Here is a 57,671-nt window from a genome sequence, read left to right as displayed (position 1 = left end):
AGTTTAAGCTATCAGCGTTGAGTTAGAAAATTTGGGGTTTGACTTTCCAATCTTTTTAACTCGACGCTGATAGCATTTTCCCGTTAATATTACTTGCTTCCACCAATTGTTTTTTGGAAAGCGGGTCTTTCGTTTAAACGTTGAATATATTCTAAAACCGCCGGATAGGGGCTTAAATCCAACTTCAACATCAGGGGAATATAAGCCAAAATTGAACCTACCGCAATATCAGCTATGTTCAATTCATCACCCATTAAAAAGGGTTGTTGACTCAGAATTTTATTTAAAGGATTGAGTAAACGAGGAGTTTCTTTTTCCCGATTCGCTTCTATAAAAATCCCCGTTCCCAAGGTAGCATTGCCAAATAATACCCATTGTGTAATGATAGCTCGTTCTTCAGCAGAATTTGGTAATTTACCGTGTTTTTCAGCTAAATATAATAAAATTGCGCCGGACTCCCACAGTTGAAAATCATCTTCTACAATAGCTGGAACTTTACCAATCGGATTAATTGATAGAAATTCGGGTTGCAGGTGTTCCCCTGCCGCCATATCTAATAAAATAAACTCGTAGGCAACCCCAATTTCTTCTAAATACCATTGAACAATTGAAGCCCGACTGCGACCACCACCATAAAGTTTTAACATGGATCTTTATCCTTTTTTAAGATGAGAACTTTCTAAAAAAGTTTATCATAAAATTAGAAAGACAAATCAGGATTAATAACCAGACCCAGGAAAAAGAAGCGTGTTTGATAATATCTGCAAATTTCTAGCGGAGAATTTTTCCGAGGATTTAGCCAGTTGGTTATTAGGTTTTCCGATTCAGTTAACACAACTGAGCCCAACGGAGTTATCCTTAGAACCTATTCGCGCAGATTCCTTAATTTTACTCCAATCTGATCAGTTGATATTGCATACGGAATTCCAAACTCAACCGGATGTAATCATGCCATTTCGGATGTTAGATTATCGAGTTAGGGTATATCGACGGTTTCCTCAAAAGTCAATGCGTCAGGTGGTGATTTATTTACAGCCAACAAAATCTCCTTTAGTTCAACAAAATGCCTTTAGACTAGAAAAAACCTCCCATGAATTTGAGGTTATTCGTCTTTGGGAACAACCAACAGAGGAGTTTTTGAGAATTCCTGGGTTATTACCTTTTGCGGTATTAAGTCAGACTAATGATCCCGCCCTGGTATTAACTCAAATCTCCCAAATAACTGAACAAATTGCAGATAGGCGAGTTCAAAGTAATTTGATGGCTGCATCTGCAATTCTCGCCGGATTAGTGTTAGAACCTGAAGTAATTCAACGGATTATTAGGAGCGATATTATGCAAGAATCTACCATGTATCAAGAAATTCTACGACAAGGTAAAGAACAGGGTCGTGCTGAAGGTCGTGCTGAAGGTCTTACCGAAGGCCGTACTGAAGGCCGTACTGAAGCCTTAAAACAAGTGGCAATTCTATTACTAAAAACGGGAATGAGTTTAGAACAAATTGCCGAAACAACACAGTTAACTGTTCCGCAAATTCAAGCGTTAGAACAAACTCAAGAACAGGAGAATCAAAATAATTAAATATGGGGGCAATTTCCTAGATATTCAGTGAATAGCCCAGGATTTCGCCCCAATTAAAATCTCTTAAATATAGCAATCGTCAAGGCAGTTAGGACAAAGACGGATGTACGGAACCTAGACGGTGAAGTCTTTTCTTTTCCTCCCTATTCCCTTCCCCCCCTAGCCCCCCGTGCACGGGGGTTTGGGGGGGGCTGTTCCCAGATCCGGCGTTCCCTGTTCCCTGTTTCCTGCTATATAATTACAGAACTTGGTGAGTATAAGCGTGTTGTTTGACATTATCTTCATTCCGAATCATCCGTTCAGAATTTAAAACCCGTTTTCGTTCTAAGGAGTAATTAAATTCTTTAAAACTGGTTCCTAAAGGAATATGAAGTTGAGCTTGGGGTCGATTCTTGTAAGTGCGAGTTGCGGCGATCGCGCGATCGCTAAAATTCTCACAAAAATGGGCATCTGTTGTTAATTCCGGGGGAATTTTAGCCTCTGTATTCGTTAAAATAGAACCTAATGTCACCGCCAAAGCCATTTGATATGAAGTCGGAACTCCTTTAAGAATTGCTTCTAAAGCCGCCGAGGGAATGGGTTCAACCACTTGCACTTGATGAACTTCCCCATCTTCTTTAATAAAACAGGTCGCTAAACCAATGACGACATAATCATCAGTCGAGAGATCCGGGGCGTTAGGATAAGCTGTTGCAGTTGTCATAAAAATTAAAAGGTTCAGAATTCCAAGAATCATTCGCTGGTTGCATTGTACCAAGTTCCGATCTTCCCCACCTGAACCGAATTAGACCCGGAAAGGGTCTAAACCCTTACCTGACTTTAACAACAGGGATATTGTCAAACTCATCGAGCTTCACATTTTGCTAAAATATTTAACCAAACTTTATCAAAATTCCCCTGGGGTTTTCCGTTGAACTTGAGCAATGGCTACCGTTACCGCCTGTCTGCTCTCAGGCGTTGATACTCGATAAATTTGCTTAGAAACCAGTAAGGTTTTAACTCCGGCGGCTTCTAAGGCAGCGGCTTCGGCTACACTCGCTGTTCCGACTGCTATTCCCACCCCCGCAGAAGGGTTAGGAACCTCCACAGCCCGCAATACTTCTGAGGAGAAGGTGCGTAAGGGCCAATTTTTGGCTTGGCACAATTCCACTAACCCAGGTTCATTCCCTTTGATATCTAAAGTGGCAATCCCGATGATCGCATTTTCCCCTAAATTATACTGTTGTAAAACCTGCTGAATTGCCATTTCAATTAAAATTCTTGGGGTTAACCGTCCACAACCGACACCGACCCATAACACCTTGGAAAACCACTGGCTTTCAGGAGTATCAAATCTTACCATTTTCTGCAATTGGGAAAAAATCATCGAGTAACAGTAATAGATTAAGATAGATAAATTGTTTCTTTTATGATCATCAATGGGAAAAACTCCTATTTATACAATTATCGGGTATTGGGGGATTGTTAAACAGACTAAAACTTTTGAGCCAGTTGTCAATTTTTATTTTAGGTAAAAAGGCGGAGCATCTATAATGGATCATAGAACAGAATTATTATTAAAACTCGATATTCTTCAAGAATTTTATACAGAAGAAATCGAAACTATTAGCGAATATTTTTCGATTCATAAGTTCTTTGATTTACAAGTGATTATGCCCCAAACAGGTCGGGATTCATCCTTTGGGATTATTCTATCTGGGGAAGTCAGCATCAGTGATGACCAGATAGAAAATTCCAGTCGGACTAAAGGGGATATATTAGGGGAAATGGCATTTATTCATGGCTTGCGATCGGATTTTATTGCTGCTAGTGATGGGGCGATCGCGATTATGACCTTTGATGATATTGAAAAATTAAAACTCAAACAACCTTATTTAGCGGTTAAATTAGTTAATTTTGTCACCAGTAATCTGATTAATAATTTACGAAAAAATGACAAAAAAGATAATACAGAAATCCTGGTATTATTAGCCGATGATCATTTATTTTCGGATTTAATTAATTTAATCAAGGATCATCTTCATATTATTAATAACTTTTCCATTGTCACCTCGGAAAAATTAAAAATAGCCTTAAGAGAAAGCACAAATTTAACCATTAGTCAAGTAATTGAACCCGAAAGTTTAATTTTAGGTGAAACCGCTATTGGTCATCAAATTCTGTTAGATCAAGTCAAAGCAATTATGTATCTTCGAGATCCGGTGAAAGTCGAATCTAACCCCGCATCCGTTGAAGCTTTATCGCGATTATGTGACTTACAACAGGTTTTATTTGCAACTAATTTATTAACCGCAAATGCTATTTTTCAGTATTTAGAATAAAACCCATAATACTCAGGAGATAATCCCATGAATCAACGAGTTTTAATCCTAGGAGGCAGAGGACGAATTGGCAATAGTGTTGCCGAATATCTAGCCCAACATACCGCCGCCGAGATTACCATTACTGGACGAAAATTGACAAGAAATATAGGAATTAATCCCCGATTTCAACAGTTAGAATTAGATTTAGCAGATCAGGATAAATTAGAAAATGCGATCGCCAATTCTGACTTAGTTATTCACTGTGCCGGGCCATTTCAATATCGAGATTTAGGAGTTTTAAAAACCTGTATTCAACATCACGTTAACTATATTGATGTCAGTGATAATCGAGACTTTACCCGCCGGATTTTAGAGCATTCTGAAGCAGCTAAAAATGCCGGAGTCACCGCTATTATTAATACAGGTATTTTCCCCGGTATTTCTAATAGCATGGTGCGTCAAGGAGTGGAACAATTTGATCAAGTCGAAAAAATTCACCTAAGTTATGTGGTGGGAGGGTCTGGGGGGGCTGGAATTACTGTTATGAGAACTACTTTTTTAGGGCTACAATCTCCATTTCAAGTGTGGATAAACGGACAATGGCAAACGATTAAACCCTATAGCGAAAGGGAAACCATTGAATTTCCTTCCCCCTATGGAAAAACCGGAGTTTATTGGTTTGATATGCCAGAATGTTTCACTTTAGTAGACTCTTTTCCCGTTAAAACTGTGATTACCAAATTTGGTACTATTCCCGATTTTTATAATTATTTAACTTGGAGCGTTGCCCATTGGTGGCCAGAAAGTTGGCTAAAAAATCCCGCCGTGATTGAGTTTTTATCCCAGGTAAGTTATCGGATGACCAATGTAACCGATCTTTGGAGTGGTATCGGGGTAGCAGTTCGTTCCTGTGTTACCGGAATTAAACAGGGAAAAACCGTTGATTTTTGTTCTACAATTGTTCATGAAAATACCGCTAAAATTGCCGGAATTGGCACCGGAACAATTGCGGAACTTTGCTTAAATGGTAAAGTGCAAAAGCCCGGAGTTTGGCCCGTAGAACAAATACTTTCGACTCCATTATTTGAAGCCGCCCTGAATCAACGCGGGGTTAATATTCAAACCAATTTTAGTTAGAAATTAAACAGATTAGCGCAAAAATGGAGGGCGTTTACTATCCGTGTCGGTTTTATTTTTAGCCGACTCAGCCAGGAAACGTTTTAAGGCTTTTTCACGATTTTTCATAAACGCCCCCCAAAACCCGGGTTGAAACTCATCCATCGTTTTCGCTAAAGCCCAAACATCAATGGCCAGGATGTTGTACATTCGTTCATCTTCGCACTTGAGGGTATTGATCTGTTCTAGGAGCTTGCGTTTTATACTAGAAATAGATTGATCTTCGTCGTTGGTGTTCATATTGAACGTTTAATAAAAGGGCGTAGCAGTTTAGAATCAACACAGTGAGTTCTAGCAGAATACTTTTGATTAATATGTTACGTCAAACTTCTTTGGGCGCCCTAGGTTTAGTGGTGGGTGGAATCTTAACTGTAGTTGGTTTTGCCGCCTATTTTGCGGATAATGCCACCTTAAACTTAGCTGGATTTTTCTATGGAATTCCCGTATTGTTGGGAGGGTTAGCCCTGAAAGCGGCGGAACTCAAACCCATCCCATTTACTCAAGCCACCTCCTCTGAGGTCTTAGCTCGCCGAGAACAACAGGCTACAGACACCCAAAATCAAGTCCGCAAGGATGTCACCCGGTATCGCTATGGCCAAGAAGCCCATTTATCCGATGTCCTAGAACGTCTGGGACTTAGCCCTAACCGTGAAGAACGTCCCCTCCTCCAAGGTGTTCGAGAAACCCTCATTAATGATTCCTATTCTTTGATTTTAGAGTTTGATTCTCCGTTTATGTCTTTGGAAAATTGGCAAAAAAAACAAGACAAAATTGCTAAATTTTTTGGCCCTAATTTACAAGTTGAAATTAGCCAACCCCGAGAAGAACAGATTGATGTTGCTTTAATTTCAGATAAAAGTTAGTTTGGTTCTTCAGTAGATAGTATGCTGAAGTAATACAGAACCCCATAACCCTAGTTTTCAAGGTGCGCTGTCCCTCGACGACAGGGTTTTATGGTAGTTCACCTACTCCTATCTAGCTGGTATTATTTTATTATCCCGATATATTAACTATATGAAAGAGTCTATTTTATTGATAACAAAAGCCTTAAATTTATATTTTAATCAAGGAGAAATTCCAAAATTTACTCCCAGTATTTATCTGGAAATAAATCAACTTCACCAAGCGATTGAATTGGGAATTAAAAATAACGAACAAAAGATTTTAGACCTAGAAAATATTATTCTGTCTCGTCAGGAAGAATCCCTGCAAATTGTTCTGGAACGAGAAACCGCAGAAACCCATCTTCGCCAGTGTTTAAGTATAGCAAACCGTCACCATTTATCCCTATGTGTTGCTATAATTAACGTCGAAGACAGCCAGTTAACTGATGAAAACCCAGATTTTTTAGCAACTCCATCCTGCCAAATTATTAATTTAATGCAGGAATTAAAACAAATTTTGCGAGAAAGTGATTGGGTCGCCCAATGGAAAACGGATGAATTTCTATTAGCTATTTTTTCGGAATTACCCGGAACAAAAATAGCACTCAACCGAATTTTAGATCGTTTAGTTAATCAAGAAGAATCCCTTGAAAATAATCCCTCTAATTCTTCTGTATATATTGGATATACAAAAGTTCAACCCAATGAACACTATCGCGCCTGCATTGAACGAATAAATCAAGCCCTACAACAAGCTAAAATGACAGGAGAACGTTGTGTTTATTTTTAAGGAAATAGGGAATGGGTAATGAGTAATGGGTAATAGAAAAAGTTTACCTCCCCTGCTCCCCCTGTTAACTCTTAACTTCCGTCATTTCAATAACACGGTCATCTAAATCTTTCACTAAAAAATTTAACGGTCTTTCACTGCGAATTTTATGTTTTACCCCGCGCAATTGTACCTGCATTAAAATTTGTTCTAAACAGTCTTTATCAAAACAAACATGACGTTCTTGATCTTTGGAACCATAACTAGCCCCGCTAATAATATGTAACTGAGTGTTTTTCATTAGTTGATACCATAATCCCTCCGTACCCTGCATTTTAGATGTTACAGTGTTCCCGACGGGGGCAGAAAGATACAGGGGATCAATTCCGGTCGCTCCTAAAGTTTGTTCATAGTTATAGTAATAATGTAAAGGCACATCGGCCACGGACAGTCCTAATAAACCCTCGTAAAAATCCCTGGCTACATTCAAATCAGAAACCATAATTGTATGTACTTTCGGTGCGCTGGTGAGAAACATCCACATGGCCACGGCATAGGCCGCCAGTAGCATCACCATCACCCCCTGAGTCGAAAAAATCCCGTCAAAAACCGGAAATTCAGGGAAAAACGTACTTAACGGTAAAAAATGAAATGAAAAATTCATAAAATTAACGGCTATCAGCATAAATAAATTCAGAGGTAGGAAACCAATAATCGCTGCCATCCCAAAGGCTGAGATGATCTGCTAGTGATCATGTTAACAAAAAGTTTCAGCAACTCCTGTACAATCATATTTTTTTAGTCCAGACGTTGCAGCTTAACGATGACCAATCAGATTGATGTGTTTGTATACGGTACGCTCAAGCCAGGGGAATATAACTATCAACGCTATTGTCAGGGGCGAGTCCTGGCCCAGCGTCCGGCTTTAGCGGTGGGAACACTCTATGCTCTATCTTTAGGTTATCCGGGGATGGTAGCTGGGGATGGTATGGTACAGGGGGTGATTTTATCCTTTGCAGACCCTAATATTTTTTTAGACTTAGATCAATTAGAAGATTACCAACCCCATCGCCCGGCTGAAGAAAACGAATATCAGCGACAACAAATTTCTGTATTTGATCTCAACCATCAACCTTTAGGCTTAGTTTGGGTTTATTTGATGGATATTAAAACCGTTGAGTTTTATTCCGGGGTTTTAATTCCTGATGGGTGTTGGAAAAACCAAGATTAGACCTAAAATATAACCCCAAAAAACCTTATATTTTAAAGTCTCTGGGGTTATATTATTTTAATTGATGGGTCTTGAAACTGCGGCTTTAGGAATCGGAATAATCGGTTGATCCACACTAATACTAACCGCATTCGGAGTAATAATTGGGATCAGAGGTTCATTTAAAGCAATTTGTAAGGGTTCCGAATTGTTCAGGGTTTCAGACTGGGCAAACATCGGAAAACGCCCGGAATTGCCTGAAATTGTACTAGAAAAAGTCATCACTAATAAAGCCGCGATCGCAGTTCCTCCCCAAGTTGCCATCCTACGGGTTCTCTGATTTAACCTTTGGAAAACCAGGGTGGTCAGTTGTTGCACCGAAGTACCAGAAGCAGGAACAGGAGCGTTTTGTAGGCGAGAACGCAGTTGTAGTAATTGTAGATAAGTTGCCTTAATCTTGGGATCAGTATCCAGCCAAAGCTGAACTTGACGGCGTTCTGTCACCGTCGCTTCATTGTCCAAGTAGGCACTGAGTAATTGGATTTTAGGGTCAAGATCCGAGTGTTCCTCAGATATATGTCCCCCGATGGTTAAGTGAGTTTGTGGTTCTGGCTCAAGATTATGCTTCATCCGAACACCCCCGTTCACCAAATATGAAATCAGACATGAGAAATTGGGGTTTAACCTATAGAACTATTATATCCCTATTAACGGGAATTTCACCCGCTCGCCTACACAGATTTTAGGGATTGAGATACACTTGCAGATCGGTTTGTAAGCGTTGACGGGCTCTGGCGATTCTCGATTTTACTGTTCCCAGGGAAACCCCGGTAATTTCAGCGATTTCTTCATAAGCTAATCCTTCAATTTCCCGCAAAACAATCGTGGTGCGGAATGCTTCGGGTAAATCGGCGATCGCTTCATGAAGATGACTATAGAATTCACGGGTTGCCATATCCTCATCGGGGCCTGGGCCATCGGAGGCAATTTCCCAATCCATTTCCCCATCTTCTATACTGCGAGGAGCATCTAAAGATAAGGGGGGTTTGACCCGTTTGCGCTTGCGGAGTTCATCGTAAAATAAATTAGTGGCAATTCGACTTAACCAGCCCCGAAATTTGACGGGTTCTTGTAGACGTTTAATATTACGATAGACCCGAATCCAGACTTCCTGGGCTAAGTCAGCCCGATCCTGCCAGTCTGGGGCCAGGTGATAGAGAATCTTATCAACATGGGACTGATACCGACGAAGCAATTCTGTAAAGGCTGCTTTATCTGGACAGACTCCCTCTTGACACCGCAGGACTAAATCGTTATTGGGGAGTTGTTCGAGGGGCAGTTGCTCTAGGGGGATAGAGACGCCTGCCTTAGACCAAGAGATGGGGATAGATTGGCTCATGGGTGGAACTTGGTTGATGAAAGATTCCGTTAGTTGTTGACGCGACCCGGATTGATAGTGTTCCTGGGTTCAAACTGATTAGTTATGATACCAGGACTAGAGATGAGTTTTTTCACCTAACGGGTGTTTTTCCCTAATGTTAGTGGAAGTTCTGCCCTTTGTCATGAAAAGTTTCTCATCAAATCCGGGGTTTCGTTGTATGAAAGGATACGTTTGCTCGGATTGAGTTTCGGGAAAATTGGAAATCAGAAAAAGGGCGGGTCGATAAAATTTATCTGTGGGAAGCAGAATTAAAATTCGCCCATAGATTAATCTTGTCTCATTAATCCTAGGGGATATTTAAACTTGGGTATTTTTCTAATCTTCATCTTTTTTAGATGAGGAAATACTGCTTGATTAGAGGTGGCAACCAGAAACTATCCTCAATTTTTTCTACTAAACAACGCCGTTGTAAAGATTGTAAGACATTAACTAATTCTAAGTTTAAATTCGGTTGTTTGTCTATTAATTTTGCCAGTTTTAGGGGTTGAGTTTCCCTAGCCAGTATGGACAATATTTGTTTTTCTCTATCGGACAGGCGATCGCACTGTTGCCGTAAAATATCTTTAACATCTTCGGGTAATAAGATGGTATCATTTTGTAATAAATCAGTAACATTGACTCCTAATTCTTGAATCAGAGTTGCGACACTTTTTAACCATAAAGGGTTGCCTTGGTAACGGTGAATAAGTATTGAGTAGTCGATTTCTGCTAACCCGTAATCTCTGAGTATTTCCCCGGCGGCTGCGATATCTAAACCTGTGATTTGTAAGGTACGAATAGGATTATTTTGGCTTTCAATTTGAGAAATTTCTCTGGGTTGTTCCCAACCGATTAAAAGAAAGCAACTTTGATGGGATAATTTTTCTATCTGTTTAAAAAAATGGCGATATTCTTCATATTCTGGTTTATACTTTCCTGCCAATTCGCCACTACTGAAAAGATTGTGAACATCATCTAATATGATTAAACAGCGATGCTTTTGTAAATACTTAATTAGGGATAAGGGTTTCGGTTTAGTTGTAGGGGAGTCTAGTTTTTCTGACTGGGAGAAAAGCTGAATTAGTTCCTGTTGAAATTCGTCTAGGGTGTGGGATACGTTTATAGTGCGCCAAATTATGTAATCGAATTGATTTTTTATTTGTTGTACGATTTGTACTGCTAGGGATGTTTTGCCGATTCCACTAATACCCGTAATAGCAATCAGGCGACATTGTTCTTGTAAAATCCAGGTGGTCAGGGTTTCTAGTTCAGGAGTGCGATCGTAAAAAGCACCCAAATCAGGCATCTCGCTTAAATCTTGATGTGGAGTTTCAGGTTGTTTTGTGTTAGATGTTTCTTGATTTGGTGGGTGTGAGTTTGGTGTATTTGGTGGGTGTCTGGGTTGTTCACAGGTGTTGAAACTACTGGTCACGTTTTGTGTCACTTCTGCAAAGTTTAAAATATTATAGTTTTGTAACCTCTCTATTGCCGATCTAAAATTCTTTTTATTAACATCTTCTCCTAATTCTTCTGAAAGTAATTGCCATAATTCCGATCCAATTTCTCTGATGCGACTTTCAGAACAGTCAAAATCCTTAGCTATTTCTTTGTATGTCTCGCGTTGTAGAGTTCCTCGCAGTACCGCTGCTTGTAAATCGTCAAGATGTTGGCCTGTTTTAGCAAATACTATATCATCAGCGAATTTTAACATTTCTTTAAGATTCATCTGGTTTGGTAGATGCGAGGTTTTTTGTATTGTAGCTCACATCTGCCAGCATTTTCGTACAATTTCGTATATTTTTGTATAAAAGTAGATTAAAGAGAGTGAAAGTGGGGGGGGTTGGGGGGCAAAATAGGATGTTTTTGGGCTAGACAAAGCTTTTATTTATAAGGAAAATGGTAACAGACAGAAGTAAGTTTTAGCCATTGGAGAGGAGTATGGATGGAATTTTAAAGTTTTTGGGAGTTATGGTAGTTGGCGCAATAGTTTTGGCTCTCTTGGCAGGATTAGGGCCATTTGGGGCAATTATTGCATTCCTTATAGTAGGTGCCGCCGTTGTGGGAAAAGGCAAAAATGACAAAAAATGACAAATTCTGGTGATATTGATAGAGGGAATTTTGGAAAAGGAGGAAAGACTTGACTGATTTTACAAGCCTTTCAGACATTAAAGATTCATTAATCAGGGCCTTAGAGACTCTTCCTGAAGAGACGATTCTTCTGGCTGACGAGGCAGGTTCGACCTTTGCAAAAGCTAATCTTGTCGAAAATGTCCAGCAAGACATTGAGCGATTAGAAAGTTTTTGGGAGTTTCTTCACGATTATCGCAATACAAAAGTTATTGCATTAGTTGGAATGGTTAATGCAGGCAAATCTGCTCTTGGAAATCACCTTCTAAATCTTGGAGAATCTGGTGTTTTTCAAGAAGCATCTATTCGTGAAACCTCACAAGCTCAGGAAGCCAAAATTGATGAAGAGACAGTGATTATTGACTTGCCTGGTTTAGGTTCTGTTCTTTGCGAAGAAGATGACACAATAGTTAAAGGCATCATCCGTCGAGCCAATCTTTTACTACTTGTATTTGATGTTAGCTATCCGATTCCGAGACATTTTTACGAGTTTCTGAAAAGCAACGAGGTACTCAAAAGCAAAGCATTACAACGGATTGTTATTGTCATCAACAAAATAGACTGCTTATCTGATTTACCTGAAAAATTTAAACAGAAGCAGATTCAGAGCTATATCAACTTTCTGAGTCATGGTAATGAAAAGATGGAATTTGAAGGAATTGCTAGACTTTTCGACTATGAGATTCCGATTGTCTCATTCTCAGTAGCCGAGGCAAGAAGATATTCAAATAGCGATCGAGAGCGCCAATTAAGGCAAGTGATTTACGAATCTCTTGAAGTTAACTCTAACAGTGCTATCAATCGTGCTGAAGTTGAATTGGTTGAAGTTGCAAGTAAATATTCAATTGTAATTGCCAGTTACATCGCACTACGAAAACGTGAAGAAAAACTGGGCGAACAAATGACATATAAAATTCAAACAGTAATCGGACAAATAAATGAATCCATTAATAGAGAAGTGGATACCTTATCTAACCGTATTGGAAAAATTAGAGGATCTTGTCTTCAAGAGATGCGGAATTATCAAACTACGGGTGATGAGCGTTTTTGGCAAGGTGATAATTTTAGATGGAAGAAGAATAAGTCTATGCAATGCCGAGATAGATATCAGGATGAAATAGTCTCTGAATTTCAGATATTTGTTAGTAACTTGCGAAGTAATATTTTAATTGTTGCAAGAAATTTAGTTGGAAGCTTTCAAATTAGCGAACCTAGTAGTGACTCGATTATATCGAATTTGAAAAATTCTATATACGAAATTTGGGATGCTTTTGATGATTATTGGTTTTTGGATAAAGATAGAGATACATTTGACCGAAGCATTGAACAATCCGATCAATATTTTAATAATGCTGCAAATGAAATTGATAACTGGCTTACTCAATTCCAAAAAAATATTTCGGAAAATATCTTTACAAATTTGACAAAAATTAACATCGTTGAAGAATATTATTTTTACAAAAATTATGCGGATTCCCTAGAATCTTTTTATGAGGTTTTAACCTCTATTGATTGAATCAGGTCTATTTTTTTAAAAATGTACATATTCGAGTAACACAGGAGAAAAAAATGACACAACAACCAGCTTACAAAACCTTCCGCGTTAGCATCAATGCAAATACTCTGCTTGATGATTTTGCTCCGGTTTTAATCAACGATATTTCCCAAAAATTTCAACCTATCTTCCTGTTGAAAGAAAGTTATTGCGAGCAACTTTTACAGCATTGTAACAAGCTCCAGACTTTCTCTGAGTTTACGGCTCTTGCTACGAGACTTCGTGAGTACATTCGAGAAGTGAAAGATGATTTCAAAGATTGTGAAGAGAATGTCAACTATTTCACATTGGTATTCATGGGAGCCGTAAGTGCTGGTAAAACATCAATGATCTGCGACTTTCTTAATGTTAACCCCGATCAACTTAATCAATGGCTTCGCTCCAGCAGTAACTTTCAACCGACAGAAGATGCTGTCATTATTGCAGGTGAAGTTGCAACCACAAATGTATATGAATTCTTGGTTGAATCTAGCCACATTCGACTGGTTGACATTCCAGGGACAGGTGGTGTTGTTCACGACAACACTACAATTGCTCCTTTTATTAACAAGGCTGATTGCCTGATTTTTCTATCCAATGCTCAGTCCGATCTCACCCGTGATGATTATGACTTTGTTGTGCGGCATATAGTTGGACTAAAAGATGCTAGTGAGTTAACTCCGGAAACTGCTTCTAACAAAAAAGCCCTGATTGTTGTTAACAAGTGGAATACAGTAATTCAGAATATCCCAAAAATAGATAATCAGCAAAAGGAATGGGAGAAAAAAAAGAAGTGGATTCTTTGGGGAGGTAAAACTTTCGGTGGATTAAGTAACCTATTCAAGCGAACCCTAACAATTGTTCCGGCTACTACAACCCAAAGGATTTTTGATGAAGAAACAGGAAGCTATGAACGTTACGGAAAAATTGAGCTTACCGAAGTGATAGATGCTCTGAAAAGTATCCTTATGGAAGAGGGCATTCAAATCAAGTTAGATCGTCCTAAAATAATTCTCAAACGCTCTCTAACTAATACAACAGAGGTTCTGAAAAATGAACGCACCAAGCGATCTGTTGATGAATTGGTTGCTGATTTAGAGAAATTAGGAATCAAAGTTTCTGTCAATTCTAACTCCATAATGACACTTTTAAGCTCTCGATTAGAAAGCCTAAAAAATCGTCTAAAACGCGACTTGTATTCTCAAATCAAAGATGGACTTGACGGATGGAAGCCTAGTGTCTCTGTCAAGGATCGAATTAAGGGTTTGTGGCCGAAAGAGTGGTGGGGATCTGAAAAGTTCGGTGCTAAAGCTGTTCAGGAAGAATTGAGAGATCGTTGGAAAACAGAGGTCGAAGATTTATTGCGTGAAAGTATTAAGCCTAAAGATATTAAGCGCACAATCAATGATGAAGCTGATTCGATCAGCAAGCTGCTAGAAGCAACCTTTAAATCACAATTGGCTGAACTTCAGCAGCAAGCGGTAAGGGAACGGCTGTCAAAGGGGGTATCTCTTGAATCGTTTGATGGCACTAATCTCAATTTGACAGGTTCTGGTCAAGCACTTGAGACTGCAATTAATAGAGCAGTATCTGAGGTTCAATACAGCATTGTGGACGATATTATTGGCATCTTTACTTTTGATGCAATTATAGCTTCCTTACTAGGTATTATTCTTAATCCTTTAGGAAGTGCTGTCTTCTTTGCTATTCGACGCTGGATGAGTGGTCAAGCAGAAGAAAAAAAGGCTAAACAAGAGATCGAGGAACAAATTTTGCGTATAGCTGATGAGGCATCTGCTGAGTTGCAAGAACAAGTTGCTGACAAACTTCGAGATTCTGTTCAAAAGTCGGTCGATAGTATTGCCCAAGTAATTCGACGTGAAGGTGAAAGTTTAAGTAAGCTGCTTCAAGCCCTTGATGGTGCGATAACAACCGTAACTGAAATTCGGGAGCGTTTAGAAGATATCTAGTTCGATCGCAACTCTCCCGTAAGTTAGCTTTCCAAACTCAACCTAACATTCATCGGCGTTTAATGTAACTTTGGTGAAGAGCAATCGCACCCCTACCTAAAAAAAAGCGATCGCCTTTCTTATTCTTTTCGCTCGGAGCGATCGCCTTTTCTTGTTTCTGAGAGTGCGATCGCCCCTCCAAAACAAAGCGCGATCGCTCTTTTTATCAACTTCTAAAAACTTCCACTTTTTCCGACATATCCAATCCTTCTTTAACTAAATTATCAGCAGCAGGATTCCGATTGATAAATTCATCTAGTAGTTCAAAAAACTTATCAAGTGCTTTACTTTCATCCTCAGAATAAAAAAGAATGATATTAGCCCAAGATTGGCTAGTCTGTACATTGAATCTTTTTCTTATCCACTCAGGAAACTGCATAAAATCGCTATCTTGTTTCGTTGGCTGTTCTCCTAACTCATATTTAGCAACGCTGTAACCCGACAAAAAAGCCTGAAGACAAATAATAGAGTGTCGTCCCAAGTACATTGAAGGAGCCTTTTTAATTTTCTCAATCAGCCTATATAAATCGTGCATTTTTCACCTCAATATTTTTCAAATAATTGTAAGCTTTTCGGCTCAAAATTCCTCTTCTATAATCTGAAAAATTCCCATACCTAGTTCCAGAGTAGGAGAGGTTAAATTTTGCAGCCATTCCTGCCGATTCACGCCACTATGGTCTATGTTATCAAAAATAATTTCCTCTGATGTCAATTGTAATTGATATTCCTTCATGGTATCCATTATCATCTAAATTACTCGGATCTAAACTCAAACTGCAAAACTCTCCTCCTATCTTTATCTAAAACGTTATAAGGATATTTTGGGAGGAGCTGGCTTAGGGGTATTAGGCGATTGGAATGGGCTATATAAGTATTCCACCACCACCACCAAATCCAAAACTATAACCCCTTGGGGTATTTAGCGCTCATCAGGATTTCGGCTGTTAGAGTCGATAGGAGCGTTACCACTCCTACCTCTCCTTCAAAACGGGTTCTTCAGGACATATTATGCTAAACTATCAGTCAAAACTGCTAAAAGCAATGTATGGCATTGATCAAGGGCAATTTTTGTTCGATCAGGCTGAAAATGGCTCTCGAAATCCTTATAGCCTGCGATACAAGCATTTCGATCTTTGCACTCAATAAATTAGCATAATAAGTACGGAAGAACCGTCTCTGGCATTTCTCCATCAACAACTACCAACCCCACACCGCAGCGAATTGCCGATTCCGCCAAGCGAGTATCAAGTGTTGCGATCGGCAATTCCAATCTTAATGCTAACTCTAAATAAGCTGCATCATAAGCAGCTAAACCTTCTTGTCTTCCTAGTACCAGAGTTGACGACAGTGCGTTGCTATCCGTAGCTTCATCAACCTGAATTAAAAGTGATTGTAAAAAAGTAATAGCCATCTCAGATTGCTCAGTCGTCATGCGATTGCGTCGCTCGGCAACCAGGAGAGTATTAGCAACTTCTAGCGACCAAATTCCTGGTACAAACGCTTCGCAATCCGGCATCATCGCGAGTATAGCATTAGCATAATCGTTATCTTCATCCACTAAGCACCAACTGATTGCTACAGAACAATCCAATATAAACTGCATTAGAACCTGCGCCCTTCTTCTATCATTTCGCGGATTGAGCTTTTATCCAAGGCAATTTCTTGCCGTAGTTGTCGCATTCTACCAATTGCTGTTTGAATTGATTTTTTAGTAGTCAGTTGTCCCCAAGCGTTATACTTCGGTTTAACTTCCTCCGATGGTAGAGGCTGCACAACTACCACCACTTCCACAGAAGTATCTTTAAACTCAGTGGGCATTTGGAGAAGCAATATGCCATCGGTTCCAATATGTGATCGCAGTTTCATTGTTTCCATGTCAGACTCCAGAAACTTCGAGCAATTCTAGTTTACCTCAATGTTCTCCCATATCAGATTGGTCTACAATTAGGGGCAATATGGGAACAGCAAACCGTTCCTATTCAATTGAGTGGGAATTTGGCTCATAGTAAAGCGCGGGGATTGGTGCTTTCAGGCGCACTTGCTGAGTTTTCTACGATCTTACTTGCATTCGCTTGGACTCGTTCGACAGATGCACCTGTAATCCTTGGACACCTCAACTTTTTCTCGGAGTTTAATGTCTGTTTTTTTCGTCACGAATTAGCTTTTGAGCTTTACCCAAGGAAAAAAGGAATTGTTTAAGCAATATGCGATCGCGCTTTCTTGTTTCTGATGAGCGATCACCTAAAATATAGTGGTTTTCAATTGGAGAGACATTAAAAACCCGATAACTTTCACGAAATCGGGTTTTTAGATCATACCTCAAGTAATCGCAAACCCCTTAGATGTCTAAATCAGTTAAATTTAGGCGGGGAGCATGGGTTTCGATGAACTCCCGACGGGGGGCCACGCGATCGCCCATTAATATAGTCGCAACTTAAGAAACCGGGTTTCTCAGATAACTAAAGCATCCCAGCCAAGATTTTATTCAGAAACCCGGTTTCTTAACCCCACCCGTAGGCGCAGCCAGCCGAAGGCATCGCCTCACTAAAAGAAAGCGCGATCGCTCTATCTAAAATACTTACGGAAAATAGGGAAACCCCTGCTATAATAAAGCTAAAGAATCAGACTTAAAGTTATGAAGTACCCACTCCATACAGTTTCCAAACCTGTCTCAGGCAGCGAAGTTCAGAAACTAGCCCATGCCTTTAAGAGTGGCGGTTATATTGCAAATGAAGCTGCTTTGGCTTTAGTTGAACGTATTGCCAATCGTCGCCGTCGTCAGAAGTCTGCTAATGCCGCCCAGTAGTAAGTTTACTGGAGTTGATTTCTCCGAGTTACCCGTCGAGCATCTGACCGCAAATCTTACCATTTCTGCTCAGGGGTTTCGTTGTCTACGGGGTGAATTTGTCACTTACTGGCGACAAGGGCGGATTCAGCGAGAGATAGACGCTCGTATCAGTCAATGCTGGATTTTACGCCATGAAAACACTTTGGCAGGTTATATCACTCTACTCGCGGATAAACTGGTAGTTGATGAAACAATCCTGCTAGATGAGGGTGTTCAGTACCGATCGTTTCCAGCCATCAAGATTGGTTTACTGGCGTGAGTCCTTACCGCCATCTGTACCTTATCGCACTATGTATCTCGATCTCAAGCCATTGATCGATCTGTTGAGTATCCAAGATATTGAACCAACCGAAAATTAAGTCATAAAAATAGTGCAGGTTAAGAAACTGGTTTTCTCAGATAACTCAAGTATCGCCGCCGAGATTTTATTCAGAAACTCGGTTTCTCAACCCCACGCGATCGCTCTTTTTGTCAACTTCTAAAAACTTCCACTTTTTCCGACATATCCAATCCTTCTTTAACTAAATTATCATCAGCAGGATTCCGATTTATAAATTCATCTAGGAGTTCAAAAAACTTATCAAGTGCTTTACTTTCATCCTCAGAATAAAAAAGAATGATATTAGCCCAAGATTGGCTAGTCTGCACATTGAATCTTTTTCGTATCCACTCAGAAAACTGCATAAAATCGCGATCTTGTTTCGTTGGCTGTTCTCCTAACTCATATTTAGCAACGCTGTAACCCGACAAAAAAGCCTGAAGACAAATAATAGAGTGTCGTCCCAAGTACATTGAAGGAGCCTTCTTAATTTTCTCAATCAGCCTATATAAATCGTGCATTTTTCACCTCAATATTTTTCAAATAATTGTAAGATTTCGGGTTTCTCAGATAACTCAAGAACCGAGATGAGTGTTCACCAAACCCGGTTTCTCACTCCACGCGATCGCCCCTCCAAAAGAAAGAGCGATCGCTCTGTTTCTAATCAGTTCTCTATATTTTTTTATTTCCATGATAGACTGTTTTCAGGGAAATCAAAGACACTTGTTATGTTGACAAAATACCTCCAAGCCGCTTTGCATAAAGCCAAGTACAAGATATTGACAGATGATGGTACTTTTTTCGGGGAAATTCCCGGCTTTCAGGGTCTATGGGCTAATGCAGATGCACTCGAAACTTGCAGAGAAGAATTGGCAGAGGTTTTGGAAGATTGGATTTTGTTGCGGATTTCGCAGAATTTGCCTTTACCTGTTGTCGATGGAATAGAATTATCGATCAAGGAAGTTGCATAATGCCTGCTTTTGGGCCAAAGCGATCAATATCTGCGGTATAATATTAAGTATAGCGATCGCAAGGCGAGACTATGCAAACCATCCTTTTAAGCCGAGAAGAAGTGGCACGACGCGCCCGACAATTGTATGAGAGTAGCATCCGTCAACAAGTTGAGATAGACGAAAATATCGGCAAGATGGTGATCATCGACTTTGAATCAGGAGACTACGAAGTAGATGAAACCGGGTTAAAATCAGCCCGAAAACTCAGTGAAAAACATCCAAATGCTCGTCTATTTGGTATTCGTATTGGATACAATGTAGCCGTATCATTCGGTGGAATTATGGAGCGTGTTTACAGGTGATTTCCGGCATTGTAACTGATAGACACGCAACCATCACCCTGACATTTCTGCTCTTCAACGGCTCAACTATACCGATTAAAATCGATGATTTGTAGTGCGATCGCCCCTCCAAAAGAAAGCGCGATCGCCGTTAAAACACAATTTTAAAGGTTAAAATAAATATATATACTCTTAAACAAGCGATATGCCTCTCAGTGAACTTTTACCCACAGTTAATCAATTATCTCATCAAGATAAACTGCGACTCATTCACTTTCTCCTACTTGCAGTTGCCAAGGAACAAGGATGCAGCCTAGAACCTGCTGAAGATACTAATTCAGAAAATATACTTTTGAATCAACTAGCATCAACGAGTGCAGTTGTATGGTCTCCACAGGCAGATCAGGAGTCAATTCAAGCATTATCAGAACTTCTAGCTACCGCCCAAGAATCAGCCCATGCTTAATAGTCAGCGATTCCCATTTATAGAGAGAATTGATAGCCTTGGGCGATCGAGTGTCATGCCATATTTGCCCATTACTCTCTCCATCGGTAGCAACTCTGTAGAAGTGATGGCATTATTAGATACTGGTGCAAGTGTTAATGTTCTCCCATATCAGATTGGTCTACAATTAGGGGCAATATGGGAACAGCAAACCGTTCCTATTCAATACCATTACCATGCGATCGCAACTTAAGAAACCGGGTCGATCAGATAACTCAAGCATCGCCGCCGATATTTTATTCAGAAACCCGGTTTCTCACTCCACGCGATCGCAAATGCGTTGAAGATTAAAAACCCGATAACTTTCACGAAATCGGGTTTTTAGATCATACCTCAAGCAATCCCAAACCCCTTAGATATCTAAATCAGTTAAATTTAATCGGGGGGCGTGGGTTTCGATGAACTCCCGACGGGGGGCAACCCGATCGCCCATTAATACAGTAAAAATCCGATCAGCTTCGGCGGCATCTTCAACTTCAACCCGTTTAATCATGCGAGTGTCTGGGTTCATGGTGGTTGTCCAAAGTTGTTCTGGCATCATTTCCCCTAACCCTTTAAACCGTTGAATATTGTAGTTGGCATTGGCGGGTAAACTTCTCAAATGCTCTTGCAATTCTCGCTCATTGTAACAGTATTGATGGTTACGTCCCCGTTCCACTTTGTACAGGGGAGGACAGGCAATATAAATATAGCCTTGATCCACTAATTCCCGTTGATAACGATAGAAAAAGGTGAGTAACAAAGTTCGGATGTGGGCTCCATCAACGTCCGCATCGGTGTTATGACAGCAGAGTCCTCCAGTTCCACAAACAAAGTTTTCATCCCCATCAACGGAGAAGTCATAAACATACTCTCCAACTAATTCAATCTCCTCTGCCTTGATAACTTTTAATCCCATTAAATCTTCACTAATGGGTAAATAATCCATCGGTTTTTGAGTCGGAAGTTGTAAATAGGCGTTGAGTTTTTCTACCCCTAAATGACGTTGCCAAATTAAACGACAACTTTCGAGTTGTTGTTTGCCACAAAGGGTCAGGGTATAGTAGGGATAACGGGTTTGAATTAGGGCTGTGTCATTCAATTGAGGTTGATGTTCACTGGTACTCGCAATTAATCCCAATTGTCCGAATAAATAGAGTAATCCATTCTTAATTGAATTGGAGTTTGTAGTCCAAGAAATATTCGCCCCACTGGTTGTACCATCCCCTAAGAAATACCCCTCTAAAAAGGCAATTTGTAAAGGTTCTGTCACCGAGAAAACCAGATCAGGAATTTGTTTTTCATGGGATTTTTTTCCTAATCCCCAAGCCTGTAAAAGTCGGGCAGCAGCTACACTATTAAAGTACAGTTTAATCCCCTGACTTTCGGGATCATTATAGCGGCGTGGGGTTTCCCCAAATACCTCTTGAATAGCTGTAATTAACTCAGGAATAAATCGCTCATCTTTTGTGCCTAAATTCAGGCTGACTTGATGTTTTGATAGGGTTCCTTCCGCTACATACCAACCCAAAAACCACATCAATTCTGAAGTAATGGGTAAATAGCGATCAAAGGCTTTATTCTGGTGCGCTTGAGGAACAATTTTTAGGTTATCCCCCAACTGAATTAACTCGCTTGGTGTGAAATATTCAAAGGGTTTGTAATTACTAACTTCTCGCCAACGGGCGTTTTTACTGCTGTCATCTTGAGTCAGGAGTTGATCAATTTTAGAGGGAAGGGTTTGGTAAACAATATTTTCGTTACCTCCAATTGTCTCTAAATAATCCAAGAAATTAGACAAAATTGGGCGATTAATTCCCCGTTCCCAGTGATTAATAGTAATGGGTTGTTTGACTCCAATGGCAGTTGCCAATTGTTTTTGAGTCATGCCTAATGCTTGACGTTGGGCAATTAATTGTTCCCATCCTTGAGCATCTAATTCAACCCGGGTTTCACTGAATAATTCCGGTTTGTCAACCTGGGCTAAAATTCGCCGACTGGCAATTTTACGAACATCTTCTCCTTGTAAATATAATGATTGAGTTACACCCGCTTCATATAAAGTTCGGAGTAAATCAATTCGGGTTTGGGGTTCAGTTGAACGGGGTAAACGACGACTGGCAACTAACCAATCTCCCGGTTTAATTTCATTGCCTTTTTTGAGTTTAACTTCCCCGTTTTCATAAACAAAAACACTATGGGAAGATGTGACTTTAATCTGACGATTATAGCGAGTCGTCAGTTGATACATGGGTTCTTCATGACCGTGACGAATTACGGCTTTAATCGGACGAAAACGGGTGGCATGGGTTACGGGATCAAAGGCAATCACTTGATAGCGTTCTGGGGTACGTTTCCCTTCGATACACTCATCAATAAATTTGCCAATTTCCACAAATTCCGTTTTTCCGGTATCTTCCATTACTAGGGTTGGTTCATCACCCGCAACGCTCATAATTATGACTTTGTGATACCGCAATTGAGAAGCATCAAATTCTTCTCCTTTTATCCCTAATCCTAATGCTGTAATTAAGGATTGAATTTCATTATTTTTGTAGATTTTGGCATCATCGGTTTTCTCGATATTCAGGATTTTTCCCCGTAAAGGAAGAATGGCTTGGGTACGGCGATCGCGTCCTTGTTTGGCGCTATTATGCACAAATATACCCGCCGATAATGCGAAGTTATGGCTATGGGGAATCTCAATATCATAAACATCATGCCGTTCTTCTAACCATTCAATAGAAACTACCCGATGGTTATAGTTACGAATAGCAGTTCTGGTGGCAACTTCATCCCCTTCAAAATAGCGATCGCAAAAGGTTTTAAACTTCAGTATACTGTTATCTTTTTGACGTTTGCGATAATCTTCGTACTTGTCAACGTCCATATACCCATAATGGGAATAGACTTTATAAAGCGCAGCCAGTGTTTTGGCATAATAGGTTTCATCTAATGCTTGACGGCGTTTTTTACGAAAATCTCTTGTCCATTGTTCCTTCGTTTTTTCCCGTCGCCATTCCAAAAGTTCTTCATCTTCCCATTGTTTTTTCGCTGCTTCAGAATAAGATTCTCGTAATTCCTGGTTATCTGCAAACTGTTGACGCACCCGTTCCGATTGTTTTAGGCGATTTTCTTCATGACTCCAATATTCTTGTTGCGCCTGATATAACATTTCATTATTTTCTTGGCGATACTCCTCATTACTTTCATAAAACTCTCGCCATTTCTCCCCCATATAAGCTTTATATTCCTCATTTTCCCATTGTGCTTTAGCTTGTTCTGACAGGATTTGTCGGGTTTGAGGGTGCATCATTCGTTGCTTCATAAATGCTCGGAATTCTTCACTTTGATGCACTTGGCGACTTTTCTCAATCACATCAGGACGATGTAAGGTTTTTTCCAAATTAGCGCGATGTAAGGCTAAATGTTCTTCTGCTGGTAAGCGTTTGATATTGGTGGGATTATTGTTAAGTTTATGAAAATCAACATGGTGACGATGATTGCCTTCAGACGCTTGATAAACCCCATGTTTTAAGTTATAAAAATCGGCTAATAAATGGGTATAAATCCATTTATCATAACCGGGGTTCCAAACCATTTCATAACCGTTTAATCCTCCATCTACCCCTTTCTGAGAAATTTTGCGATGAAATGGCATTAAGGAATCTTCTGGGGTTAATTCTGCTGCTGCTTTATAGGTGCGATCGCGCAACATAAACGGGTGCTCGGGAGTACAAATCAGGGTTTCTCCATTATCTAAAGTTAATTTCACGACTTGGGCATTTTTCTTCGTTAGTCGTGCATTGGTGATGCGTTCAATGGCTATATTGCCACTTTGATTAATGGTGTAGCAAAAATGCTCTTTCCCCTCAGCCTGCTCATCAACAATTTCTTTGATAGTTTTTTCTGACCCATCAGCCAGCAATATATAAGTAAAACTAATGAAACAACCGCCAGCGCTGTCCCCTTCGACTAAGAAAATCTCGGATTCATGGGGATCTCGGGTACTACAGTCCGCTAATTTACCGGGTAAAGGTGAGGATTCTAAGACCGATTTTCGACGAACTAAATCCCGGGCTCGACGAGCGGCTTCTGCGGCTTTAAAGGCTTGGATGGCTTTCTCAATTATCGCATCGGCAATTCCTGGATTAAATTCTAAATACTCGGTTAAAGCTTCCCCCACCAAGGAGTCAACAATTCCCCGAACCTCTGGATTTCCTAATCGGGTTTTGGTTTGTCCTTCAAATTCAGGATCGGGAACTTTCGCAGAAATAACGGCGGTCAGACCTTCCCTAATATTTTCCCCGCCTAAATTTGCTTCTCCTTCTTTAAGTTTATTCCGTTTACGGGCGATCGCATTTAAAGTCCGAGTCAAAACGGTTTTTAACCCTTCCAAATGGGTTCCACCATCGATAGTTCTAATATTATTAGCAAAGCCTAAAACCGTATCACTATAGGCATCGGTACACCACTGCAAAGCGACTTCTATTTGAACATTACTCCGTTCTCCACAAGTATAAATAATATCTTCATGGAGGGGTTGTTTATCATTGTTCATGTAGGCGATATACTCCCGAATTCCGCCTTCATAACGGTAGGTTTCTATCCTGGGAGTTTCCCGTCTTAACAGTTCTAAACGACTATCTGTCAGAGTAATTTTAACTCCCGCATTCAAATAGGCAAGTTCCCGTAAACGGGAAGCAATGGTATCACAATCAAACTCAATTCCGGTAGTAAAAATTACAGTATCAGGTAGAAAGCAAACGGAGGTTCCGGTGCGGGCTTCTTTGATCGGTTTTGATGTCAGTTCCGTGGCGGGAGTCCCCCGTTCAAAGCGTTGGGAATATTCTTTTCTATCACGAAAAACCGTGACTTCTAACCATTCTGATAAGGCGTTAACAACGGAAACCCCGACCCCATGTAAACCCCCAGAAACCTTATAACCGCCACCGCCAAATTTACCTCCGGCGTGCAGAACTGTTAACACCGTTTCTAAAGCGGACTTTCCGGTTTTAGAATGGGTATCGACGGGGATACCGCGACCATCATCGGTGACGGTGACGGAACCATTGGCGTTGAAATCGATTTCGATGTGGGTGCAATAGCCAGCCAGCGCCTCATCGATCGCATTGTCTACAACCTCGTATACTAAATGGTGGAGTCCTCTTGGCCCTGTGGAACCAATGTACATTCCAGGGCGTTTGCGAACGGCTTCCAAACCTTCAAGGACTTGAATTTGGTCGGCGCTGTAATTGCTGGTCATTTGATCACGACTCCAGTATTGGTTGAGTAAAAACGTCCCTTATGGCGTTCTTACATTAAAATGATAAAACTTTCAAAAATTGTAGCACAAATAGGTTGGAGAGGATCGTAGGGCATTCTCAAATGAAATTTGGACAGGGTTGATATATTCGGTTATCCGTGATGGGCGCAAGGAGAAGGAAAGTTGACTATTTGTACAATACCACAGTCACCCCAGTTAATTGTCATCTGTGGTGCGACGGCTACGGGGAAATCGGGTTTGGCAATCCAGTTAGCGGAGCGTTTGGGGTCTGTGGTTTTGAGTGCGGACTCTCGTTTGGTCTATCGAGGGTTTGATATTGGGACGGCGAAACCAACACTTGAAGAACGTCGGGGGATTCCCCATTATTTGATTGATATTTGTGAACCAACCCAGACTTTAACTGTAGCAGATTATCAGGATCAAGCGCAAGAATTGATTATGAATTCTGATGTTTCTGCTCCTATATTATTAGTTGGTGGTACGGGATTATATATTAAATCTATTGTGCGGGGAATGAAAATTCCGAGGGTTGCACCTAATTTAAAATTGCGATCGCAACTTGAAGGTTTAGGTCAAGTGCAATGTTATCAAATGTTAAAACAAATTGATCCGATGGCAGCGCAGAAAATTCATGCTAATGATCAGGTTAGAACTTTACGAGCTTTAGAAGTTTATTATATTACAGGTCGTCCGATTTCTGAACAACAAGGAGAAAATCCTCCGAATTATCCAATTTTACAAATCGGTTTAAATTGTGAACCAGAAGCATTAATTCATCGGATTCAAAAACGGACTGAAGACATGATCGAACGAGGATTTGTGCAGGAAGTAGAAAATTTATGTCAAAAATATGGAACTAAGTTATCGTTATTAGAAACTTTAGGATATCAGGAAATAAAACAATATTTAGCTGGGGATATTTCTTTAAAAACAGCCAAGGAATTAATCGTATTACATACCCGACAATTTGCCAAACGACAACGAACTTGGTTTAATGCTATTTCTGAAATTCAATGGTTTGATGCCGATAGTTCTAATTTATTAGATCAAGTTTGGCAAGCTATAGCAATCCTAAATAGGTTGTAATATTGCCTCCTTGCTGTGCCTAGATTTCAGGCTCATTTATCCCTACAAATCAAAATTAACTCATAATTCATAAACTGAGTTTCTAACTATTATTAAATTTAGAAACCCGGTTAATTATAAAATTGATTAAAAACTTGACAATTATCAAAATATTAATTAAAATATTAATATTTTGAGGATGAATTAGATCTGGCTTATGCGGTAATTAATGGTATTCAAGCTAGGGCAGAAAGAGGAAACTACAGCACACAACGGATGAAATTTCACTCAGAGCAACAAAGTTAACTTTTCGTTACATACTTGTTAATTTTCTCGCCCACTTACTTATTCTTTTGTACCATTCATTTAGACTTGCTATAATTCTAATTCATTAATGGGCTAGACAGAGGTGCTGTTTCTCCTTGACAAACCCATGCACCCCAAAAATAAGGATGATTTAACGGTTGATAATCGGGTTCGGGATAGTCGTTTTTGGGGTATAATTCTTTGAGAACAGTTTGACCCAGTTCCGTTGTTTGTAATTTAGAAATTGTCGCATTTTTAATATAATCTTGGGCAAATTCTAACGCTTGCAGACGACCCCAACCCGTATCTATTTTATCAAAAAATAACTGCATTAACAACGCCGTTGCTTTATCGGGAACAGACCATAAACTCATAAGTAATGTTTTTGAACCTGCGATCGCAAATGCCCGACGCAACCCAAATACACCCTCTCCTGATGCTAAATCTCCCAATCCCGTTTGACAAGCGGATAAAATACTAATTTCCGTTGCCCATAAATCCAATGCTGCCACGTCTAGGGCAAAAACTAATCCTTTTCCGTATTCTTCCGGTAAGGGTTGACCGCGTAAAACTGTGTTAGTTCCGGTTAATGCTAATACCGATCTTAACATCGGATCTTCAACATTAGAAGAAAGAGCTTCAGAGGAAGGTTTGATTTCAGCTTCGATGAAATTAGCACAAGAATTTAAGAAATTCGCGGTATTTTGCCGATCATTTAATTTGTATAAATCTGCATAGAGTTGCATTAACCCTAATAAATCTTTATTCCATAAATCCTTATGGGCGTTTAACAGATTATTTTCTTCCCCTTGAGGACAAGTCAGCAAATCTTGTATTAAATTCTGATAATTTTGCTGTTGTTTCTGCCCAACAAATAACCCATGAGTAGCAAATAACAGAATTTTAGGGGAGTGAGGGCGATGCAGATAAGACTCGCGGGCTTCATTTTCTAAATAGGGTTTGACGTTAAGGAGTTTAGCAACGGTTTCTCCTAAGAAACGGGTTCCTAATGCTCGTTTAAAATGCGATAAGGTTTGCAGCAGGGTTTGGGGTTCGTTGGTGTTGAGTGCAATATTACAGTTTTGAGGCGTATTTTCAACAGTTTTATCCTCAACTTCGGGAAACGGTTGGGGATAATCAAAATTCGGATCAGCCATAATTAAGGGAGCCGATGGGATAGCATGGGAAACAATAGTTTTCCGCAAGATTTCTCGCCCCACACTTAAATAACTGATGCTGTAGTCTTCTATTAATAATCGTCCGTTTTCTTGGGCTAACAGTTGAAAGGGGAGCAGGTTTAAGTTGCTATCGGGGGCGATGATGAGTGACCTAACCCCCCCAGCCCCCCTTCCCTGCGAGGGAATGGGGGTGACATCTTTCTCCCCTCGCCTTGCAGGAGAGGGGTTGGGGGAGAGGTCAAACTCCCCTCGCCTCGCAGGAGAGGGGTCGGGGGAGAGGTCATCCAACACCTGAAACACCCGATCCAACAACAGCCGCCGCAACCCTTGACCATGACTGACAAAGGAGGAAGAAGACCGCACAACAACCTCCTCCTCATCCCCGAAGTCTAAACGGCCGATCGCATTTTCTTGAGGAGGGGAGGAATGATCAGGTTGAAGGGAAACCCCCGCCCGAAATAGACGAATTAACCGATCAATTTCCTCAGCATCCCCCAGATCCACCATCGCCACTTGATCCGGTTGTTGGGCGGGGAGAATAAACGCCAGATAACGGGCGGGTTTCCAGTGTTCCTGTTGAGGGGCGGTGAAGTCATACACCCGAAAATGCACAAACTCCAACAGGGTACTACCGAGGGGAAGTTCCAACGCCACTGCTTGACGGTCGGGGAGGGCGTTTTGCAGTTGCACTTCAGGAATTTCACGGGCGATCAGTCGGTTAATTTCATCGGCTTGTTTTTGCGACGTCCCGATCTGCTCAAGGATATGGTCTCGCTGGTCAAACTGACTGGCTAGGGAGATGGTGAGAGAAATAATTTTATCGGTGATCTTCCGTAACTCTTGCACCTGGGGTAACAGATGGGGATAACGACCACTGGCGAGGGCGAGGTTTTGGGCAGCTTGGGCGGAAGCCGTCAAGCACTTGCGGCGCAACACTAAGTCAAAGGCGGCTTGTACGGCTTGCGGCTGTTGGGGGAAATATTGCCAGACTAGGGAGAGGAAGCCATAAAAATTCCCTCGAAGGGTTTTTAGGTAGTTGAGGCGATCGCGTTCTGAACCCGACCCAAACACCTGCTGAATATTGTAATCTTCTATTTTCAGGGCTTCCTGCATTAAGAGGAACGCACCCCCAAAACGTTCAGTCGTGACTAAGAATGTTGCTAAGTTACTGAGGTGGGTGGCTAAGTCAGGATGGTTGGGAGATAAGGCTTGGCGGACGATGGCTAGGGCTTCTAAATACAAAGGTTCGGCTTCACTGTAGCGTCCTTGACCTGTGCAGAGTGCTGCTAAGTTATTGAGGAGGGTGGCTAAATGGGGATGGTTGGGGGGTAAAGCTTGACGGTCGATGGCTACCGCTTCTAAATACAAGGGTTCCGCTTCACTGTAGCGTCCTTGAGCTTTGTAGAGTTCTGCCAGGCTATTGAGGTGCATGGCTAAATGGGGATGGTTGGGGGGTAAAGATTGACGGTCGATGGCTACGGCTTCTAATAATAAGGGTTCGGCTTCACTGTAGCGTTCTTGACTTTCGTAGAGTCCTGCCAGGTTATTGAGGTGCTCGGCTAAGGCAGGATGGTTGGGGGATAGGGCTTGACGGATGATGGCGACGGCTTCTAAATACAAGGGTTCGGCTTCACTGTAGCGTCCTTGACTTTCGTAGAGCACTGCCAGGTTACTGAGGTCTCTGGCTAAGTCAGGATGGTTGGGGGATAGGGCTTGGCGGTCGATGGCTACCGCTTCTAAAAACAAGGGTTCGGCTTCACCGTAGCGTCCTTGACTTCTGTAGAGGTTTGCCAGGTTATTGAGGTGGGTGGCTAACCTGGGATGGTTGGGGGATAGGGCTTGACGGTCGATGGCTACGGCTTCTAAATACAAGGGTTCGGCTTCACTGTAGCGTCCTTGACTTTCGTAGAGCACTGCCAGGTTATTGAGGTGCCGGGCTAAACTGGGATGGTTGGGGGGTAAAGATTGACGGATGATGGCTACGGCTTCTAAATACAAGGGTTCGGCTTCACTGTAGCGTCCTTGACTTTCGTAGAGCACTGCCAGGTTATTGAAGCCTCTGGCTAAGTCAGCATGGTTGGGGGGTAAAGATTGACGGATGATGGCGACGGATTCTAAATACAAGGGTTCGGCTTCACTGTAGCGTCCTTGACTTCTGTAGAGTTCTGCCAGGTTATTACAACTGGCGGCAATATTGGGATGGTTTTTTCCCCAGAGATAACAAGCTAATTCTAACGCCTGTTCAGCAACCGCTATCCCCTCAGTAAATGCGCCTTGTTGATCGAGGTTAATAACCTGTCGGTTGAGTTGTTTCCATTGTTTTTTCAACTTTCTTGATTGATCCAATGGATTTAATTCTAATAACTTATCCTTCAGGTAGAGAACTAACTTAATTAAAGCAACAAAAAAAATAACACCAAAAATTTGAATTACTTGAATTAACTTTTTGTAAACCGTGACTTTGTTCTTATTCATGTTTATACCTTCCTCTGGGTTAGGGAATTAAGCAATAATTGAATATTCAGAAGAAAACAGTTGATGGCCGTTGCTGGGGTTGAGGTTATTCTGAAGTTCTAATAAATGTTCTACCGTTAAGGATAGGAATTTTTCATAACCTTGTTTTAACCAAGTTAGGGTTAAGGGTTGGGGAGTGATGAGGGCTAAAAATTTATCTGTGCCATAACTTCCCGTAATGGGAATAGCTGATTTACCCGTTTGGGGTTGGGGTAAGATGGTTTTACCGTTGATTAAATAGATATCCGTTGCTAGGGGAGAGGGACAACAACAAATCACCTTTCCCGATGTTCCCCGTTGCAATAAGGTTAAATATCCCGATACCTCTAAATTAATCTCAAATTTAATTTTATCTCCTAATTTAACTTTAAATTTGGTTTCCGGTTGTTCATCCATTGTCCAATCTAAACTTTGAACTTGAGGACGGGAGGATATTGCCACAGGATACATTTTATCAGTTTGGGTGGCAAGTTGTTCTAAGTCTTGCCAAACTTGTTCTAAGGTTAAGGTGATTCTATATTCTGCTAATAACGTTGTTACCTGACCCCCCTGTAGCTCTTGATCAATATTACAAAGTTGTTTAATTGCTGGATAAACATCTTTGGATAATGTCACTCTCACGCTATTAGCACTTGAGAAAACTTTTGCAGCAATATCTTGAGGACTAAAGCCTAAAAGTAATCCTCTCAAGTATTTTTTCTGCACCGATGTTAGTTCTTTTCCATTTGCGATCGCTAAATCTGCATATAATTGGGGCAGATTCCAATATTGTGCCACTTCTGCAAAATATTGATCATGTGGAATATTAGCAATAACCATAATTCTCCTCTGGTTTAGAAACCGGGTTTCTGAAGTTATCTAGTTTTACTATAACAAACCCTTTGATAAAATTCAAGCTAAAATTATCTATTTTGAAAATTACTATTATTTCGTTAATGAGCATTAACCGATAAGAGCAAAAAATCGTAGGGGCGAGGCGCGCCTCATTGGTGTCAACTTAAGCCGAAAACTTCTGATTATAGCCAAGATTAGATCCCCCTAAATCCCCCTTAAAAAGGGGGACTTTGAACTCTAATTCCCCCTTGACAAGGGGGGTTAGGGGGGATCTAGGACGCTTAAAAAAATCAACGAACTTTCGGTTTTCTAGCCTACTTTTAGGCTTAATTTGACACTGATGGGCGCGCCTCGCCCCTACACTAGAATTTGTGTCCATTATTTATAATTAATAATCTTAATCATTCTTTTGTAAAATCCATTTAGACTTGTTATAGTTGTCTCAATCACCCGTTTTAACTGGTTTTCGCTTTCAGCCCGAAATTGATTTCCGGGCTATCCTGATTATTAAATCGTTAATGGTCATTAACCTTAAAAAATTGAGAAACCCGTTTAATAAAAGCTGTTTAATAATGCTATTGATTCGTTAATGAGTGTCAGTTACGCTTTAAATAATTTCCTGTCAATATGAGAGCATAGTTCAGGAATAGATTATGACATCTTACGAATTATCCATCGGTGCAAACGATATTAAACGCTCCCCTAAGCGTCAATTTAATCTGCAATTACCGACAACCGTAGAAACGCCCCGGATGCAATTAATTAAACCTCACCCCGATTATTCTGAACCCATTGAACAGATGTTACAACACCCCCAAATCATGCAATATGTCACCACTGGGGCGCGTTCAAACGCACAAGCAAAACTTGAAACCTTAGCGTTTCAAAAAGATTGGGAACGACAGGGATGGGGGGCTTATTTTCTGTTGAATAAACAGACAAAAGATGTTATGGGAGCCGTTAAACTCTATTTAAGCGATCGCACTCCCTATCTGCAAATTGGCTATTTTTTGGGGTGTGAATATTGGCGCAAAGGATACGGAACTGAAGCCGCAAAAATGGCTTTAAAACTGGGTTTTTACGGCTTAAATCAACCTCGCATTGACGCATTTGCCAATATCAATAATATTCCCAGTCGTCATATCCTCGAAAAAATTGGCATGACTTCCATCACTGATCAATTCATCTACGATGGTCGCCAATATGCCCACTATATGATCAACCGTTCAGACTATCAAATCTAACCATATTTCCCCCCTTACTAAAGGGGTGATTGCCTACAATTTCCCCCCTTACCAAGGGGGGATTAAGGGGGGTTCTTCCCTTGCAAATCAAGTTAAAAAACGGGGCGGGTTTAGCAAGATTTGGGGTAATTTTCAAAGGTTGACGAGAACCCGCCCCTACAGGTTTTTTGAATCAATTTAGGTTAAAATAAAAGGAGATATTATGCAAGATAATGAATGCAATGGCTTTGGGTGTAAGTGGATTCAGAACCGGCACGACGCTGATATTTGGGTGTGTTTAAAATGTGGAACAGCGCGCCATATTCGTACTAATGACCCGGTTTTAACGATTATTGTTTTTAGTGCGATCGCCCTGATCTTTGTCTCAATTTTAAATTCTCAATTCTCTCCATCTCCCGTTCAAACTCTCCCCGAATCCCATATCATTGAAACCTACGATATTAACCCATAACCCATTAATTCGGGTTTCTAACTATTCTTGATCAATTTAGAAACCCGGTTAATTATTAAATTTGATTAAAAACTTGACAATTATCAAAATATCAATTAAAATATTAATATATAGCTTATTTTTTAAGAAAAATGGCAACCTCAATCGCCAGTTTTAAAATAACCTGGGAACCCCTTCCCGATGATTTTATTTTACCGGATGATCCTGTGGATAATATTAATCAACCTGCTTTAGCTTCCGCTTTAACAGATAGTTTACAAAATGCGGGAAAACTACCCCCGAATAGTTTAACTCCAACGAATTATGGAATTTGTGCAACGGTTAATGACAAAATAGTAATTAAAGCACCAGACTGGGCATTTATTCCAGAAATTCGAGTTCCCAGAACCGATATTCAACGCAGTTATACCCCGCAATTACAAGGGGATATTCCGCTTTTAGTCGTAGAATTTCTGTCTGATACTGAAGGAGGAGAATATTCAATCAAATCAACCTATCCTCCGGGGAAATGGTTTTTCTATCAAACGATTTTGCAAGTCAAGTATTATGTGATTTTTGAACCCCATCAAGGCATTTTAGAAGTCTACGGTTTAAATGAAAATGGAGAATATCAGTTACAAACTGCTAATGCTGATAACCGTTATTTTATCCCAGAAATGAACTTATATTTAGGAGTTTGGCAAGGAACTAGAGAAAACAGAACCGGATATTGGTTGCGGTGGTGGGATGAAAGCGGAAACCTATTATTATGGGGATTTGAATTAGCACAAATTGAACATCAACGGGCGGAAAAATTAGCTGCACAATTACGGGCGGCAGGTATTGAACCGGAAGTTTAATTTAACCGAATTGCTTGGAGGAAATTGATCGGATGTCTGAATATTATCCCAGAAATATGATCGGTTATGGTCGCCACACCCCCGACCCTAAATGGCCGAATCAAGCCCGAATTGCGGTACAATTTGTAATTAATTATGAAGAAGGTGGCGAGAATTGTATTCTACATGGTGATCAAACTTCTGAAGCATTTTTATCAGAAATTATTGGGGCTGAACCATTTCAAGGACTGCGCCATTTAAACATGGAATCAATTTATGAATATGGCAGCAGAGCGGGTTTTTGGCGACTCTATCGGCTGTTTACCCAACGTCATATCCCCGTGACCGTTTATGGGGTTGCCATGGCTTTAGAACGCAACCCAGAAGCCGTTGCAGCTATGTTAGAAGCAGACTGGGAAATCGCTAGTCATGGTTATCGCTGGATTGATTATAAATATTTTAATCAAGAAATGGAGCGGGAACATTTAGAAAAAGCGATCGCTATTCATACAAAAATTACCGGAAATCACCCCTTCGGTTGGTATACGGGACGCACCAGTCCCCACACCCGCAAATTAGTCGTAGAAGCAGGAGGATTTTTGTATGATTCTGATAGTTATGCCGATGATTTACCCTATTGGATTTATGATTATGGTAAACCCCATTTAGTGATTCCCTATACCCTTGATAATAATGATATGCGATTTGCTACCAATCAAGGTTTTAACTGTGGGGAACAGTTTTTCACCTATTTAAAAGATGCTTTTGATATGTTATATACTGAAGGAGAAACCGCACCGAAAATGATGAGTATTGGGTTACATTGTCGTTTAGTGGGTAGACCCGGACGGGCGGCTGCACTCGCTCGCTTTTTAGATTATATTCAAAATTATGATCGGGTTTGGATCTGTCGTCGGGTTGATATTGCTAACCATTGGTATGAGTATAATAGACCTATACCCGAAAACTACGGTTTAATGATTAATCAATTTTAACTTAAAAAATATTATGGCAGATACAACTGTTACTCTCGATAACAATACCTTTGTATTTTTATTGGGAAGCGAGAATAATGATACCATATTAGGAGGGGTAGAAAATGACTTAATATTAGGACTTTCAGGGAATGATTTTTTATCGGGAAATTTAGGTAATGATTGGTTAAATGGCAATCTTGGTAATGATGCAGTTGTCGGAAACGAAGGCAATGATACCCTTTATGGAGGGCAAAATAATGATGTTTTAGATGGTCGCATTGGAGATGATTTATTATTTGGAAATTTAGATAGTGATGACCTGACTGGAGACACTGGAAATGATACCTTATTTGGAGGTCAAGGAACAGATATTCTGCGGGGAAATGACGGAGATGACTGGTTATATGGAGACAAAGATAATGATATCTTCATTGGAGGGGCTGGACGCGATCGCTTTATCCTCACGAATAATTCAGGAAGCGATACTATCAATGACTTTACCCAAGGTGAGGATATAATTGGGTTAACTGGAGGATTAACCTTTGCCCAATTAACCTTAGTTTCCGATCTGAATAATACCCTAATTCGTGTTACCAATACTAACGAAATATTAGCCACATTAATTGATATTTCTGCGAACAGCTTAAATAGCAACGACTTTCAAAGTCTACCTTAAATTTAATTCCCCCCGATAAAACCATGTCTCAACAGATATATCCCCTTAATATTAGTGTTCATCCCCAACTAGAAAAATCCCTAGGCTATCATTCTAATAATAGATGGGTGGCTTGGTATTGGGAACCCGATATCGAAGAAGCATTCTTTACCGATGGTCAAAACTTAGGAACAACTTCGGCTTTATCCTGGCAAATTTTATTACAACACCCGAATATTAGTTCCAGTTTACAACAGTATTTCCCCGACCCCAATCAGCAATATGGGTTACTTTTAGATCGAAAAACCCGTAACCTTTATGTTGGAGAGGGAAAACTGATTCAAAATTTATTAGAACAACCTGATAGTTTAAATTTACTTGCTTGTTTAGAAACTCAAAATCAATCTTTATCAAATATTAAATATCAATTTCATCAAATTACCCATTCTATATTACTATTGAATCTTCTAAAATGGATTCCCTTAACTGTTGGTGTGGGTTTGGTCACTATATTGGGTTTAAAAACCGTATCTTCTTTAATTCCCAAAGTAGAACAGCAATTAAGAGTAACTTCCCCTTCTCAACCAATTGTAGCTGAAGATCAAACCTGTGGAGTCGGAGGATCTGATGATTTTAACCATTATCTTATCAAAACATCCCAACCCAAAGAACTACATTTAATTGGAGTCTATGAAGCCGATCCTAATCATAGCGGAAATCAACGCTCTCCGGGTACAATTTCCGTTAATATTAACCGTCAAAATCAACCCATAATATTAGCTTTATCCTCCTATGAACCCGTTACCTGGAAACTTAACATTCAGCCCGGGGTGATCATTGAAAAAATAATTTTAAATGGATATTATGATCAAAATATTATGGGGGTTTCGGGGATTCCAATTGAGGAGTATAGTCAAGAAGGAACCCATCAAAATTTAGGAAACTTTCCCTATCAATGGAATAGTGTTTCTTCCAGCATGGTTGATCAACTTCAACAAAAAACCGGACTTGAAATCACCTCCTTTCAAGGTTGTTATCGGGGAACAGAGTTTAAAATAGATTAAATTACTAATTACCGATCACGGATTAAACGGATGACGCAGATTAACACAGATTTTAATCTGTGAAATCCGTGAAATCCTCTTAAATCCGTGATCCTCTGTCAACTAAAAATAATTTTTTTGTTCAACTCCAAAACCCACTAATAATACAGTTTCCAAAGGGTTATTATTAATCGGTCGTTGATAATTAATAATCCGACGAATTCTTAACATTGGATTAATCAAAGTAATCGAATCTACCGAAACAACACTGGTGTAGCTGGTTGTCATTAACAATTCCCTGGTTTCGGTATCGTAGCGAAAATTGGACACCATTGGTTTCGCTTCCTCATAGGCTTTATCTCGCAGATAATCTCCTTCAATAATCGGGAAATCTAATTTTTGAGGGACAAAAAGAATATTTAATTCTTGAGAAACCTTATCTCCTTTTTCCGAAACCGTTTGAAAAGCTAGTCGATATCCTGGTAGAACTTCTAACTCTAAGTTTGTTGATAAACGGTGATTATCTTCTAAGACTTTAGCTTTAGCGGAATTCTCCAAAGGATGAATCACAAATTCAGTATGCGATCGCTCAACTTCCCGATAACTCACATAATGATAGGTACGCTCCGTGATCCATTCACCCACACAATGATCAAAAAATTCCTGGAATTGTCCAATCGACATAATTAATATCACTCCTCTTAAATCATCTTTGCAACAGTTTTTAACATTTTTTAGTAAAAATCCCTAATAATTCTAAAATTTAATAAATTATCCTGCTTGATGAACTCCTGTGATTGACCCGGAATGTTTAGCCTATAGTGTTGGCCATGCAGGGGAAGGTGTATGTCTGTTGGTGAGAATTGGATCTCATCGCATTCTACTCGATTGTGGTATTCAGGACATTTCACCCCTATTAACATCCTCAGATCAACCTCCAGCCGACTTAGTTCTATGTTCCCATGCCCATGCGGATCATGCTCAAGGTTTACTCGCCTTCCATCAGGCTTTTCCTGAAATTCCCATTTATGGGAGTCAAGTCACAACCCAACTATTAACCCTAAACTGGCCAGACTGGGAACCCGATCCCAATATACCCCTGTGTCAGCCCTTACCCTGGGATTCTCCTATCCAACTCCAACCCGGACTCAGTGTTACCTTGTTTCCGGCGGGTCATTTACCCGGGGCGTCAGTAATTTTGATCAATTATGTAACACCCGAACGCAACTATAAATTAATTTACACCGGAGATTTTTTTCTCTCCAATTCTCGCCTAGTCGAAGGCTTACCCCTGGGGGAGTTGCGCGGACTCAAACCCGACGTTTTAATCCTAGAAGGCAGTTATGGAACCGCCCGCCATCCCCATCGTCGTCAACTGGAAAACCAACTGGCAGAACGCTTATATCGAGCGATAGAAGCCCAATATTGCCTACTCCTACCAACACCAACTTTAGGCTTAGGACAGGAATTATTGATGTTGCTTCGTAGTCACCATTATTTTACCGGACGAGATCTCGATATTTGGGTTGATGGCAGTGTCGCCACCGGATGCGATATTTACCTACAACTCCTGCCCCATTTCCCCGCCAGCGTGCAGAATTTTGCCCAACATCAGCCCCTATTTTGGGATGACCGCATTCGCCCCAGAGTCCGAAGACTCACCCCGGAACACAGATCTCAACTCGGTCAAACGCCCTGTATTGTTCTCACCGACGAATCAGCCGACTGGAATACCTATTGGGCCGATTCTATCCGGCCTTGGATGTTATTTTTGCGCCAAAAACCCGGTCAAAACCTCGATATTATTCTGACTCCCGAATCGGAAGAAAAAGGCTTTAGTCCCTGCATACCAAAGGTTGAAACCTATTTGATCTCCGAACATTGTGATGGCCCCGGGACAACCCAACTAATTCATAACCTCCGACCCCAACATATTATTTTTGTTCACGGCTCACCCACCTATTTAGGGGATCTGACCAATTTAGAAGAACTTAGAAACCGCTATCAACTCCATACCCCCAACCCCGGAACCCTAGTCGAGTTACCCATCGGCGAAACCTTCATCCAGCCGCCCCTGGCTGAAATTGAGTATGAAGGGGAAATTGCCGAGTTTGAAACTCAAATTCACATTACCCTACCCCCAGGGTTAACCACCGATCCGCGCTGGTTAGGTTTTGCCGATACAGGGTTAGTAGAGGCCCGATGGCAAGGGGAAGAATTAGTGTTGCGGGGGATTTCCCAACGGGAATTCCTGAGTCTAGGAAGCGATCGCCCCATTCCCAGGGATCTTGATTGTTGTGGAAACTGCCAATACTATCGCGGACAACGCTGTTGGAATCAATCCTCCGCCCTCTACGGCTTCAAAGTAACTTCCGATGGTTACTGCCCAATGTTTGAATCCATCGAAAGGATTTAATCGGTTAAATTAAGTTTAAAATAGATTAAGTGCTTAAATATTTACCATGAAAAAATCAGTCTTGTCTATCGGTCAAATTCCCGGTTTTTCTATATTGTTAACAGCGATTATATTTGTTAGCAGTTTATTAGGATTAGTGCCTTCAGCTTTGGCTAATACTACTTCTGTATCTCCAATCATAGCTAGTATATTTTCATTTTCAGGAAATCGACCCACCAACCTCGGTATTGAACAAGGAAAATTTGCCCCCTGTCCCACTTCTCCCAATTGTGTTTCCAGTCAAAGCCTAGATACCCAACATCAAATTGAACCTTTCACCTATCAAGATACACCTAAAAAAGCCTTTGAAAATCTTAAAATTATTCTAGCAAATACTGAAAATGCGGAAATTATTACAGCCGAAGCAAACTATATTTACGCCGAATTTACTTCGGATTTAATGGGATTTGTGGATGATGTAGAATTTTATTTGGATGAAAAAGATAGTTTAATTCAAGTACGTTCTGCCTCTCGTTTAGGAGAATCAGATTTAGGAGCAAATCGGAAAAGAATTGAAGCTATCCGAGCCAGATTCCAACTGTAGTAAGCCCTTCAGGGCTTTCTTAAACCATTAATCATCAAAAAAACAATAAAACCCCCTACAAAACTTGTAGGAGATTTTAAAATTAATCAGATGTTTTTAAGAATGTCCTGAATAATTAGAATCTCTAATTACAGAGCATTACCGCGAGGTAGAACTTCTTCAGGGAAAATAAAGTTTTCGTGGGGTTGATCCGCAGGAGCCATCCAAGCCCGCAGACCTTCATTTAACAGAATGTTCTTAGTATAGAACGTTTCAAATTCAGGATCTTCCGCCGCCCGTAACTCTTGGGAAACGAAATCATAAGCCCGTAGGTTCAGAGCTAAACCAACAATGCCGATAGAACTCATCCACAGACCCGTGACCGGCACGAATAACATGAAAAAGTGTAACCAACGTTTGTTAGAAAAAGCAATCCCGAAAATTTGTGACCAAAAACGGTTGGCGGTCACCATCGAATAGGTTTCTTCAGCTTGAGTCGGTTCAAAAGCCCGGAAAGTATTGGCCGTATCTCCATCTTCAAACAGAGTATTTTCCACCGTCGCTCCGTGAATAGCGCACAATAGCGCACCACCCAAAATTCCCGCCACTCCCATCATGTGGAAGGGGTTCAGCGTCCAGTTATGGAAGCCTTGTAGGAACAGAATAAACCGGAAGATTCCGGCTACCCCAAAGCTAGGGCCAAAAAACCAACTAGACTGACCCAAGGGGTACATCAGAAATACACTGACAAATACCGCAATTGGGCCAGTAAAGGCGATCGCATTATAGGGACGAATGCCGACTAAACGAGCAATTTCCAACTGACGCAGACAAAAGCCGATCAGCGCGAAAGCACCGTGCAGAGCCACAAAAGCCCATAAACCGCCCAGTTGACACCAACGGGTGAAGTCCCACTGAGCTTCCGGCCCCCAGAGGAACAGTAAGGAATGTCCTAAACTGTTAGCGGGACTACTGACGGCGGCTGTTATAAAGTTGCAGCCTTCTAAATAAGAGCTTGCTAAACCGTGGGTGTACCAGGAAGTTACAAAGGTTGTTCCGGTTAACCAGCCACCGAGGGCTAAATAAGCGCAGGGGAACAATAGAACTCCTGACCAACCCACGAAGACAAAGCGATCGCGTTTGAGCCAGTCGTCGAGGACGTCAAAGGCGCCTCTTTCGACCTGCGGCCTTTCGACTGCAATAGTCATGGACAAAATCTCCGAATATATAATTACAAGTTGTAAAGAGATTAGGACTCATATTAAGCGTCTCTCATCTGCTATAGCAGAATCTGAGAAATTTTATGAGTACAGTTAATGTTTCTTTACGTCTGTTCAGATTATAGAGGTAAATCTTGAGTTGAGCAACTCTCCCACCACCAGAATTCAAAAAAAATTTGTCCAAAAACCAAAAACCCTGTTTCTGACCAGCAAAAACAGGGCTTAGACTCCTTGGACTGATGGTTAATTTTCCGACATAATTTTGGGAACTTTGAAATAGTCTCCTTCCTGTTCCGGTGCGTTCGCCAGAATATCATCTCTTTGGGGATAGGATTCTAACTGATCAGGTCGAGTAATATTACTCAACTCAATTGCCCGGGTCATCGGAGCCACCTGGGATGTATCGAGTTCGTTTAATTGCTCAAAATAATCTAAAATTTCACCCAGTTGAGTCGTAAATTGTTGTTCTTCTTCTGGAGTTAGCTCCAGTCGAGCCAAAAAAGCAACTTTAGAGACTTGTTCACGATCAATAGTCATATTTAATCGGGCTTTAGGTAGGTTAGCAAAGAAAAAATTAAAAGCAAAATCAATTAGAAATAGATATCAATTTTGCTTCTTCCGGTAACTTTTAACCAGTTCTGGGCTTCAATATAGTTATTCGGGGCTAAACGAATTGCCCTAACCCAATATTCTGCGGCCTGCCGAAATTCTTGTTCTGCGGTGTCTTCATCTCCCGCTTCCTTAGCCTTTTCCCCCTGATAATGGTAAATCACCGCAATATTATTCAAAGCCTGGGGCATTCGGGGATTTAGCTCAATCGCTTGTTGGTAATATTCTAATGCTTCCTCATGTTCTCCATTGCTGGCATGAATTAAGCCCATATTATAAAGAATAAAACTGCGATCATAGGGATCTTCCTCTAAGGTTAAGGCTTCCTGGTAATTTTCTAAAGCCTCTGCATATTCTCCGTCCGCCTGGGCTGACATTCCATCCCGATAATAGGCAAATGCTTCCTTGGCTTTTTTATTAGTGGGCAGCATCTTCAGGATCATATCTGCCATAACCGTAAAGCTTTTATCAATAAAGTTATCGTTACGTTGTGATCTGGGCATAAAATTTTAATCTCTAAAGTTCAAGGCTGGAAACTCCGTAATTTTAAGGAAGTTCCTGAACAGCCCATCGCCTAATCTTACCTTAATCAGTGTAGAGACGTGCCATGGTACGTCTCTACGGGTAATCAGTTAACGGTCAAGGGTTAAGGGTCAACCGTTAACCTAAACTAATGCAAGGTTGCGTCAGCTTTGTTAAAAACGGGATAGGATTTGCGGATTTTGTGGGTAACGGGAGTTGCCAATACCATAATTTTCTCCATTAACCAGGGGGCAAAACGGTTGCACCAAACGGCCAAATGGCTTTGCCATCCGACCAAAATTTCCGAGGCATCTTTATCGATCCCAGCCACTAACACCTTGGCGACCTGTTCGGGGGTCATGGGAACTACCCAACGGAATAATTGCAAGTCCCGGGTCATATCCGTGTCCGTTAGGGTCGGCAATAGAGCCATCACCCGAATATTGTAGGGGGCTAATTCTTGGCGGAGGGCCTCTGTAAACCCCAAAATGGCGAATTTAGTCGCCGAATAGGTGGACATCGTAGGGGCCGCAATTTTGCCCATCAAACTCGATACATTAATAATGGTTCCCGATTGGCGGGTGGCCATCCGTCGAGCGATGACATGGGTGATGGTATACAACCCGATTAAATTCAAGGAGATTTCCTCCTGAACTTCTGGGAGTTTGGATTCTAAAAACGGGGTTTGGTGAGCAACACCCGCACAATTAACTAAGATCTCAATCGGCCCGTGAGTTCGCCAAGCTTGGGCGATCGCAATATGGACTTGAACAGATTGGGTTAAGTCCAGGGCTAAGGTGATCACCTCCACACCCATTGGTTTTATTTCTGTGGCCAATTCCGCTAACTTCTGACGATCGCGTGCCACTAGAATCAGACGTTTAACCCCATTTTTGGCAAATTCTACGGCAATTGCCCGGCCAATTCCACGAGAAGCCCCAGTAATTAGGGCTGTTTTTCCTTGAATGTTCATTACAAAAACCTCCTGTTGAGGAGGAATTCGGTGCGGCGGGGCGGGGTTCTCCCACCCATTTGAGTCGGGATTTTTTCATCCCAAGCGACCCTGACATCCTTTTAGGCGCACCGATATTCCTCTATGCAGCGTGTAAAAAATCTGGGAATGCTAGAAATTTGGTGTCATGATTGTAGAGATTACTAATGGGTCATGATTAGACAACAGACCAGGCTATCTTCTTTCCTTAATTCCTGGTTAACAGAGCAAGATTGATTTCAAGCATGGCTCACCTGTCTCCTCAATACGAGCGTTCATGGAAAGACCCTCTATGCACAGATTAGCAAGTTAATCAACAAGTTGCAACATTTTTTAATAAGTTTTTCGTAATATTTCTTAATAATAGGGAACAGGTAATGGGTTTTGGGTAATGGGTTTTGGGTAATGGGTTTTGGGTAATGGGTTTTGGGTAATGGGTTTTGGGTAATGGGTTTTGGGTAATAGTTGGCGTCCCCTGCTCCCTGTTCCCTGTTCCCTGTTCCCTATTCCTGATAAACTATTTCCATCCATTCAACGTCTATATTAAAAGCTGTCCTATTTTTGCGGTTGACCATGCCATTGTCTGACACTCCAGAGAAAACTGTCCTTGATTTACACGAAGAAGCAAGTCGCCATATTGCCCAACAGCAGTTTGATGAAGCAGTTGCTGTGTGTGAACAGGCGTTAAAATTGCAACCTCGTTTTCTTCCCACTTACAGTACCTTGGGGTTAGCTAAACAATTGCAAGGGAAACTTGATGAAGCCAAATTTTGGTACACAAAAGCCCTAAATCTCAAACCCGATTGGGCGGAAGTTCATGCGAATTTAGGAACGGTTTATGTTCAACAACAACAATGGCGGGATGCTCTACAATCATATCAAACTGCCCTACATTTTAAACCCAATCAAGCCAGAATTTATCAGAGTTTATATACTGTTTTCATTAATCTGAATCAACCGGAAGAAGCCACAAATGCTTGGTATCAAGCCTTAATTTTAGAACCCCAGTCCGTCGCCCCTCAAGATTATATTGATTTTGGGAAAACCTTAATTGAAAAAGGCAAATTAGAGCCAGCAATTGAATTGTATAGAAAGGGGGTAGAAATTTATCCCAGTTTACCCCAATCCCATTATGGATTAGCAGAGGCATTAAGTCGGAAACAACAGTGGGAAGAAGCGATCGCTGCCTATAATCAAGCGATTATTCTGAATCCCAATAGTAATCTATTTTATCAAGGGTTAGCCGATGCTTTAGTTCAACAAAAGAATTATGAGCAAGCGATCGCCAATTATCAAAAAGCGATTGAACTCAGCCCGGATTTTTCTTGGACATATCATCAACTAGGAAATGCTTTATCTGAACAGGAAAGATGGGAAGAAGCCACCGTTGCTTATTATCAAGGAATAGCTTTAAATCCCAAGTTTTTTGGTTCCTATTATAAGTTAGGAGAAATTTGTTCTAAAACCGAAAAACACGAAGAAGCAATTAATTGGTATCGTCAAGCTCTTGAGATTAATCCCGATAGTTTTTGGTTACATTTTACCTTGGGAAATGCTCTCTGTGAAACCCAGGAGTTTGAACAAGCCGTAACGGAATATTATCAAGCAATTGAATTTGAACCGAATACGGATTGGTTATATCCTCCCCTGGGAAAAGTGTTGATTGTTCAAAAACACTGGGAGCAAGCTATTAAAGTTTATTGTAAAGCAGTTGAACTGAATTGTAATAACCTTTGGCTCTTAGATCAATTAGCAGAAACCTTAATTGAACAGCAAGAAATTGAAACTGCTATTTCTGTTTATCAGGAATGTCTAAAAATCAATCCTAAAGCGGATATTGTACATTACAATCTGGGCAATTTATATAAATCTCAAAGTCAATGGGAAGAAGCGATCGCATCCTATCAAAATGCTATTAATATTAATCCTAAAATCGCTGAATATTATGCGGGGTTAGGAGAAATTTGGTTAAAAAAACAAGAACTAGATCTGGCAATGTCCTACTTGATGGACGCTTTAAAAATGAAGCCCGATTTAATTTCTGCTTATGAAAATATTGCTGAAATTCTACAACATCAAGGCAGAAATGAAGAAGCTGTAAAGTGTTTTAATTATAAGGATTTGCCCCCGTCACTTGTAGAACAATATTGTTTTGTTAATCCCGATCAATTGATCACATCAGACTTTTGTTCTAATGTCACCTATATTCCAGTTTATCCGGGTAGTGAAATTTCCCTGAATCCTTCTAAAACCGTGGCTCAATTTCATCCTGGTTTTATCTTTAGTCAAGCGACAACTCGGAATGCGTTTATTGTCAAATTAGATCAAGGGAGAGTCTGGGGAGATTCGGCGACCAGTGCGGTGATCACAGCCCATAATGAATTACTGACTGATATTTCCACCGGATCTGCTGAATTGGTTTTATCCTCCCGTAAATTACCTCCAATTCATCATATTAATGGAACCGTTGCATTTTTATCGGTACGCTGGGGTGGGGCATTTTTTCATTGGATGTATGATGTTTTACCTGGAATTCACTTGATGGAAAAAAGTGGTATAGATTTGAATAGTATTGATTATTTTGTGTTTAATAATTACGATTTTTCCTATCAGAAAGAAACCTTAGAACTTTTGGGAATACCTGAACATAAAATCATTAGAAGTATTGATAAACCTTATATTCAAGCGAAGAAACTGATTGTCCCCGCTCCTAATTTGTTCCAAAATGATACGACAACTCCTGAATGGATTTGTAACTTTCTAAAACAAAAATTACTCCCAGAAACAGCAAAAAATAAAACTGCAAATCGTCGCATTTATATCAATCGGAAAAATGCAATTTCTCGGAATGTGGTTAATCAAGATGAGTTGATGCAAAGTTTGGAATCTCTTAACTTTGAAACCGTTGTTTTAGAATCCTTAACGATTTCTGAACAGGCTGAATTAATGGCGAGTGCATCGGTGGTTTTAGCTCCCCATGGTGCGGGATTATCTAATATTGTTTTCTGTCAACCTGGAACCAAAATTATCGAATTATTTGCTCCTACTTATGTTCCACCTTGCTATCGAATTATTAGTAATATTTGTGGGCTGGAACATTACTATTTAATTGGGGAACTGGTAGAGAATACAATGGACGAAGATCTGACCCATTCGGGATTGTTGAATATGCGAATTAATATTGATGATTTAATGAGTTTATTGGAATTAGCAGAAATTACAAAACCTGTTTAATTTTATGGATATTCTACCGGGAAAAAATCATGCAACAATCTGACACTCCAGAGAAAACTGTCCTTGATTTACACGAAGAAGCAAGTCGCCATATTGCCCAACAGCAGTTTGATGAAGCGGTTGCTGTTTGTCAACAGGCGTTAAAGTTGCAACCTCGTTTTCTCCCAACTTACAGTACCCTGGGGTTAGCTAAACAATTGCAAGGGAAACTTGATGAAGCCAAATTTTGGTACACAAAAGCCCTAAATCTCAAACCCGATTGGGCGGAAGTTCATGCGAATTTAGGAACAGTTTATGTTCAACAACAACAATGGCGGGATGCTCTACAATCCTATCAAACTGCCCTACATTTTAAACCCAATCAAGCCAGAATTTATCAGAGTTTATATACTGTTTTCATTAATCTGAATCAACCGGAAGAAGCCACAAATGCTTGGTATCAAGCCTTAATTTTAGAACCTCAGTCCGTCGCCCCTCAAGAGTATATGGACTTTGGGAAAACCTTAATTGAAAAAGGTAAATTAGAGCAAGCAATTGAATTATATAGAAAGGGGGTAGAAGTTTACCCGAGTTTGCCTCAATCTTATTATTGGTTGGGGGAAGCATTAAGTCGGAAACAACAGTGGGAAGAAGCGATCGCTGCCTATAATCAAGCGATTATTCTGAATCCCAATAGTAATCTATTTTATCAAGGGTTAGCCGATGCTTTAGTTCAACAAAAAAATTATGAGCAAGCGATCGCCAATTATCAAAAAGCGATTGAACTCAGCCCGGATTTTTCTTGGACATATCATCAACTGGGAAATGCTTTATCTGAACAGGAAAAATGGGAAGAAGCCACCGTTGCTTATTATCAAGGAATCGCTTTAAATTCTAAGTTTTTTGGTTCCTATTATAAGTTAGGGGAAATTTGTTCTAATACCGGAAAACATGAAGAGGCAATTAATTGGTATCGTCAAGCAATTGAGCTTAATCCTGATGCTTGTTGGCTGCACTTTACATTAGGAAATGTCTTATTTGAAACACAACAGGTTGAGGAATCTTTAGCAGCCTATTATCAAGCAATTGAACTGGAACCTAACGTTGATTGGTTATATCTCCCACTTGGAAAAGTTTTCACCTCCCAACAACAATGGAATCAGGCGATTTATGCTTATTGTAAAGCGGTTGAACTCAATCCCAATCATCTCTGGTTGTTAGATCAATTAGCAGAAACCTTAATTGAACAGGAGGAAGTTGAAACGGCGATTTTATTGTATCAGGAACGTCTTAAAGTTGCTCCTGAAACTGATATTTTACATTACAATTTAGGCAATTTATACAAATTGCAAGGTCAGTGGGATGAAGCGATCATAAATTATCAAAAAGCGATTCAACTCAGTCCAGATTTTTCTGGAGCATATCATCAACTGGGAAATTCCTTATCTGAGCAAAAAAGATGGAAAGAAGCAATTGATTTTTATCGTCAAGCGATTGAGCTTAATCCTGATGCTTTTTGGCTCCACTTTACATTAGGAAATGCCTTATTTGAAACACAACAGGTTGAGGAAGCTTTAGCAGCATATTATCAAGCAATTGAACTGGAACCTAACGTTGATTGGTTATATCCCCCACTCGGAAAACTTTTGATCGCCCAACAACAATGGAATCAGGCGATTTATGCTTATTGTAAAGCGGTTGAACTCAATCCCAATCATCTTTGGTTGTTAGATCAATTAGCAGAAACCTTAATTGAACATCAGGAAATTGAAACTGCGATTTCATTGTATCAGGAACGTCTTAAAGTTGCTCCTCAATCTCATATTTTACATTACAATTTAGGCAATTTATATAAATCGCAAAGTCAGTGGGATGATGCGATCGCATCTTATGAAAATGCCATCAATATTAATGCTAATGTTGCTGAATATTATGTAGCGTCAGGAGAAACGTGGTTAAAGAAACAAGAATTAGATCAGGCAATGTTCTACCTGATGGAATCTTTAAAAATGAAGTCAGATTTATTTCCAGTTTATGATAATATTGCTGAAATTTTACAGCAGCAAGGAAAAACTCAAGAGGCTGTAGATTGTTATAATCATAAAAAATTGCCTCGATCAATTGTAGAAAAGTATTGCTTTGTTAATCCCGATCAATTAATTACATCAGACCTTAGTTCTAATGTTACTTATATTCCGGTCTATCCCAGTAGCCAAATCTCTTTGAAACCCTCCCGAACAATTTCTCAAGATCATCCCTGGATGAGCTTTAGTCAAGCAGGCACTCGAAATGCGTTTGTGGTGACGTTAGACAATGGCAGAGTTTGGTGGAATGCAGCTACCAGTGCAATCATCACATCACAAAACGAGCTATTAACTGATATTTCTACAGGATGTGCTGAATTAGTTTTATCCTCGAATAAATTGCCACCTGTATATAAAATTGATGGAACGGTTGCCTTTTTATCAATTCAATGGGGAGAAGGTTTTTACCATTGGATGTATGAGCTATTCCCAGGAATTCATTTAATTCAACAAAGCGGTATTTCTTTAGACAGTATCGATTATTTCGTTTTCAATAGTTATCATTATGCCTTCCAAAAAGAAACACTACAGAAATTAGGTATCCCTGAATCTAAAATTATTGAGAGTCGTTCTCAACCTTACATTCAAGCTAAAAAAGTTATTGCTCCTGTACCTAATTTTTTCCATGTAGCCTCTCCTTGGATTTGCCAATTTTTAAAGCAACAGTTGGTTTCTCAAGAGGTTTATAAAATTCCAGCCTATCGTCACCTTTATATCAGTCGAGGAAAAGCAAATCATCGCTACCTTCTGAATGAAAATAAGTTACTGCAAAGTTTAGAACCATTCAACTTTGAGAGTGTTGTTTTAGAATCCTTAACGATTTCTGAACAAGCTGAATTAATGGCGAGTGCCTCCGTGGTTTTAGCCCCCCATGGTGCAGGATTATCCAATATTGTTTTCTGTCAACCTGGAACCAAAATTATCGAATTATTTTCTCCTACTTATGTTCCACCTTGCTATCGAATTATTAGTAATATTTGTGGGCTGGAACATTACTATTTAATTGGGGAACTGGTAGAGAATACAATGGACGAAGATCTGACCCATTCGGGATTGTTGAATATGCGAATTAATATTGATGATTTAATGAGTTTATTGGAATTAGCAGAAATTACAGTAACTTAATTCCCCCTTCTAAAGATTGAGAACGTTTTTCTACAGTTTGTTCTAAAACCCAAAGGGTTAAATTTTGCCATTCGGGTAAATTACAAAGTTGATTCACCTCCAAAGTCTGTCCTAAACTATTAGAATAATGCACAAAACTTTCCGTCCAATTGATTAGGGTTTCTATCGCTAAAAATGGCGTATATTGCCAAGATTTTTGCAAATATTCTGCCATTTCCATCGGAAATCCAGTATAATATAAATACCAGGAACTCCAAACTAAGGTACTGTAACGTACCCAATTTTCTATTAACCGAATTTCTAGGGGAATATTAGGAAGATTAAAAAATTTATCCAAAACATAATTAATAGATTTCGCTTGAGAAACTCCATCCCGCATCGTATTCCGGTCATGTTGACGGTAACAAACTGTTGATTGTTGTAACCATGCAGATTCACACCCTAATAATACCATTCTTAAGATTAAATCGACATCTTCCGCGTGGGCTAACCCGGGTTCAAACCCGTCTATTTTTAATAACCATTCTCGACGAAACATTAAGGTTCCCATCGTCCCCAAGGGTTTCCAACGCAACCAAGTTTCTAAATTCAACTCTGGAACATAATCCCAAGGTGTCGCATCCATGAGGGTTTCTCCTTGTTGGTTCACTCGACGCCATCCACTTTGAACCAGTCCTAGATGGGGTTTTGCTTGAAAAACTGCGAGTTGGGTTGCTAATTTATTGGGAAGAAAGATATCATCTGCATCCAGAAACACAATAAACTCCCCCCGCGCCAATTTTAACCCATGATTTCGGGCGACAGAAACCCCTTGATTTTCTTGATAAACATAGCGAATATAGTTAGAATAGGGTTGTAAAACTTGACGGGTATTGTCTTGGGAACCGTCATCAATAATAATAATTTCGTCAGCAGGATAGGTTTGATTAAGAATACTTTCGACGGCTTGCCCAATATAGCGATCGCAGTTGTATGCTGGAATGATGACACTAATTTGGGGAGTTGCTAAAGTATGGGACATAGATTAAATCGGTGAACTGTATTGAATGTGAAAGGTTAGGGTAAATTTTTCTACTTCATAATACCTACAAATGTAAGTATGTGGACATGATTAAAAAAATTCGTTGTTGGGCTTTAGCCCTCTTATTCTTGGGCTAAAGCCCAACAACGGGGGATTTATTAATATTTTTTGTTGTTTTATTTTTTAATATCTAATTGTGAAAAATACTGTTTCTGTTAAAAAAAATCAAAATATTCCCTGGTTTGAACAGTTGATGGCCATGGTTGCGACGCTGAACTACGGGTTGGTTTTATTCGACATGAGTTATACGGATTTGCGAGATTACTATTTTAACTATATTCCAGTTGTGACTCAAGTTTATGATCCGATCAAAGGCATTGAACCCCATCAAATCACAGAAAAATATTTAGAGACCATTGAACAGTTAAAAGTTACGATAGCTGAAACCAGCTTATATTCGCCTGAAACCGATGAAATATTAGGAAAGTTAAGAAATCAAAGTGAGGAAATTATCAATGAAAATCCCTTTGCTATTGCCGAGAGAAGTGGGACTTTAGAACGAATTAAAAATCGGATGCGAGATCATATCAAAAATCCCAATAATTCTGCAAAAGAATCTTTTAATATATTTTGGTCTTCATCTTATCTTAAACAAAACAGTTATGACCAACAAATGAAATGGTTTGAGAGAAATATTAGACCCTTAGTGGCGACAAACTATTATCGCAGTATCTCGGAAAATGGAAAATTTACCCGCACGTTTTGGAAAGTTGATTTACCCTTTACTATCATTTTTATTTTAGAATTTTTAGCGAGAACCTATTTAATTAGTCGTCGTTATTCTAAGGTAACTTGGTTTGATGCGATGTTATGGCGGTGGTATGATGTGTTTTTGTTTTTACCGATTTTTCGATTGTTACGAATTATTCCGGTAACGATTCGTTTAAATCAGGTACATTTTATTAGTTTAGAACCCATTAAAATCCAAATAACCAGGGGATTTGTTGCCGCCATTGCCAGGGAATTAACCGAGTTCGTGGTGATTGAAGTGATTCAACAGATTCAAGGAGAAATTAGGAGAGGTGATATTTTTAAACAACTATTTTTGAATCAAGATAAACCCTATTTAGACATTAATAATGTTAATGAAATAGAAGCGATCGGCAATCATTTAATTCAGGTTGTTGTTTATAAAGTTATTCCTAAATTAGAACTTGACATTGAAGCATTATTGCGCTACAATATAGAGCGGGTAATCGAACAATCTCCTGTGATTCAACAATTTAAAACGATTCCAGGGTTACAACAAATTCCCCAACAAATTCAAGAAAGAATTATTACCGAACTTTCTAAATTAGCCACGGAGGGGCCCCAGGAAGCCTATCAAACCGTGACCAAAGCCATGAATGATCCCGTGGGAACAAAATTATCTAATCAACTGGTTAAAAACTTTAATAAAATTTTAGGAGAAGAATTACAAAAAGAACAGGGCTTAGAGGAAATTAAAACCCTGTTAATTGACTTCTTAGAAGAATTCAAAATCAACTATATTCAGCAAGTGGATGAATCTAACTTTGAACAAGTTCTTGCCCAATTAAAGGAACAAAGACACATCAAAGGAACCGAATAAATAGAACTGATCCCAGACCCGAGAGCAAAACTCGAAACCCGATATCTAGCAATTGCTTTCGCTCTAAGCTAAACTAGAACAAGAGGCGAACCCACAGGGTTCGTCTTTGGCTTGGTGAGGAGACACTGTTTCACGATCTGGAGTGGGATTGACCCCACTTTTTTAATGGCAGTTAACCTCATAACCCCCTGTAGACTCTAGCATTCACGTCAACTATGGCTCATCCTCTGATCCCCCAAATTCTCGACATCGCCACCCCCATCGCCCAAACATTGGGACTGGAAGTGGTCGGGGCAACCTTTTACACCAATCAGAAACCTCCTGTGCTGCGTGTAGATATCCGCAACCCCAGTCAGGATATCGGATTGGAAGATTGTGAACGGATGAGTCGAGCCTTGGATGAGGAATTAGAGACTGGCAATATTATTCCCGATGCCTATGTGTTGGAGATTTCCAGCCCCGGAATTTCGGAATCTTTAACCAGTGATCGAGAATTCGTTTCATTTAAAGGATTTTCCATTATTGTTAAAACATCAGAACCCTACAAAGGTCATTCTCAACAACGGGGAAAACTGGTGAGTCGGGATGAAAATGCGGTTTATTTAAGCCAAAAAGGACGACAACTAGCCATTCCCCGGGAATTAATTACGGAAGTGTTATTCGATGAAACTGTTGAGGAGTAAAGTTTTTAACCCCTAAAGATTTTAACAAGATCGTGATTTAACCTTTCGGGCGATGTACTTCCCCAATTTTCTGTGAAAAATTCATCTGTGTGATCAACAAAAAATAAAGTTTAGAGGATAAAAACTATGTCAATGGTGAGTTTGCCCGGTTTACAAGATATGATTAATGGTATTTCTCAAGAGCGGAATTTACCGAAACAGGCCGTAGAAGAAGCCCTACGAGAAGCTCTATTAAAAGGGTATGAACGCTATCGTCGTACCATCGAAATTCAGACCCAATTTAGTGAAGATTATTTTGATAATTTTGATGTCGAACTCGATGTCGATGAAGAAGGATTTCGAGTTTTAGCCAAAAATCTAACCATTGTTGAACAAGTTAGCAACCAAGATCATCAAATTGCCTTAAAAGACGTGCGAGAAGTCGCTCCCGAAGCCCAATTAGGGGATACCGTCACCCTAGATGTTACCCCGGATCAAGGGGAATTTGGTCGGATGGCAGCGATCCAAACCAAACAGGTTTTAGCTCAAAAACTGCGGGATAAGCAGCGCAAAATGATTCAAGAGGAGTTTAAAGAACTTGAAGGCACGGTATTGCAAGCCAAAGTCCTCCGATTTGAACGCCAGTCGGTGATTCTGGAAGTAGCCAGTGGTTTTGGTCGCACCAGTGTGGAAGCGGAACTTTCTAAACGGGAACAACTGCCCAATGATAACTACCGCGCCAATGCCACCTTCCGGGTCTACCTGAAAAAAGTCTCCCAAGGTTCCCAACGGGGGCCCCAATTGTTGGTATCTAGGTCTGATGCCGGGTTAGTGGTGTATCTCTTTGCCAATGAAGTCCCAGAAATTGAGGATGAAGTGGTGCGAATTGTGGCCGTGGCCAGGGAAGCCAACCCTCCTTCCCGTCACGTCGGCCCCCGGACTAAAATAGCAGTAGATACCATCGATCGAGATGTTGATCCTGTGGGAGCCTGTATTGGGGCTAGGGGGTCACGGATTCAAGTGGTGGTGAACGAACTGCGGGGCGAGAAAATAGACGTGATTCGCTGGTCTCCTGACCCAGCCACCTATATTGCTAATGCCCTGAGTCCGGCGAGAGTCGATGAAGTTCGTTTAGTCAATCCCGATGAACGTCGCGCCCATATTCTGGTTCCTGAAGATCAATTGAGTTTGGCCATTGGCAAGGAGGGGCAAAATGTTCGTCTCGCTGCTCGGTTGACGGGATGGAAAATTGATATTAAGGATACGGCTAAGTATGATGCAGCAGCCGAAGATCAAAAAATCGCCGAAGAACTCGAACGTCAGGAGGCGATCAACGATCGCAACTATGATGAATTTGAGGAGGAATAGGAGAGCAGGGGGAGTACCGGATGCAGGGGGAGCAGGGCAGGTAAACTCTTTCTATTACCCAAAACCCATTACCTATTCCCCGCTATAACTGTCAAGCCCATGAAAAATCAACGTCGTTGTGTGGCTTGTCGCCGATTAGGGGCAAAAGAAAGCTTCTGGCGATTTGTCAGGCTCTATTCATCAGATCAGGTACAATTGGATCATGGCATGGGTCGTTCGGCCTATCTTTGCCCTAACCCAGATTGTTTGAAGGTGGCTCAGAAAAAAAATCGACTGGGACACGCACTCCGAATATCGGTGTCAGAGGAAGTTTATCAAGGCCTATGGCAGCGTTTAGATTAACCTGGAATTGATCCCCATGTCCTACTTGGTAGGGAATGGTGGGAAAAATTGCCTGGGATCTGAAGATCTTGAGTTGCTCAACAATATCTTTCTGTTCAATCAGCAAACCTACTCTCCAGATAGAGGACTAGAAGGTTTATGTTAAAGCAGAATAGAGTAGACTGAGTAACTAAATTGATTATTATTCACCATCCGGTTAATATCTGCTAACTTGATAAAGGCAATACTAAAGATTTGAGGAATTAGATTTCACCAAAAATTAAAATAAAATTAAGAACTGTCAAAGCAGACCTTACATCTGCATCCTTGACACTTAAATAACCAGAGCAGATGATATCGTTATTTAAAACGTGCGGGTTACTGTTGTAAGAGTAAATCGAACTATGTAAACATCAAACCATGGGTAGGTACGAAGAGGGGTTAGTGGATGAACAACGCCAAAGTCAGAATTTACGAACTATCACGGGAACTTAATTTGGATAATAAGGACATCTTAGCGGTGTGTGAACGGCTAAATATTTCAGTTAAAAGCCACAGTAGCACGATTTCAGAATCAGATAAAGAACGCATTGAAAAATACGTCGCAACTCATCCGAACCCGGGTCAGCTTGAAGGAAAAGCACCCGGATCGCCTCCTAATGCGAAATTATCAGCGATCGCACCCAGCGACAAAAAACGGCAAGAAATTTTAGAGATCCAGAAGCCCAAAATTCGGTCGAGCTTCGAGTCCTCCCCCCCCTACGATGAGGCGAGTTCCTCTGAATCAGCTTCTGTTGCTACCCCACCTAAATCACTTGTTTCTTCAAAAGCGCCTGTGAAACCCACGTTAAATCGACCTGTATTATCAAAACCCACTGCTCCGGCTCAAGCGGAAACGGAATCTTCCCCCATAACAGCCGAGAAAGTGGCCTCAGAAACCGAAGATATGGCCATGGGGGTTTCTGTCGGGGAAATAGAAACATCTGAACAGATTGATTCATCCCCATTGGAAGCCGCACCTCTTTCTGCTCCCCCTATTAGACCCGCAGAGCCAGTTCCCGTGAGTATCAGTGTGAACCCGGAACCAGCAGCCATTTCTAAAAATAAGCCCGTTTTGAAGACAAATAAACCAACGCCTAAACCCGTTGAGTCAAAGTCTAAACCGGACTCTCCCGAAAAACCGACTCCCAAATCTCAACAAACTACCCCAGAAGGGAAAGAAAAAGATTCAGAGGGCCGAAGACCGCCCCGTAAAGAAGTTGGCAGTCCCAGACCCCGCTCAATTTCTGATTTACAGGCTCCTCCGTCCCGTAAGCCAGCGGCTCAAGTGATTGATGAGGATGGAGAATCGACCGAGGGTGCCGAGGAGGAACCCTTAGCTACCACCGATGATTTAGTCAAACGGCCAAAACGGGCTGTAACCCTGACTCGGCCGAACCCCCCCCGCACTGGAAAACGCGGGCCAGCATGGGAGGAGGAAGAAGAAGAAGTTGTAGATACCGCTAAAACCAAGGCGGCTAAACTCAAAGCCAAGCGACGGGCTAAACCCTCCTTAGATGAGGACGACGACGATGAAATGAATGCGTTGTCTCTACTGAATGCCAACAACGCCATGATTAGCGTCTCCCTAGCCCGTCCCCCCAAACCCAAAGCCAGCCCCGGACAAAGTGTGGCAGCGATAACGGTTAGACCGAAAAAACCCGCACCCAGTCGGGGTTCGAGTTCTGGAGGAGGCAATACGCGCCGGACGGAGGCTAAACCCAAGGCTGAACGCCCGGAGAAAGTCATCGTACCTGGGCCAATGACTGTTCAGGAACTCGCCTCTGCCTTAATCTTGCCGGAAACGGAAATTATCAAACGCCTGTTTTCCCAAGGGATTGCAGTTAATATTACCGAAACCCTCGACTACAACACAATTCTGTTAATCTGTCAAGACCTCGGCGTTGAAGTTGAAAACGAAAAACTCAAATCCGGTGCTATCAAGCCCGACAATATGCTGAACGCAGAGGATCTGGAGCATCTGCAACGGCGTCCTCCGGTGGTCACGATCATGGGTCACGTCGATCACGGGAAAACCACCCTCCTCGATGCGATCCGCGAAACCAAAGTGGCTCAAGGAGAGGCTGGGGGCATCACCCAACACATCGGAGCCTATCATGTCGATATGGAACATGAGGGCAAAACCCAGCAAGTGGTCTTCCTCGATACTCCGGGTCACGAAGCCTTTACCGCCATGCGAGCCCGGGGCGCACGAGTTACGGATGTGGCAATTCTGGTGGTGGCCGCCGATGATGGAGTCCAACCCCAAACCATTGAAGCCATTAGTCACGCTAAGGCTGCCGGAGTCCCGATGATTATTGCTATCAACAAAATTGATAAGGAAGGTGCCCAGCCTGATCGGGTGAAACAGGAGTTAACGGAATTTGCCCTGGTTCCTGAAGAATGGGGCGGTGACACGATTATGGTTCCCGTCAGTGCCATCAGGGGAGAAAACCTTGATACTCTCCTAGAAATGATTCTGTTAGTGGCGGAGGTGGAAGATCTCTATGCCAACCCTGACCGAGCCGCGAAAGGAACGATTATTGAAGCTCACCTTGACAAGTCCCGTGGCCCTGTGGCGACGCTGTTGGTACAAAATGGTACCCTGCGAGTTGGGGATATTGTGGTGGCGGGTTCCGTCCTGGGTAAAGTCCGGGCGATGGTGGATGACCGAGGCGATCGGGTTGATAATGCCAGTCCTTCCTTTGCCGTTGAGGTCTTAGGTCTGCGGGATGTCCCGGCGGCTGGGGATGAATTCGAGGTCTTTGAAAGTGAAAAAGAAGCCTCGGCTTTGGCCACCCAACGGGCAGAAACGAAACGGGAAACCCGCTTAATCAAGGGTCGGATCAGTCTGAGTGAATTCTCCGCCCGTGCTCAACAGGGTGAGTTGAAAGAACTGAACTTGATCCTGAAGGGGGATGTTCAAGGATCTATAGAAGCGATCGTTGGAGCCCTGAAGAAACTGCCTCAGAAAGAGGTGGAACTACAACTGCTGTTAGCGGCCCCGGGTGAAATTACGGAAACGGATATTGACTTAGCCGCGGCCAGTAATGCGGTCTTACTTGGATTTAACACCACCTTAGCCCATGGTGCTCGTCAAGCTGCCGATCGCGCCGGAGTTGACATCCGAGATTACAACATCATTTACAACCTCTTAGATGACGTCCAGGCTGCCATGGAAGGGCTATTAGAACCGGAACTGGTGGAGGAACATCTAGGTCAAGTGGAAGTCCGGGCGATTTTCCCCGTGGGACGCAATACCATCGCTGGTTGTTATGTGCTGTCGGGTAAAGTGGTGCGGAACTGTAAAGTCCGAATTCGCCGGAAAAATGAGGTGATTCACGAAGGTGTCCTCGATTCCTTGAAACGGATGAAAGAGGATGCTAAGGAAGTCAATGCTGGCTACGAGTGCGGTGTTGCTTTGGATAACTTCAATGACTGGACGATGGGCGATATTATCGAAGCCTATCGGATGACTACTAAACGTCGTACTTTGTCTCTGTCTTAAGTGCGCCGCTTCGGTTCCTATATTGCTATATATCAGCCACCTATTATTTA

52 protein-coding genes are annotated in these 57,671 nt (G+C 41.0%); 30 read left to right on the top strand and 22 right to left on the bottom strand.

Annotated features, from left to right (window positions below; genetic code table 11):
* Window positions 1-89: 89 nt before the first annotated feature.
* Entirely contained in the window at window positions 90-647 is a 558-nt protein-coding gene (locus AC559H_RS21620; protein WP_026788424.1) for a glutathione S-transferase family protein, read from the bottom strand.
* 100 nt (window positions 648-747) lie between these two features.
* Between AC559H_RS21620 and AC559H_RS21615 the strand changes: the two genes are divergently transcribed.
* A complete protein-coding gene (locus tag AC559H_RS21615; RefSeq protein ID WP_026794972.1) occupies window positions 748-1,581 on the top strand; it encodes an Rpn family recombination-promoting nuclease/putative transposase in 834 nt (277 codons plus the stop codon).
* A 238-nt stretch (window positions 1,582-1,819) separates the two neighbouring features.
* On the opposite strand, the gene AC559H_RS21610 is transcribed toward AC559H_RS21615, so the two are convergent.
* Together AC559H_RS21610 and AC559H_RS21605 are read right to left on the bottom strand one after the other, a co-directional pair.
* On the bottom strand, window positions 1,820-2,284 hold the full coding sequence (locus AC559H_RS21610; protein WP_026788422.1) for a hypothetical protein: 465 nt from the start codon (window positions 2,282-2,284) through the stop codon (window positions 1,820-1,822).
* A 183-nt stretch (window positions 2,285-2,467) separates the two neighbouring features.
* Window positions 2,468-2,947 carry a cobalamin biosynthesis protein gene (locus AC559H_RS21605; RefSeq protein ID WP_233423070.1) on the bottom strand — a complete coding sequence of 160 codons (480 nt, stop codon included), beginning with the start codon at window positions 2,945-2,947 and terminating at the stop codon, window positions 2,468-2,470.
* A 166-nt stretch (window positions 2,948-3,113) separates the two neighbouring features.
* Here AC559H_RS21605 and AC559H_RS21600 point away from each other — a divergent pair, with 166 nt between their 5' ends.
* Together AC559H_RS21600 and AC559H_RS21595 are read left to right on the top strand one after the other, a co-directional pair.
* Entirely contained in the window at window positions 3,114-3,902 is a 789-nt protein-coding gene (locus AC559H_RS21600) for a hypothetical protein (protein ID WP_026794974.1), read from the top strand.
* Window positions 3,903-3,929: 27 nt separating this feature from the next.
* A complete protein-coding gene (locus AC559H_RS21595) occupies window positions 3,930-5,021 on the top strand; it encodes a saccharopine dehydrogenase family protein (protein ID WP_026788419.1) in 1,092 nt (363 codons plus the stop codon).
* Window positions 5,022-5,033: 12 nt separating this feature from the next.
* Here the strand turns inward: AC559H_RS21595 and AC559H_RS21590 are convergent, their stop codons facing one another.
* Window positions 5,034-5,300, bottom strand: a complete 267-nt coding sequence (locus tag AC559H_RS21590; RefSeq protein ID WP_026788418.1) for a hypothetical protein — start codon at window positions 5,298-5,300, stop codon at window positions 5,034-5,036.
* Between the two features lie 74 nt (window positions 5,301-5,374).
* Here AC559H_RS21590 and AC559H_RS21585 point away from each other — a divergent pair, with 74 nt between their 5' ends.
* Window positions 5,375-5,923, top strand: coding sequence for a DUF2854 domain-containing protein (locus AC559H_RS21585; RefSeq protein WP_026794975.1), 549 nt, complete (start codon window positions 5,375-5,377; stop codon window positions 5,921-5,923).
* 151 nt (window positions 5,924-6,074) lie between these two features.
* Window positions 6,075-6,734, top strand: coding sequence for a diguanylate cyclase domain-containing protein (locus tag AC559H_RS21580; RefSeq protein ID WP_026794976.1), 660 nt, complete (start codon window positions 6,075-6,077; stop codon window positions 6,732-6,734).
* Between the two features lie 64 nt (window positions 6,735-6,798).
* Here AC559H_RS21580 and AC559H_RS21575 read toward each other — a convergent pair whose 3' ends face one another.
* Window positions 6,799-7,398: a VOC family protein gene (locus AC559H_RS21575; protein WP_026794977.1), complete on the bottom strand. Its 600-nt coding sequence runs from the start codon at window positions 7,396-7,398 to the stop codon at window positions 6,799-6,801.
* A 138-nt stretch (window positions 7,399-7,536) separates the two neighbouring features.
* On the opposite strand from AC559H_RS21575, the gene AC559H_RS21570 reads away from it, so the two are divergent.
* Window positions 7,537-7,944 (top strand): gamma-glutamylcyclotransferase family protein, encoded by a 408-nt coding sequence (locus tag AC559H_RS21570; RefSeq protein WP_026788414.1) that lies wholly within the window; start codon window positions 7,537-7,539, stop codon window positions 7,942-7,944.
* A gap of 57 nt (window positions 7,945-8,001) precedes the next feature.
* Here AC559H_RS21570 and AC559H_RS21565 read toward each other — a convergent pair whose 3' ends face one another.
* The 3 genes from AC559H_RS21565 to AC559H_RS21555 form a co-directional block, all read right to left on the bottom strand.
* Window positions 8,002-8,553 carry an anti-sigma factor family protein gene (locus AC559H_RS21565; RefSeq protein ID WP_051319737.1) on the bottom strand — a complete coding sequence of 184 codons (552 nt, stop codon included), beginning with the start codon at window positions 8,551-8,553 and terminating at the stop codon, window positions 8,002-8,004.
* A 112-nt stretch (window positions 8,554-8,665) separates the two neighbouring features.
* Window positions 8,666-9,322, bottom strand: a complete 657-nt coding sequence (locus tag AC559H_RS21560; protein WP_026788413.1) for a sigma-70 family RNA polymerase sigma factor — start codon at window positions 9,320-9,322, stop codon at window positions 8,666-8,668.
* A gap of 373 nt (window positions 9,323-9,695) precedes the next feature.
* Window positions 9,696-11,069, bottom strand: a complete 1,374-nt coding sequence (locus tag AC559H_RS21555) for a helix-turn-helix domain-containing protein (protein WP_026788412.1) — start codon at window positions 11,067-11,069, stop codon at window positions 9,696-9,698.
* 212 nt (window positions 11,070-11,281) lie between these two features.
* On the opposite strand from AC559H_RS21555, the gene AC559H_RS21550 reads away from it, so the two are divergent.
* The 3 genes from AC559H_RS21550 to AC559H_RS21540 are packed head-to-tail and all read left to right on the top strand — an operon-like array spanning window position 11,282 to window position 14,974.
* Entirely contained in the window at window positions 11,282-11,431 is a 150-nt protein-coding gene (locus AC559H_RS21550) for a hypothetical protein (RefSeq protein ID WP_155806295.1), read from the top strand.
* A 49-nt stretch (window positions 11,432-11,480) separates the two neighbouring features.
* Window positions 11,481-12,986: a GTPase gene (locus AC559H_RS21545; protein ID WP_026794979.1), complete on the top strand. Its 1,506-nt coding sequence runs from the start codon at window positions 11,481-11,483 to the stop codon at window positions 12,984-12,986.
* Between the two features lie 53 nt (window positions 12,987-13,039).
* A complete protein-coding gene (locus AC559H_RS21540) occupies window positions 13,040-14,974 on the top strand; it encodes a P-loop NTPase family protein (protein WP_027250318.1) in 1,935 nt (644 codons plus the stop codon).
* A 205-nt stretch (window positions 14,975-15,179) separates the two neighbouring features.
* Here the strand turns inward: AC559H_RS21540 and AC559H_RS21535 are convergent, their stop codons facing one another.
* The 4 genes from AC559H_RS21535 to AC559H_RS21520 all read right to left on the bottom strand — a co-directional run bounded on the left by AC559H_RS21535 (window position 15,180) and on the right by AC559H_RS21520 (window position 16,888).
* Entirely contained in the window at window positions 15,180-15,548 is a 369-nt protein-coding gene (locus tag AC559H_RS21535) for a hypothetical protein (RefSeq protein WP_051319738.1), read from the bottom strand.
* A gap of 42 nt (window positions 15,549-15,590) precedes the next feature.
* Window positions 15,591-15,755, bottom strand: a complete 165-nt coding sequence (locus AC559H_RS21530) for a papain fold toxin domain-containing protein (protein ID WP_158295822.1) — start codon at window positions 15,753-15,755, stop codon at window positions 15,591-15,593.
* Between the two features lie 405 nt (window positions 15,756-16,160).
* Window positions 16,161-16,616, bottom strand: coding sequence for a type II toxin-antitoxin system VapC family toxin (locus AC559H_RS21525; protein WP_026794981.1), 456 nt, complete (start codon window positions 16,614-16,616; stop codon window positions 16,161-16,163).
* Window positions 16,616-16,888 (bottom strand): hypothetical protein, encoded by a 273-nt coding sequence (locus tag AC559H_RS21520; protein WP_026788408.1) that lies wholly within the window; start codon window positions 16,886-16,888, stop codon window positions 16,616-16,618. The genes AC559H_RS21525 and AC559H_RS21520 overlap by 1 nt, the downstream gene beginning before the upstream one ends.
* 760 nt (window positions 16,889-17,648) lie before the next feature.
* Between AC559H_RS21520 and AC559H_RS21515 the strand changes: the two genes are divergently transcribed.
* Window positions 17,649-17,819, top strand: a complete 171-nt coding sequence (locus AC559H_RS21515) for a hypothetical protein (RefSeq protein ID WP_162832334.1) — start codon at window positions 17,649-17,651, stop codon at window positions 17,817-17,819.
* A gap of 513 nt (window positions 17,820-18,332) precedes the next feature.
* Here AC559H_RS21515 and AC559H_RS21510 read toward each other — a convergent pair.
* The gene (locus AC559H_RS21510) at window positions 18,333-18,701 is read right to left on the bottom strand and encodes a hypothetical protein (RefSeq protein ID WP_071782507.1); all 369 of its coding nucleotides are present in this window, start codon (window positions 18,699-18,701) and stop codon (window positions 18,333-18,335) included.
* Between the two features lie 66 nt (window positions 18,702-18,767).
* Between AC559H_RS21510 and AC559H_RS21505 the strand changes: the two genes are divergently transcribed.
* From AC559H_RS21505 to AC559H_RS21490, 4 genes are all read left to right on the top strand, one after another.
* A complete protein-coding gene (locus AC559H_RS21505) occupies window positions 18,768-19,151 on the top strand; it encodes a type II toxin-antitoxin system HicB family antitoxin (protein ID WP_233423073.1) in 384 nt (127 codons plus the stop codon).
* Between the two features lie 71 nt (window positions 19,152-19,222).
* Window positions 19,223-19,495 carry a hypothetical protein gene (locus tag AC559H_RS21500; protein ID WP_026788403.1) on the top strand — a complete coding sequence of 91 codons (273 nt, stop codon included), beginning with the start codon at window positions 19,223-19,225 and terminating at the stop codon, window positions 19,493-19,495.
* Window positions 19,496-19,679: 184 nt separating this feature from the next.
* Window positions 19,680-19,940, top strand: a complete 261-nt coding sequence (locus AC559H_RS21495; protein WP_026788402.1) for a hypothetical protein — start codon at window positions 19,680-19,682, stop codon at window positions 19,938-19,940.
* Window positions 19,941-19,995: 55 nt separating this feature from the next.
* Window positions 19,996-20,172, top strand: coding sequence for a pepsin/retropepsin-like aspartic protease family protein (locus AC559H_RS21490; RefSeq protein ID WP_233423074.1), 177 nt, complete (start codon window positions 19,996-19,998; stop codon window positions 20,170-20,172).
* A 159-nt stretch (window positions 20,173-20,331) separates the two neighbouring features.
* Here the strand turns inward: AC559H_RS21490 and AC559H_RS21485 are convergent, their stop codons facing one another.
* A complete protein-coding gene (locus AC559H_RS21485; RefSeq protein WP_026794982.1) occupies window positions 20,332-25,224 on the bottom strand; it encodes an ATP-binding protein in 4,893 nt (1,630 codons plus the stop codon).
* Window positions 25,225-25,407: 183 nt separating this feature from the next.
* Between AC559H_RS21485 and miaA the strand changes: the two genes are divergently transcribed.
* Complete coding sequence (gene miaA / locus AC559H_RS21480) at window positions 25,408-26,331, top strand: tRNA (adenosine(37)-N6)-dimethylallyltransferase MiaA (protein ID WP_237157276.1); 924 nt, start codon at window positions 25,408-25,410, stop codon at window positions 26,329-26,331.
* A gap of 362 nt (window positions 26,332-26,693) precedes the next feature.
* Here miaA and AC559H_RS21475 read toward each other — a convergent pair whose 3' ends face one another.
* Both AC559H_RS21475 and AC559H_RS21470 read right to left on the bottom strand, forming a co-directional pair.
* Entirely contained in the window at window positions 26,694-30,269 is a 3,576-nt protein-coding gene (locus AC559H_RS21475; protein ID WP_052349634.1) for a CHAT domain-containing tetratricopeptide repeat protein, read from the bottom strand.
* Window positions 30,270-30,296: 27 nt separating this feature from the next.
* Window positions 30,297-31,127: a DUF4384 domain-containing protein gene (locus tag AC559H_RS21470; protein ID WP_051319679.1), complete on the bottom strand. Its 831-nt coding sequence runs from the start codon at window positions 31,125-31,127 to the stop codon at window positions 30,297-30,299.
* Between the two features lie 668 nt (window positions 31,128-31,795).
* Here AC559H_RS21470 and AC559H_RS21465 point away from each other — a divergent pair.
* From AC559H_RS21465 to AC559H_RS21440, 6 genes are all read left to right on the top strand, one after another.
* The gene (locus AC559H_RS21465) at window positions 31,796-32,386 is read left to right on the top strand and encodes a GNAT family N-acetyltransferase (RefSeq protein WP_051319680.1); all 591 of its coding nucleotides are present in this window, start codon (window positions 31,796-31,798) and stop codon (window positions 32,384-32,386) included.
* 202 nt (window positions 32,387-32,588) lie between these two features.
* Entirely contained in the window at window positions 32,589-32,837 is a 249-nt protein-coding gene (locus tag AC559H_RS21460; RefSeq protein ID WP_026794984.1) for a hypothetical protein, read from the top strand.
* Window positions 32,838-32,968: 131 nt separating this feature from the next.
* Window positions 32,969-33,676 (top strand): Uma2 family endonuclease, encoded by a 708-nt coding sequence (locus AC559H_RS21455; protein WP_026794985.1) that lies wholly within the window; start codon window positions 32,969-32,971, stop codon window positions 33,674-33,676.
* 32 nt (window positions 33,677-33,708) lie between these two features.
* Window positions 33,709-34,650 carry an allantoinase PuuE gene (gene puuE, locus AC559H_RS21450; protein ID WP_026796872.1) on the top strand — a complete coding sequence of 314 codons (942 nt, stop codon included), beginning with the start codon at window positions 33,709-33,711 and terminating at the stop codon, window positions 34,648-34,650.
* 13 nt (window positions 34,651-34,663) lie between these two features.
* Window positions 34,664-35,308, top strand: a complete 645-nt coding sequence (locus tag AC559H_RS21445) for a calcium-binding protein (protein WP_036833046.1) — start codon at window positions 34,664-34,666, stop codon at window positions 35,306-35,308.
* A 23-nt stretch (window positions 35,309-35,331) separates the two neighbouring features.
* Window positions 35,332-36,351 carry a hypothetical protein gene (locus tag AC559H_RS21440; RefSeq protein ID WP_026794987.1) on the top strand — a complete coding sequence of 340 codons (1,020 nt, stop codon included), beginning with the start codon at window positions 35,332-35,334 and terminating at the stop codon, window positions 36,349-36,351.
* A 102-nt stretch (window positions 36,352-36,453) separates the two neighbouring features.
* Here the strand turns inward: AC559H_RS21440 and AC559H_RS21435 are convergent, their stop codons facing one another.
* Window positions 36,454-37,014, bottom strand: a complete 561-nt coding sequence (locus AC559H_RS21435) for a phycobiliprotein lyase (protein ID WP_036833049.1) — start codon at window positions 37,012-37,014, stop codon at window positions 36,454-36,456.
* A gap of 109 nt (window positions 37,015-37,123) precedes the next feature.
* On the opposite strand from AC559H_RS21435, the gene AC559H_RS21430 reads away from it, so the two are divergent.
* Together AC559H_RS21430 and AC559H_RS21425 are read left to right on the top strand one after the other, a co-directional pair.
* Window positions 37,124-38,746: an MBL fold metallo-hydrolase gene (locus AC559H_RS21430; RefSeq protein WP_233423076.1), complete on the top strand. Its 1,623-nt coding sequence runs from the start codon at window positions 37,124-37,126 to the stop codon at window positions 38,744-38,746.
* Window positions 38,747-38,792: 46 nt separating this feature from the next.
* Window positions 38,793-39,329, top strand: coding sequence for a DUF1499 domain-containing protein (locus AC559H_RS21425; RefSeq protein WP_043938906.1), 537 nt, complete (start codon window positions 38,793-38,795; stop codon window positions 39,327-39,329).
* 128 nt (window positions 39,330-39,457) lie between these two features.
* Here the strand turns inward: AC559H_RS21425 and psbD are convergent, their stop codons facing one another.
* The 4 genes from psbD to AC559H_RS21405 form a co-directional block, all read right to left on the bottom strand.
* Window positions 39,458-40,516 carry a photosystem II D2 protein (photosystem q(a) protein) gene (psbD, locus tag AC559H_RS21420; RefSeq protein WP_026788392.1) on the bottom strand — a complete coding sequence of 353 codons (1,059 nt, stop codon included), beginning with the start codon at window positions 40,514-40,516 and terminating at the stop codon, window positions 39,458-39,460.
* Between the two features lie 255 nt (window positions 40,517-40,771).
* Window positions 40,772-41,065 carry an Asp-tRNA(Asn)/Glu-tRNA(Gln) amidotransferase subunit GatC gene (gene gatC, locus AC559H_RS21415; RefSeq protein ID WP_026788391.1) on the bottom strand — a complete coding sequence of 98 codons (294 nt, stop codon included), beginning with the start codon at window positions 41,063-41,065 and terminating at the stop codon, window positions 40,772-40,774.
* A 53-nt stretch (window positions 41,066-41,118) separates the two neighbouring features.
* Window positions 41,119-41,640, bottom strand: coding sequence for a photosystem I assembly protein Ycf3 (locus AC559H_RS21410; protein WP_026788390.1), 522 nt, complete (start codon window positions 41,638-41,640; stop codon window positions 41,119-41,121).
* A 167-nt stretch (window positions 41,641-41,807) separates the two neighbouring features.
* Window positions 41,808-42,632: an SDR family NAD(P)-dependent oxidoreductase gene (locus AC559H_RS21405; RefSeq protein ID WP_026794990.1), complete on the bottom strand. Its 825-nt coding sequence runs from the start codon at window positions 42,630-42,632 to the stop codon at window positions 41,808-41,810.
* A 591-nt stretch (window positions 42,633-43,223) separates the two neighbouring features.
* On the opposite strand from AC559H_RS21405, the gene AC559H_RS21400 reads away from it, so the two are divergent.
* Both AC559H_RS21400 and AC559H_RS21395 read left to right on the top strand, forming a co-directional pair.
* Entirely contained in the window at window positions 43,224-45,884 is a 2,661-nt protein-coding gene (locus AC559H_RS21400) for a tetratricopeptide repeat protein (RefSeq protein WP_026794991.1), read from the top strand.
* A 29-nt stretch (window positions 45,885-45,913) separates the two neighbouring features.
* Entirely contained in the window at window positions 45,914-49,072 is a 3,159-nt protein-coding gene (locus AC559H_RS21395) for a tetratricopeptide repeat protein (protein WP_026794992.1), read from the top strand.
* Here the strand turns inward: AC559H_RS21395 and AC559H_RS21390 are convergent.
* Window positions 49,059-50,093: a glycosyltransferase family 2 protein gene (locus tag AC559H_RS21390; RefSeq protein ID WP_026794993.1), complete on the bottom strand. Its 1,035-nt coding sequence runs from the start codon at window positions 50,091-50,093 to the stop codon at window positions 49,059-49,061. The genes AC559H_RS21395 and AC559H_RS21390 overlap by 14 nt on opposite strands.
* Window positions 50,094-50,289: 196 nt before the next feature.
* Here AC559H_RS21390 and AC559H_RS21385 point away from each other — a divergent pair, with 196 nt between their 5' ends.
* The 5 genes from AC559H_RS21385 to infB all read left to right on the top strand — a co-directional run bounded on the left by AC559H_RS21385 (window position 50,290) and on the right by infB (window position 57,621).
* Complete coding sequence (locus AC559H_RS21385) at window positions 50,290-51,723, top strand: hypothetical protein (protein WP_233423077.1); 1,434 nt, start codon at window positions 50,290-50,292, stop codon at window positions 51,721-51,723.
* A gap of 215 nt (window positions 51,724-51,938) precedes the next feature.
* A complete protein-coding gene (gene rimP, locus AC559H_RS21380; RefSeq protein WP_026788385.1) occupies window positions 51,939-52,406 on the top strand; it encodes a ribosome maturation factor RimP in 468 nt (155 codons plus the stop codon).
* 126 nt (window positions 52,407-52,532) lie between these two features.
* Window positions 52,533-53,753: a transcription termination factor NusA gene (gene nusA, locus AC559H_RS21375; protein ID WP_026788384.1), complete on the top strand. Its 1,221-nt coding sequence runs from the start codon at window positions 52,533-52,535 to the stop codon at window positions 53,751-53,753.
* A gap of 99 nt (window positions 53,754-53,852) precedes the next feature.
* Window positions 53,853-54,095: a YlxR family protein gene (locus AC559H_RS21370; protein ID WP_071782506.1), complete on the top strand. Its 243-nt coding sequence runs from the start codon at window positions 53,853-53,855 to the stop codon at window positions 54,093-54,095.
* Window positions 54,096-54,522: 427 nt separating this feature from the next.
* The gene (infB, locus tag AC559H_RS21365) at window positions 54,523-57,621 is read left to right on the top strand and encodes a translation initiation factor IF-2 (protein WP_026794996.1); all 3,099 of its coding nucleotides are present in this window, start codon (window positions 54,523-54,525) and stop codon (window positions 57,619-57,621) included.
* Window positions 57,622-57,671: the final 50 nt, after the last annotated feature.

It is taken from the genome of Planktothrix prolifica NIVA-CYA 540, from assembly GCF_963864145.1.
In the GTDB taxonomy this organism is placed as follows: domain Bacteria; phylum Cyanobacteriota; class Cyanobacteriia; order Cyanobacteriales; family Microcoleaceae; genus Planktothrix; species Planktothrix agardhii.
The sequence above is the reverse complement of the archived record's forward strand: the minus strand, read 5'-3'. Positions and strand labels throughout refer to the sequence as shown.

What these genes read in the sequence shown, in the direction of transcription:
- AC559H_RS21620 (WP_026788424.1), bottom strand. Translation starts at nt 647, where the DNA reads ATGTTAAAACTTTATGGTGGTGGTCGCAGTCGGGCTTCAATTGTTCAA.
- AC559H_RS21610 (WP_026788422.1), bottom strand. Translation starts at nt 2,284, where the DNA reads ATGACAACTGCAACAGCTTATCCTAACGCCCCGGATCTCTCGACTGAT.
- AC559H_RS21605 (WP_233423070.1), bottom strand. Translation starts at nt 2,947, where the DNA reads ATGATTTTTTCCCAATTGCAGAAAATGGTAAGATTTGATACTCCTGAA.
- AC559H_RS21600 (WP_026794974.1), top strand. Translation starts at nt 3,114, where the DNA reads ATGGATCATAGAACAGAATTATTATTAAAACTCGATATTCTTCAAGAA.
- AC559H_RS21595 (WP_026788419.1), top strand. Translation starts at nt 3,930, where the DNA reads ATGAATCAACGAGTTTTAATCCTAGGAGGCAGAGGACGAATTGGCAAT.
- AC559H_RS21590 (WP_026788418.1), bottom strand. Translation starts at nt 5,300, where the DNA reads ATGAACACCAACGACGAAGATCAATCTATTTCTAGTATAAAACGCAAG.
- AC559H_RS21585 (WP_026794975.1), top strand. Translation starts at nt 5,375, where the DNA reads ATGTTACGTCAAACTTCTTTGGGCGCCCTAGGTTTAGTGGTGGGTGGA.
- AC559H_RS21580 (WP_026794976.1), top strand. Translation starts at nt 6,075, where the DNA reads ATGAAAGAGTCTATTTTATTGATAACAAAAGCCTTAAATTTATATTTT.
- AC559H_RS21575 (WP_026794977.1), bottom strand. Translation starts at nt 7,398, where the DNA reads ATGCTGATAGCCGTTAATTTTATGAATTTTTCATTTCATTTTTTACCG.
- AC559H_RS21570 (WP_026788414.1), top strand. Translation starts at nt 7,537, where the DNA reads ATGACCAATCAGATTGATGTGTTTGTATACGGTACGCTCAAGCCAGGG.
- AC559H_RS21565 (WP_051319737.1), bottom strand. Translation starts at nt 8,553, where the DNA reads ATGAAGCATAATCTTGAGCCAGAACCACAAACTCACTTAACCATCGGG.
- AC559H_RS21560 (WP_026788413.1), bottom strand. Translation starts at nt 9,322, where the DNA reads ATGAGCCAATCTATCCCCATCTCTTGGTCTAAGGCAGGCGTCTCTATC.
- AC559H_RS21555 (WP_026788412.1), bottom strand. Translation starts at nt 11,069, where the DNA reads ATGAATCTTAAAGAAATGTTAAAATTCGCTGATGATATAGTATTTGCT.
- AC559H_RS21550 (WP_155806295.1), top strand. Translation starts at nt 11,282, where the DNA reads ATGGATGGAATTTTAAAGTTTTTGGGAGTTATGGTAGTTGGCGCAATA.
- AC559H_RS21540 (WP_027250318.1), top strand. Translation starts at nt 13,040, where the DNA reads ATGACACAACAACCAGCTTACAAAACCTTCCGCGTTAGCATCAATGCA.
- AC559H_RS21535 (WP_051319738.1), bottom strand. Translation starts at nt 15,548, where the DNA reads ATGCACGATTTATATAGGCTGATTGAGAAAATTAAAAAGGCTCCTTCA.
- AC559H_RS21530 (WP_158295822.1), bottom strand. Translation starts at nt 15,755, where the DNA reads ATGGATACCATGAAGGAATATCAATTACAATTGACATCAGAGGAAATT.
- AC559H_RS21525 (WP_026794981.1), bottom strand. Translation starts at nt 16,616, where the DNA reads ATGCAGTTTATATTGGATTGTTCTGTAGCAATCAGTTGGTGCTTAGTG.
- AC559H_RS21520 (WP_026788408.1), bottom strand. Translation starts at nt 16,888, where the DNA reads ATGGAAACAATGAAACTGCGATCACATATTGGAACCGATGGCATATTG.
- AC559H_RS21515 (WP_162832334.1), top strand. Translation starts at nt 17,649, where the DNA reads ATGAAGTACCCACTCCATACAGTTTCCAAACCTGTCTCAGGCAGCGAA.
- AC559H_RS21510 (WP_071782507.1), bottom strand. Translation starts at nt 18,701, where the DNA reads ATGCACGATTTATATAGGCTGATTGAGAAAATTAAGAAGGCTCCTTCA.
- AC559H_RS21505 (WP_233423073.1), top strand. Translation starts at nt 18,768, where the DNA reads ATGAGTGTTCACCAAACCCGGTTTCTCACTCCACGCGATCGCCCCTCC.
- AC559H_RS21500 (WP_026788403.1), top strand. Translation starts at nt 19,223, where the DNA reads ATGCAAACCATCCTTTTAAGCCGAGAAGAAGTGGCACGACGCGCCCGA.
- AC559H_RS21495 (WP_026788402.1), top strand. Translation starts at nt 19,680, where the DNA reads ATGCCTCTCAGTGAACTTTTACCCACAGTTAATCAATTATCTCATCAA.
- AC559H_RS21490 (WP_233423074.1), top strand. Translation starts at nt 19,996, where the DNA reads ATGCCATATTTGCCCATTACTCTCTCCATCGGTAGCAACTCTGTAGAA.
- AC559H_RS21485 (WP_026794982.1), bottom strand. Translation starts at nt 25,224, where the DNA reads ATGACCAGCAATTACAGCGCCGACCAAATTCAAGTCCTTGAAGGTTTG.
- AC559H_RS21475 (WP_052349634.1), bottom strand. Translation starts at nt 30,269, where the DNA reads ATGAATAAGAACAAAGTCACGGTTTACAAAAAGTTAATTCAAGTAATT.
- AC559H_RS21470 (WP_051319679.1), bottom strand. Translation starts at nt 31,127, where the DNA reads ATGGTTATTGCTAATATTCCACATGATCAATATTTTGCAGAAGTGGCA.
- AC559H_RS21465 (WP_051319680.1), top strand. Translation starts at nt 31,796, where the DNA reads ATGACATCTTACGAATTATCCATCGGTGCAAACGATATTAAACGCTCC.
- AC559H_RS21460 (WP_026794984.1), top strand. Translation starts at nt 32,589, where the DNA reads ATGCAAGATAATGAATGCAATGGCTTTGGGTGTAAGTGGATTCAGAAC.
- AC559H_RS21455 (WP_026794985.1), top strand. Translation starts at nt 32,969, where the DNA reads ATGGCAACCTCAATCGCCAGTTTTAAAATAACCTGGGAACCCCTTCCC.
- puuE (WP_026796872.1), top strand. Translation starts at nt 33,709, where the DNA reads ATGTCTGAATATTATCCCAGAAATATGATCGGTTATGGTCGCCACACC.
- AC559H_RS21445 (WP_036833046.1), top strand. Translation starts at nt 34,664, where the DNA reads ATGGCAGATACAACTGTTACTCTCGATAACAATACCTTTGTATTTTTA.
- AC559H_RS21440 (WP_026794987.1), top strand. Translation starts at nt 35,332, where the DNA reads ATGTCTCAACAGATATATCCCCTTAATATTAGTGTTCATCCCCAACTA.
- AC559H_RS21435 (WP_036833049.1), bottom strand. Translation starts at nt 37,014, where the DNA reads ATGTCGATTGGACAATTCCAGGAATTTTTTGATCATTGTGTGGGTGAA.
- AC559H_RS21425 (WP_043938906.1), top strand. Translation starts at nt 38,793, where the DNA reads ATGAAAAAATCAGTCTTGTCTATCGGTCAAATTCCCGGTTTTTCTATA.
- psbD (WP_026788392.1), bottom strand. Translation starts at nt 40,516, where the DNA reads ATGACTATTGCAGTCGAAAGGCCGCAGGTCGAAAGAGGCGCCTTTGAC.
- gatC (WP_026788391.1), bottom strand. Translation starts at nt 41,065, where the DNA reads ATGACTATTGATCGTGAACAAGTCTCTAAAGTTGCTTTTTTGGCTCGA.
- AC559H_RS21410 (WP_026788390.1), bottom strand. Translation starts at nt 41,640, where the DNA reads ATGCCCAGATCACAACGTAACGATAACTTTATTGATAAAAGCTTTACG.
- AC559H_RS21405 (WP_026794990.1), bottom strand. Translation starts at nt 42,632, where the DNA reads ATGAACATTCAAGGAAAAACAGCCCTAATTACTGGGGCTTCTCGTGGA.
- AC559H_RS21400 (WP_026794991.1), top strand. Translation starts at nt 43,224, where the DNA reads ATGCCATTGTCTGACACTCCAGAGAAAACTGTCCTTGATTTACACGAA.
- AC559H_RS21395 (WP_026794992.1), top strand. Translation starts at nt 45,914, where the DNA reads ATGCAACAATCTGACACTCCAGAGAAAACTGTCCTTGATTTACACGAA.
- AC559H_RS21390 (WP_026794993.1), bottom strand. Translation starts at nt 50,093, where the DNA reads ATGTCCCATACTTTAGCAACTCCCCAAATTAGTGTCATCATTCCAGCA.
- rimP (WP_026788385.1), top strand. Translation starts at nt 51,939, where the DNA reads ATGGCTCATCCTCTGATCCCCCAAATTCTCGACATCGCCACCCCCATC.
- nusA (WP_026788384.1), top strand. Translation starts at nt 52,533, where the DNA reads ATGTCAATGGTGAGTTTGCCCGGTTTACAAGATATGATTAATGGTATT.
- AC559H_RS21370 (WP_071782506.1), top strand. Translation starts at nt 53,853, where the DNA reads ATGAAAAATCAACGTCGTTGTGTGGCTTGTCGCCGATTAGGGGCAAAA.
- infB (WP_026794996.1), top strand. Translation starts at nt 54,523, where the DNA reads ATGAACAACGCCAAAGTCAGAATTTACGAACTATCACGGGAACTTAAT.